The sequence below is a fragment of the Sphingomonas fuzhouensis genome, assembly GCF_034659795.1.
GTDB classification, from domain to species: Bacteria; Pseudomonadota; Alphaproteobacteria; order Sphingomonadales; family Sphingomonadaceae; genus Sphingomonas; species Sphingomonas fuzhouensis.
On sequence record NZ_JAXSQY010000001.1, the window covers coordinates 354,496 to 409,967 of the forward strand.

A 55,472-nucleotide genomic window follows, 5' to 3' on the forward strand; every position below is an offset into this window, starting at 1 on the left:
TGGACCTGGTCCGGGGGGCGCAGGTCGATTATGTCGAATCGCTCGGCGGCGCGGCGTTTCAGGTGAAGAACCCCAACGCGGCCTCGGGCTGCGGTTGCGGCACCAGCTTCTCGGTCTGACGTGAAGATCACCACCTATAACGTCAACGGGATCAAGGCCCGTCTGCCGCGCCTGCTCGAATATCTGGCCGAGGCGGATGCGGACATCGTCTGTCTTCAGGAGCTGAAGGCCAGCGACGAGACCTTTCCGATCAAGGACATCGAGGCCGCCGGATATGGCGCGGTCTGGCATGGCCAGAAGAGCTGGAACGGCGTCGCCGTCCTCGCGCGTGGCACCCAGCCGGTCGAGCGGCAGCGCGGGCTGGCGGGCGAGGATGAGGACGAGCATAGCCGCTACCTCGAATGCGCGGTGAATGGGCTGGTCGTCGCATCGCTCTATCTGCCCAACGGCAATCCGCAGCCGGGGCCGAAATTCGATTACAAGCTGCGCTGGATGGAGCGGCTGGCGACCCGTGCGCGCGTATTGCTGGCGGAGGAAGTGCCCGCGGTGCTGGCCGGGGATTACAACGTCATCCCCAATGACGACGATACCTTCTCGGTCCCTGCCATGGCGAGCGACGCGCTGATGCAGCCGGAGAGCCGCCAGGCCTATCGCCGGTTGCTGGCGCAAGGCTGGACAGACTCGCTGCGGACACGCGCGCCCAAGGGCGGGGTTTGGACCTTTTGGGACTATCAGGCCGGGTCGTGGCAGCGCGATGCGGGGTTCCGCATCGACCATCTGCTGCTCAGCCCGCAGGCCGCCGACCGGCTGGTCGATGCGGGTGTCGACAAAAGCTATCGCGGACGCGAAAAGGCCAGCGATCATGCCCCGACCTGGGTAAAGTTGCGGGACTGATAATTCCTCCCCTGTAAGGGGAGGTGGCAGGCCGAAGGCCTGACGGAGGGGTGTCACGGCCGATGGCGTGAACCATCGCTGGCGGTTACACCCCTCCACCACCGCTTCGCGGCGGTCCCCCTCCCCTTCCAGGGGAGGAATTACTGGAACAGAAACCGTCTATGCGCCGTGCCGCTTTCCTGTTGCTCCTCAGCCTCTCGCTGGCCGCGTGCCAGCAAAATAGCCGTGCCGACGACCGTCTGGCGGATGCCGACGCGCAGGAACGCGCGCGCCAGGAAAAGGCGGCCAAGGACATGGTCGCGCAGACCGAGGATCAGGTGCGGGTAAAAATGCTGGAACAGCGCGTCGCCGCGCTGGAGGCACAGGTGGCTGCGATGCAGGGGGATCGCAAGCTGCTGGATGCCCAACTGGTCGAGCAAAGGCTGAACCAGATTGAGGCGAGCCGTGTGGGGGCGGACAATCCGGCACCCTCGGCAACACCGACGCCATCGCCATCGCGACCGAAGGATCGCGCGCCGTCTCCGGCCGCGACACCGCCCGCGCGCAAGCCGCTGGTCCTGGACCTGCGGTAACCGGCAGCGCGAGCGGGGAAGGGTGTGCCCCGGCATGGCGGCCGGGGCGGAAGAAGGCTTACTTCTTCAGGTGCGCCGAGATGAACTTGTTCATCTCGAACATGGTGCACTTGTCCTTGCCGAACACCTTCTTCAGCTTGTCGTCGGCCAGGATTTCCCGCTTGTTTTCCGGGTTCTGCAGGTTGTTGGCCTTGATATAGTCCCACACCTTGCTGATGACCTGGCTGCGCGGCAGCTTATCGTTGCCGACGATCGCGCCCAGTTCCTCGGACGGCTGGACCGGGGCGTGGATGCCGGTGCCCGTGGTTGCGGTGGCCATGATGTTCCTTCCTATAATCCTTCAGCATCCCGGCCCTTTGGCGGGACGCGCGTGAATCACGCTTTCTTCAGCGCGTCCGCCTTGTGCGCTGCCTTTCCGCCATTGTCACTCTCTACTATGTATTGCGGCGCATCCTTCGATGCGCGGACGGTGTGGCCCTTGATGGTCGTGTCGCTGGTCTGCTTCTTGACGACCTTGCCCTCGGCGGTGCTGCCATGGCTGTTCCATTCGACATGGTCGCCCTTTTTGAACTTGGTCATCGTCGCTCTCCTGACTGGTGATCCGCATCAATCCGCCGGGGCGTTCGTTGGTTGCACATGCGCGCCGGTCGGGGCATCAGGGCGACCAGCCAAGGAGACCGTGACCCCATGAAAACCCGCGCAGCCGTCGCCTTCGAGGCCAAGAAGCCGCTCGAAATCGTCGAACTCGATCTGGAAGGCCCCAAGGCCGGTGAAGTCCTGGTCGAGATCATGGCGACAGGCATCTGCCATACCGATGCCTATACGCTCGACGGCTTCGACAGCGAAGGCATCTTCCCCAGCGTGCTGGGCCATGAAGGCTGCGGCATCGTGCGCGAGGTCGGTGCGGGCGTGACCAGCGTGGTGCCGGGCGACCATGTCATCCCGCTCTACACGCCCGAATGCCGTCAGTGTAAGTCGTGCCTGTCGGGCAAGACGAACCTGTGCACCGCGATCCGTGCGACGCAAGGCAAGGGCCTGATGCCCGACGGCACGACCCGGTTCAGCTATAAGGGCCAGCCGATCTTCCATTATATGGGCTGCTCGACCTTCTCGAACTTCACCGTCCTGCCCGAGATTGCGGTCGCCAAGATCCGCGAGGACGCGCCGTTCGACACCAGCTGTTATATCGGTTGCGGCGTGACGACGGGCGTGGGCGCGGTGGTCAACACCGCCAAGGTCCAGCCGGGCGAGAATATCGTCGTCTTCGGGCTGGGCGGCATCGGCCTGAACGTGATCCAGGGCGCCAAGCTGGCGGGCGCGGGCCGGATCATCGGCGTCGACATCAACCCCGGCCGTGAGGAATGGGGCCGCCGTTTCGGCATGACCCACTTCCTCAACTCCAAGGGGCTGAGCCGCGAAGAGACGATCGCCAAGATTCTCGAACTCACCGATGGCGGCGCGGACTATAGCTTCGACGCGACCGGCAATACCGAGGTGATGCGCACCGCGCTGGAATCCTGTCACCGGGGCTGGGGCACCTCGATCATCATCGGCGTGGCCGAGGCGGGCAAGGAGATCAGCACCCGGCCGTTCCAGCTGGTCACGGGCCGCAACTGGCGCGGCACCGCGTTCGGCGGCGCGCGGGGGCGCACCGACACGCCCAAGATCGTCGACTGGTATATGAACGGCAAGATCGAGATCGACCCGATGATTACCCACCGCCTGACCCTGGAGGAGATCAACAAGGGCTTCGACCTGATGCATGCGGGCGAGAGCATCCGCAGCGTGGTGATCTTCTGATGTTCAGCCATGTCATGCTGGGGGCCGACGACATCGCCGCGGCCAAGCGCTTCTATGACGCGACCCTGGGTGTGCTGGGCGCGCCGGAGGGTGTGATCGATGCGGCGGGGCGGCTGGTCTATAGCCATAAGGGCGCGCGCTTCCTGATCTCGAAGCCGATCAATGGCGAGCCTGCCACCTATGCCAACGGTGCGACGCTGGGCTTTGCGATGGAATCGCCGGAGCAGGCCGATGCCTGGTATGCCGCAGGCCTCGCGCATGGCGGCACCGCGATCGAGGACCCGCCCGGCATCCGCAACGTGCCCGTCGGCAAGGTCTATCTGGCTTACTTGCGCGATCCGACCGGCAACAAGCTGTGCGCGCGGCACCTGGTGGAGGCGAACTGATGTATACGCATGTCATGGTCGGATCGAACGACATCGCGCGATCCAAGGCGTTCTATGACGCGCTGTTCGGCGCGCTGGGCGGTGAGCCGGGGATGCAGATGGGCGAGCGCATTCTGTATCGGCACAATGGCGCGGCCTTCATGGTGACGCGGCCGATCGATGGAGAGGCGGCGACCTTCGCCAATGGCGGCACGATCGGGCTGGGCGCGGCCGATCCGGCGCAGCTCGATGCCGCGCATGCGGCGGGTGTGGCGCATGGCGGCACCGCGATCGAAGCGCCGGTGGGCGAGCGTCAGACGCCGATGGGCCGCGCCTATCTTGGCTATCTGCGTGACCCGGACGGCAACAAGTTGTGTCTGGGCTGTCGCCTCCCTGCCGCATGAGCGACGGCTATATCCTGACGCTGGCGTGTCAGGACCGGGTCGGCATCGTCGCCGCCGTGTCGGGGGCGCTTGCCGGGATCGACGGGTTCATCCTCGACAGCCAGCAATATGCCGATCTGGAGACGGGGCGCTTCTTCCTGCGCATCGTCTTTACCGGGCAGGGGGAGCGGTTCCCCGTGTCAGTCGAAGGGGTGCGGGACGCGCTGGCCAAACCGGCGGCGCGGTTCGGCTTCGACTGGCATGTCGCGCCCGCCACAGAGCGGCCCCGGATGCTGATCGCGGTGTCGAAGGGCTCGCATTGCCTGAACGACCTGCTGCATCGCTGGCGGACCAACACGCTGCCGGTGGAGATCGTCGGCGTCGTCTCCAACCACGATAATTTGCGTCCGCTGGTCGAGTGGCATGGGCTGCCCTGGCATCACCTGCCGGTAAGCGATGTGAACCGGGCCGAGCAGGAGGCGGCGATGCTCGCCCTGATGGAGAGCACGCGGGCCGATTATCTCGTCCTCGCCCGCTATATGCAGGTGCTGGGCGAGCGGCTGGTCGCCGCGCTGCCGGGCAGGTGCATCAACATCCATCACAGCTTCCTGCCCGGCTTCAAGGGCGCGCAGCCCTATCACCGGGCGCACGCACGCGGGGTGAAGTTGATCGGTGCGACCGCACATTTCGTGACCGCCGACCTCGACGAAGGGCCGATCATCGAACAGGCGGTGGAGCGGGTCGATCATCGCGCCAGCGTCGACGACCTGATCCGCATCGGCCGCGATATCGAGGCGCAGGTGCTGGCCCGCGCGGTCGCCTGGGTGGGCGAGCGGCGGGTCTTCCTCAATGACAACCGGACGGTGGTGTTCCGATGACGATCGAGACGATTTCGACCTCCAGGGCGCATGGCGGCGTGCAGGGCGTGTATGCGCATGACAGCGCGGCAACGGGCACGCGCATGACCTTCTCGGTCTTCGTGCCCGAGCATGAGGCGGGTGAAACGCTGCCCGTCCTCTGGTATCTGTCGGGCCTCACCTGCACCCATGCCAATGTCACCGACAAGGGCGAGTTCCGGGCGCCTTGCGCCGAACACCGGGTGATCTTCATCGCGCCCGACACCTCGCCGCGTGGTGAGGGCGTGGCGAATGACGACGCCTATGACATGGGGCAGGGCGCGGGCTTCTATGTCGATGCGACGCAAGATCCCTGGGCGAAGCATTTCCAGATGCGGACCTATATCGAGCAGGAATTGCCCGCGCTGATCGCCGAGCATTTCCCGGTTGCGGACATGGGGGCGCAAGGGATCACCGGCCATTCGATGGGTGGGCATGGTGCACTGACCATTGGCCTGCGCAACCCGGCCCGTTTCCGCAGCGTGTCGGCCTTCGCCCCCATCGTCGCGCCAAGCCAAGTGCCGTGGGGCGAGAAGGCGCTGGGCGGCTATCTGGGGCCGGACCGCGCCGCGTGGCGACAGGCGGATGCGGTCGCGTTGATCGAGGACGGGGCGCGGCTGCCCGACCTGCTGGTCGATCAGGGCGATGCCGACCCGTTCCTGACCGAGCAGTTGCGCCCGGAACTGCTGGCGGCGGCCTGTGACAAGGCCGGGATCGCGCTGACCCTGCGGATGCAGCCGGGCTATGACCATAGCTATAACTTCATCTCGACCTTCATGGCGGACCATGTCGCCTGGGCGGCGGCGCGGTTGCGGTAGGGGCTGTCGCAGGCGAGGCGGAGCGATACGGGGCTGCCGGTTTTGCACCGCGGCAATCGATCCGCTATCGCACCGACTTTGGCATGAAGGACGGAATATGAGCTGCGCGCACGGCGACCCGGACGATGGCGACCTGATGGGCGAGGACGGCAAGATCGCGGTCCCCGATCATGTGGCAGAGGCCATCCGCACGCTGATCGCCTGGGCGGGCGACGATCCCACCCGCGAAGGACTGGTCGACACGCCCAAGCGCGTCGCACGGGCATGGCGCGAATATTGCGCAGGCTATGGCGACGATCCCGCTGTCCATCTGTCGCGGGTGTTCGAGGAAGTCGGCGGCTATGACGAGATCGTGCTGCTGAAGGACATTCCGTTCCAGTCGCATTGCGAGCACCACATGGCCCCGATCATCGGCCGTGCGCATATCGCCTATCTGCCGCGCAACCATGTCGTCGGCATCTCCAAGCTCGCCCGCGTGCTGCACGGCTTTGCCCGCCGGTTGCAGGTGCAGGAGCGGCTGACCGCCGAGGTCGCCGACTGCATCTGGGAGAATCTCAAGCCGCTGGGCGTCGCGGTGGTGATCGAGGCGACGCATGGCTGCATGACGTCGCGCGGGGTCCGCACGCCGGGCGTGTCGATGGTGACCAGCCGGATGATGGGCGTGTTCCGCGAGGATGACCGCAGCCGCAAGGAAGTCCTGTCGCTGATGGGGCTGGACGGATGACGCGCCGCACCGTGCTGGTGACCGGCGCGGCCAGGCGGCTGGGCGCAAGCATCGCCCGGCGGCTGGCGGCGGACGGGCATCGGCCGGTGATCCATTATAACGGCTCGGCCGATGAAGCGGCGGCGCTCGCGGTCGAACTGAATGCGCCGATGGTGCAGGGCGACCTGTCCGTACCGGACGGGATCGATACCCTTTTCGCCCGTGCCCGCGCGGCGGCGGGCGGGCCGATCGACGGGCTGGTCAACAGCGCCTCGGCCTTTCTGTTCGATCGCCCACCCCATACCGACCCGGATTTGATGGCGAAGCTGTACGCGATCAACGCGGCCACGCCTGCCTTGCTCGCCTCTGCGCTGGCGCGCCAGGACGATGTGGCGGACGGCGCGGTGGTCGATATCCTTGACCAGAAGATCGCCAATCCGAACCCCGATTTCTTCGCCTATAGCTGCGCCAAGTTCGCCTTGGCCGGGGCGAACATCATGCTGGCGCAGGCGCTGGGGCCCCGCATCGCGGTCAATGCGGTCGCGCCGGGCCTGACCCTGCAAAGTGGCGACCAGAGCGACGAAGAGTTCGCCGAGGCCGCGACCAAGAACCTGCTCGGCCGCCCGATCGGCGCGACGGCCGTGGCGGAGGCGGTATCCTTCCTGCTGACCGCGCATGATATTCGCGGCCAGACGCTATACGTCGATTGCGGTCAGCGTTTCTGTCGCCGCGACGGCGATGTCATGTTCGAGGGGCGGGGATGAGCGCGACCTATACGATCCTGCTCGACGAGCTGAGCTTCGCGATGCGTCTGGGCATCCACCCGCATGAGGTCGAGCCCCAGCCGATCACGCTGTCGGTGGCGATGACCATCACCTATCCTGCCGCGCCCAGTGCCGACCGGATCGAGGACGTGCTGGATTACGACTTCCTGCGCGACGGCATTTTGGCGATGGCGAAAGGCCCCGGCTTCGCGCTGCAGGAAAGCCTGTGCGAGTCGGTGGCGGCACTGTGCCTGGCCGACCCGCGTGTGACGAAGGTCAAGGTCCGGTCGATGAAGACCGGCATCTATCCCGATGCGTGCGTCGGCTGCGAGATCGAACGGCACCGTTGACGCCTCCGGCGCTGTCACGGAAATATCATCGCACTGTCATCAATCTGTTGCGAAAGGGGCCGGAGCCGTCCTAAGTCGCCGCCGCAAACAGGGCGGAAAAACAGTACGGTGATCATGTCGAGACCCCAGCGGGCCCATTACTGGGTCGCCGTCGCCATGTTGCTGGCAAGCTGTCCGGTGCCCGCCGCCGCACAGACCGTGCAGGAATTGCAGCGCCAGATCGACGAGCTGAAGGCGCAGATCAAGGCACTGACCGAGGCGCAAAAGGGGGTGGCGACCGCCGCCGCTTCGACGCCCGCCGTTGCGCCCGTCTCTGCACCCACGCCGCAGGTCACCGCTTCGACGCCCGCGCCATCTCCGGCTGCATCCCCACGCGTGGCGGCCGTTGCCAAGCCGCCTTCCGCCCATGCGCCTTGGTATGAGCGGATGCGGCTGCGCGGCTATACCCAGCTTCGCTACAACGCCGTGCTGGACGAGCATGAGCCGCTGTCCGACACCGGATCGCGATTGCGCTCGGTCCATGATGCCTCGATCAACGACGATGGCGGCTTTCTGCTGCGTCGGGTCCGGCTGGTGTTGCAGGGCGACATTACCGACCGGCTGCAACTCTATTTCCAGCATGATTTCGGCGCGGCGGTGAACAACCAGTCGAGCACCGAGCGGCGCGAGAATTTCGGCCAGTTGCGCGACGTCTATGTGGACTGGTTCCTCGACCCCGAACGCCGCCTGCGCTTGCGCTTCGGCCAGTCCAAGGTGCCGTTCGGCTGGGAGAATCTGCAAAGCTCGTCCAACCGCCTGCCGCTCGATCGATCCGATGCGATCAACAGCGGCGTACCCGGCGAGCGCGATGTCGGGATCAACGCCTATTACACCCCGGCGCCGGTCCAGGCGATCTGGGACCGGCTGACCAAGAACAAGCAGAAGCTGTTCGGCAATTACGGCGCGTTCGGCGTCGCGCTGTATAACGGTCAGGGGACCAACCGGACCGAGCGCAACGACAGTCTGATGAAGGTCGCCATGGCCACCTGGCCCTTTGCGCTCGACGGGCTGGGGCCGTTGTTCGAAGGACAGGTGCTGGAGCTTGGCGGCTCGGCCATTTTCAACCGCTATCGCCCGGAATTGCGCAGCGGCGGCATCAGTCCGATCAGCTACCGGGACGACCGGGTCGGCTTCCACGCGATCCTCTATCCGCAGCCCTTCGGCATCCAGACCGAATGGACCACCGGCTGGGGACCGCAATATGACAGCGGCCTGCGCATGGTGCGCAGCCAGCGGCTGGGCGGCGGCTATGTCCAGCTGATGACCGATCTGGGCCCGACTCCGATCGGCCGCGCCATCCCCTATGTCCGGTGGCAACGCTATCGCGGCGGGTGGAAACCCAATGTCGATGCGCCGCGCCTGGAAACCGACGAATGGGAATTGGGCACGGAAATCCAGTTGGTCGAGGCGCTGGAACTGACACTGGCCTATGCGCGAATGGAGCGGGGTGAAGCGGATTCGCGGCGGACCGGCCGCGCGACGGGCGATTTGATCCGGACCCAGCTGCAATTCACCTATTAGGGCCGGGTCGACGACATGGTCCGGACCGATGCATGGGCGCGGCTGCGGAATTCTGCGGTTACATGCGATACTTAGGTTAGGAAACCATCAGGCTTTGAAATGGCCCATCGCGTACCCATCCCCGACGGGTGCGGACATATTTCCCGACATATGCGGCTCCACAAAGGCCCGTGCATGAATAGCCCAAACTGACTGTGGCATGTCGCCCGTCAGCGGACAGTTTCGGAATACCCACCGAATAGATTGCTGCGGGCAGCCGCGGAACCTCGCCCATCATTGGTTCGACCCCACTGGCGCGCTCGCGCGCATCGTCATCGGCTGGCGAGTAGCCGTGCGGAATCGCCAGTCTCAACTTCGGGCATATTGTCAAAAGATTGGGCCTGTCGGGCTTTAATTCGCCGAAATAGGCGGGAATTTTCGGATTGTGGTTGATCGATGGCAGGTCGCGCATTGCCGCGGCCCCGGCCGCGCAAATGGCGCCAGAGCGCGGCGGCGTTGTGGCGTGCGACATGATGACGAGGGTGGCGATTATCATCAACACGGCCATTCTCCCTTGAAACAATGATCGACGGTGCCAGACCGGACTTAATTCTTAGTCACCGCCGCTCTTGGTGGTGAAGTCGATGCGGATACGCACCCATTCGCCGATCATCTCCTTGCCGTTGATGCGCGGAGCCCGGATGCGGAATTGCCACGCGGCCTCGCGCATCGCCCGGCCCAGGCCGGAGCCGAGTGGCGACTCGCCCAGGACCTGGCAATTCTCGACGCGGTAGTCTGGGATGGTGCGGCAGGCGATCAGGGCCCAGCCGCCATCGGGTGGCGGGCTGCGCAGATAGCCATTCAGTTCGGCATTGGACGGGCGGCGCGGGAACCATTCGGCATTGTAGAGCCGCCTGCCGCCCGGACCTTCGCCGGGGCCATAGGCCGATGCGCTGTCCTGGCCCCGGTCGTCCCCCATGCTCGACCCGACGCCCTTGCCTTCCCCCTTGGGGAGGGCCCCGATATCGCCCGCCGCGAACAGCGACTTGTCCCCCCATTGCCACGGCGTCGGCGCGGAGGTGTCGGCCTGTTTCTCGGTCGGCGGGGTGGGGGTGTCGGGGCGCTTTGCCGTCACCGGCGCCTTGGAGCCACCCGCCGCCGCGGGCTTCTTGGTCGCGGTGCGGGTCTTTGGCACCGGCGCGCCCGACTGCTTGTCGTCGGGCGAGACGGAGAAGGTGTTGAGCGCCGAGGATTTCTCCGGGTCGATCAGCTTGGGGGCCAGATGGAAGAGCAGCGAGGCGAGCAGCAGATGCGCCAGCACGGTGAGCGTGATCGACGCACCCCGCTCACGCAGTTTCTCGCGGTAGCGTTCGGGGATGAACGCCCAGCGTGACGGAGGGGCGGCGACGCTCATGATGCGGGCGCCCCTCCATCTGCGACCTTGCCCTTCCGGGTAAGAAAAAACGACGCTCCGATGGCCAGCATGGCGCGTCGTCTTAGCCGAGAAGGACGGGGCGCATCAGGCCCGGTTGGCGGCGGACAGCACCGCCCGGACGCTGGCGGTGGCGATGTCGGTGTCGAGGCCGACGCCGAAGACGATGCGGCCATCGGCGGTACGCGCCTCGACATAGGCGGCGGCCTGCGCATCCGCGCCGTGGCCGATGGCGTGTTCGTTATAGTCGATGACTTCCAAATTCGGCCCCGTCGTGTCGGCCAGCGCCGCGATCACGCTGGAGATCAGGCCGTTGCCACGCCCCGAGATCGAACGCTCCTCGCCATCCACCTGCACGCGGCCGATAAAGGTCCGCTGCCCCGCCGAGCCGCTCTCCTCATAGTCGCGCAGCACGAAACGGTCGCCTTCGCGCGGCAGATAGGTCGCCTCGAACCCGCCCCATATATCGGCGGCGTTGAGTTCGCGGCTGGTGGCGTCGGCCATCGCCTGGACATGGCGGCTGAAATCGGCCTGGAGCCGCTTGGGCAGCTTGAGCCCCTTGTCCTGCTCGATCACCCAGGCGACGCCGCCCTTGCCCGACTGCGAATTGACGCGGATCACCGCTTCGTAGCTGCGGCCCAGATCGGCGGGGTCGATGGGGAGGTAGGGGACTTCCCACAGATCGTCGTTGCGTGCGGCTTGGGCTGCGAAGCCCTTCTTGATCGCATCCTGATGGCTGCCCGAAAAGGCGGTGAAGACCAGATCACCCGCATAGGGGGTGCGCGGATGGACGGGCAGATTGGTGCAATAGTTGACCGTGTTCACCACCTCGTCGATGTCCGACAGGTCGAGCTTGGGGTCGACGCCTTGGGTGTACATGTTGAGCGCGACGGTCACGAGGTCGCAATTGCCGGTCCGCTCGCCATTGCCGAGCAGGCAACCCTCGACCCTGTCGGCCCCCGCCATCACGCCCAGTTCGGCGGCGGCGACGCCGGTGCCCCGGTCGTTATGGGTGTGGAGCGAGATGACCACCGACTCGCGGTTGGGGATGTTGCGCCCGAACCATTCGATCTGGTCGGCATAGACATTGGGCGTCGCGCATTCGACGGTGGCGGGCAGGTTCAGGATCAGCGGATGGTCGGGCGTCGGCTTCAGCACGTCCATGACGGCGGCGCAGACCTCGACCGAGAAATCCAGCTCGGCGGTCGAGAAGGTTTCGGGGCTGTATTCGAAGAACCAGTCGGTGTTCGGGCGCTTGGCCGCCTCGTCGCGCAGGATCTTGGCGCCCTCGACCGCGATCTGGCGCACCTCGTCGCGGGTCATGCCGAAGACGATCTTGCGCCAGGCTGGGCTGACCGCGTTGTAGAGATGGACGATCGCGGTGCGCGCACCCTCCAGGCTTTCGAAGCTGCGTTCGATCAGGTCGCGGCGCGACTGGGTGAGGACCTGGATCGTCACGTCCTCGGGGATGCGGTCGTCGCGGATCAGGCCGGAGATGAAGTCGAACTCGGTCGCGCCCGCGCTCGGAAAGCCGACCTCGATTTCCTTCAGCCCGACCTTGACCAGCAGGTCGAACATGCGGGTCTTCTTTTCCGCATCCATCGGGTCGATCAGCGCCTGGTTGCCGTCGCGCAAATCGGTCGACAGCCAGCGCGGTGCCTTGGTGATCGTGCGGTTCGGCCATTGCCGGTCGGGCAGGGCGATGGTCGGGAAGGGGCGGTATTTGGTCGAGGGGTCGCGGAGCATGATCGGGTCTTCCAGCATTCTCGGCCGCGTCTGGCCAGGGGCGCGGCGGGGACAGGCTTATCGGTTCATTCAGCCCTTAGGGAAGTCGCGCATGGCCACGCCGATCCTCCCCTAAGGGCGGATAAGTCGAAGCGAACGAAGCGGCAGCGCGGCGATCATGGTGCGCGGTTCATGCCGTGTCGGTGCGCGCTTGTCCATATCGAGATTGATGACGCGTGATTGCGCCTGGCCGTCACCCACGAGCGCAGCGAAGCCATGACGGAAAAAAGGCGGAGCCGCAGACCTGCGACCCCGCCTTTCGCGGATGGGAGATAAAGAAGGGAATTACTGCGCGGTGAAGGCGGCGTTGATGGTCAGGTCGACCTCGTCACCGACGACCGGGACATAGGCACCCAGGCCGAACTCCGAACGCTTGATCTTGGCGGTCGCGCGGAAGCCGATGTTCAGCTTCTTCGACATCGGGTTGATGCCCGCACCGACGAAGGTGGCGTTCAGCGTTACCGGCTTGGTCTGGTCCTTGATGGTCAGGTTGCCGGTGATGACCGCCTTGTTGCCCATGACCTTGACGTTCGTCGAGACGAAACGCGCGGTCGGATAGGTCGCGGCGTCAAAGAAATCCTTCGACTTCAGGTGATTGGCGAAGGGTGCGGCGGTGACCGACAAGTCGTTGATGTTAAAAGTAACGTCGACCTTGTCGTTCTGCGGCTTGGCCGGATCGATGGTCAACGAGCCGCTGGCGGCACCGAACTGCCCCTCCAGCATCGAGAAGCCCATATGGTTCACCGACCAGGTGACCTGGGTGTGGGCGGGGTCGACGGCATAGGTGCCCGCAACGACGCGCGCGGCGACGGGCGCGCCCGGCTGGGTCTGGGCGATGGCGGCGGGGGCGGCGAGGACGAGCGCCAGAGCGGCGGGAACGGCGAAACGCATGGGTGGTAACTCCCTGTTGAACGGTAGCCTTTTGGGGCGTGCGGTTAACGCACGTCAAAGGCCAAGGTCGCAACGATGCGTTTCCGGGTTGGGGGTGGGGAGGGTGGTCTCTGCGAGGCTCCGTGGCCCTCCCCCATCCCCTCCCGCTTGCGGGAGGGGAGAGGTTTGGGTCGGCCGTTCTGCTCCTTCTAAAAGCTATCGGCGAGCGAATAGGCCGATAGAAGGGCAAAACATGTCCCCAAGCACGCCCCTCCCGCAAGCGGGAGGGGATGGGGGAGGGGCGGGTGTCTCACCGAGCCCACCCCAACAAATCAGTTCTTCGCCTTGTCCACCAGCTTGTTCGCGCCGATCCACGGCATCATCGCGCGCAGTTCGCTGCCGACCTGTTCGATCGGGTGGCGCTTGGCGGCGATGCGGCTGGCCTTGAGTTCGGGCTGGCCGGCGCGGTTGTCGAGCACGAAGTCCTTCACGAAGCGGCCCGACTGGATGTCGGCGAGGACGCGCTTCATTTCCTTCTTCGTCTCTTCGGTGATGATGCGCGGGCCGGTCTTGATGTCGCCATATTCGGCGGTGTTCGAGATCGAGTAGCGCATGTTGGCGATGCCGCCCTCATACATCAGGTCGACGATCAGCTTCAGCTCGTGAAGGCATTCGAAATAGGCCATTTCGGGGGCATAGCCCGCCTCGACCAGCGTCTCGAAGCCCGCCTGGACCAGCGCGGTCGCGCCGCCGCACAGCACGGCCTGCTCGCCGAACAGGTCGGTTTCGCACTCTTCGCGGAAGTTGGTCTCGATGATGCCCGAGCGACCGCCGCCGACGCCGCTGGCATAGGCCAGCGCGACGTCATGCGCGTTGCCGCTGGCGTCCTGATGGATCGCGATCAGGCAGGGCACGCCGCCGCCACGCACATATTCGCTGCGCACGGTGTGGCCGGGGCCCTTGGGCGCGATCATGATGACGTCGATGTCCGCGGGCGGCTCGATCAGGCCGAAATGCACGTTCAGGCCGTGGGCGAAGGCGAGGGCGGCGCCGGGCTTCAGATTGCCCTTCAGGTCGGCGTCATAGATCGCGGCCTGATGCTCGTCGGGGGCCAGGATCATCAGGATGTCGGCCCAGGCGGCGGCTTCCTTGTTCGACAGGACCTTGAAGCCCGCCGCTTCCGCCTTGGCGGCCGAGGCCGAACCGGGGCGCAGCGCGATCGCGACATTCTTGACGCCCGAATCGCGCAGGTTCTGCGCATGGGCGTGACCCTGCGAGCCGTAACCCAGGATGGCGATGTTCTTCTCGGAGATCAGGTTCAGATCGGCGTCGCGATCGTAATACACACGCATTGGACTTCCCTTTCGAAATGGTTGGGCCGCTTGCGGCCTCGGATCGTTGGAATGGGGTGGCTCAGGCCGCTTCGGCACCGCGCGAGATGGCGGCGATGCCGGTGCGGGCGACCTCGACCAGGCCGACTTCGCCCATCAGCTCGACGAACTTGTCGATCTTGGCGATGCCGCCGGTGACCTCGAACACGAAGCTGGAGATGGTCGCGTCGACCACGCGAGCGCGATAGACCTCGGCCAGGCGCAGCGCCTCGATCCGGCGATCGCCGGTGCCCGCCACCTTCACCAGCGCCAGCTCGCGCTCGACATGGTCGCCCAGCACGGTCAGGTCGGTGACCGAGTGGACGGGGACCAGCCGGTCGAGCTGGGCGATGATCTGTTCCATCACCGGCGGCGAGGCGCTGGTGACGATGGTGATGCGGCTGACGGCCTTGTCGGCGGTGATCTCCGACACGGTCAGGCTCTCGATATTATAGCCGCGCGCGGTGAACAGCCCGGCGATCCGCGCGAGGATGCCCGGTTCGTTGTCGACGATCACCGCCAGCGTGTGGCGTTCCACCTGTTCGGTCTTGATGTGCATCGGTCTTCTTTCTGCGCACCCGCGATGACGGGCCATATATCCTCTCCCCTCCCGCAGGCGGGAGGGGCCGGGGGAGGGAAGGCGAGGGAGGACTAAGCCCCCTTTGACCCCTCGAAGGTCAAACCAGCGCCTTGGCCTCGTCGTCCATGGTGCCCGATACCTCATTGGCCTGCAGGATCATGTCGGTATGCGCCGCGCCTGACGGGATCATCGGGAAGCAGTTGGCGAGCTTGGCCACGCGGCAGTCGACGATCACCGGCCCGTCATGGTCCAGCATCGCGGCGATGCCGTCCTCCAGCTCGTGCCGATGCTCGATCAGGATGCCCTTCCAGCCATAGGCCTCACCCAGCTTCACGAAATCGGGCAGCGAGTCCGAATAGCTCTCGGCATAGCGGCTCTCATAGGTTAGTTCCTGCCACTGGCGAACCATGCCCATATATTCGTTGTTCAGGATGAAGATCTTGACCGGCAGGCGATATTGCGTCGCCGTCGCCAGTTCCTGGATATTCATCTGGATCGAGGCTTCACCGGCGATGTCGATCACCAGCGCACCCGGATTGCCGAGCTGCGCGCCGATCGCGGCGGGCAGGCCGTAGCCCATGGTGCCAAGACCGCCCGAGGTGAGCCACTTGTTCGGCTTCTCGAAGCCGAAATGCTGCGCGGCCCACATCTGGTGCTGGCCGACCTCGGTGGTGATGATCGGCTGGCGCGCCTTGGTCGCGTCGTACAGCGCACGGATCGCACGCTGCGGCATGATCGCGTCGCCGGTCTCCGGGAAGGAGAGACAGCCGACCGCGCGCCACCCTGCGATGCGGCGCTGCCACTCGGTGGTGTCGGGCTTGGGATGCTGGCGCGACTTCCAGATGCGCACCGCATCCTCCAGCGCGTGGCCGACATCGGCGATGATCGCCAGGTCGACGCGGACATTCTTGTTCACGCTCGACCGATCGATATCGACATGGACCTTGCGGCTGTTGGGGCTGAACGCATCCAGACGCCCGGTCACGCGGTCGTCGAAACGGCTGCCCAGCGCGACCACCAGATCGGCCTGGTTCATCGCCATATTGGCTTCGTAGGTGCCGTGCATGCCCAGCATGCCCAGCCATTGCGGGTCGCTGGCCGGAAACGCCCCCAGACCCATCAGGGTCGAGGTGACGGGCGCGCCGGTGATGCGGGCCAATTCGCGCAGCAGCTGCGACGCGGCCGGGCCCGAATTGATGATGCCGCCGCCGGTATAGAGGATCGGGCGTTCGGCGGCGGCCAGCATGTCGACCAGCTGCTCGATCTGGGTCTGGTCGGCCTTCACCTGCGGGCGATAGGTCTTGTGACGGATCGGACCCGGCTTCTGATAGCGGGCGGTGGCGACCTGCACGTCCTTGGGGATATCGATCACGACCGGACCGGGGCGGCCCTGGGTCGCGATGTGGAACGCCTCATGCACCACCTCGCCCAGACGCGCGGGGTCCTTCACCAGGTAATTATGCTTGGAACAGTGGCGCGTGATGCCGACCGTATCGGCTTCCTGGAACGCGTCGGTGCCGATCAGCGCGGTCGGCACCTGGCCGGTGATGACCACCATCGGGATCGAATCGAGCAGCGCGTCGGTGATGCCGGTAACCGCATTGGTCGCGCCCGGCCCGGAGGTGACGAGCACCACGCCGGGCTTGCCGGTCGAGCGGGCATAGCCCTCCGCCGCATGGGTCGCCGCCTGTTCGTGGCGGACGAGAATGTGGCGGATGCGCCCCCCGTTCTTGCTCGCCCGGAACATGGCGTCATAGATCGGCAGCACCGCACCACCCGGATAACCGAAGACGACCTCCACGCCGAGATCGCACAGCGCCTCGACCAGGATATCGGCTCCGCTTTTCTCGGTCATCGTCTTCGTCCTTCTGCGTCCGTGCCCACTGACGGGGCGTGTCGGGAATGGCGCGGCTACAAGTTTAAAAAGTGCGCGTCAACCGTCAGATGCGCAATAAAGTTTCTATTATATTGCGACGCACATTGGCATCGGTATCGGGAATCACCGTCCAGCCGGGGCCGGGCTGGTGACGGAACCAGGTAAATTGTCTTTTGGCATAACGTCGTGTCGCGAGCGCCCCAGCCGCCTCGGCCTCGGCACGGGTCATGCGACCCTCGAGCAGCGCCGCCGCTTCGGGTACGCCGATCGCACGGCGGATCGGCGCGTCGGCGGGCAGGTCCGCCCTTGCGAGCAGCGCGGCGGCCTCGTCCAATCCTTCGTCCAGCATCTCGCCGAAACGCCGGTCGATCCGGGCGTTCAGCCAGTCCCGGTCAGGGAGCAGGATGACGGCGGACAGGGCGATCCGGTCGCCGATGCCGCCCTCCTTATGAGCCTGCCAGTCGTGCAGCGGGCGCCCGGTCGCGCGCACCACCTCCAGCGCGCGGGCGACCCGAGTGGTGTCGGCGGGGTTCAGTCGCGCGGCGGCCTGTGGGTCTTCGCGCGACAGGGCGGCGTGCGCTTCGGGGACGGGCAGGGCGCGGACGTCCGCGCGGATGGCGGGATCGATCGCGGGCACCGGTGCGATGCCGTCGAGCAGGGTGCGCATATAAAGGCCGGTGCCGCCGACCAGGATCGGCAGCGATCCCGCCGCCACGCTGTCTTCGATCGCCGCGCGCGCCTCGGCCGCCCAGCGCGCCGCCGAATAGCCGGTGTCGGCCCCGTCGACATGGCCGAACAGCCGGTGCGGGGCCTGAGCCTCTTCGCCGGGCGAGGGGCGGGCGGTCAGGATCGACAGGTCGCGATAAACCTGTGCCGAATCGGCATTGATGATGGTGCCGCCGGTCGCCTTGGCCAGATCGAGCGCCAATGCGGACTTGCCGCTGGCGGTCGGCCCTGCAATGAGCGCGACCTTTGGCCGGTCAGAGGAGTTCGCCATGTTCATCGCCACGCTGATAGCAGCCGAATCGATCGCCGAGCGCGATATTTCGGAGGCGGTGGCGCAGATGACGCCGCTGTGCGAGGTCGCGGACTGGAACTGGATCGACGAGGGCCGCGCGGCAGACATCTGTTTCGCCGCAGACCCGGACTTTGCGAGCGGCATCCTGCACGGCCGGTTTCACCGGACCGATGTGGTCATCCAGCCCGCCGCGCACCGCGAGAAGCGGCTGCTGGTCGCCGACATGGATTCGACCATGATTACCGTCGAGTGCATCGACGAACTGGCCGATTATGCCGGGATCAAGGAGCAGGTGGCCGAGGTGACCGAGCGGGCCATGCGCGGCGAACTCGACTTTGCCGCCGCACTCGACGCCCGCGTCGCGCTGCTCGATGGACTGGACGAAAACGTCATCGAGCGCTGCCTGGCCGAGCGAGTGACGTTGATGGCGGGGGCCCGCGCGCTCGTTCGCACGATGAAGGCGCGCGGCGGTCACGCGATCCTGGTCTCGGGCGGCTTCACCCGCTTCGCCGAGCCGGTCGCAGCCGAAATCGGCTTCGACCGCGCCATCGCCAATTATCTGGAGATCGCGCACGGCAAGCTGACCGGTACGGTGCGGAAACCCATCGTCGGATCGGACACCAAGGAAAAGACGTTGCTCGCCGCGCTCGACGAACTAGGCATCGGCGCGGCCGAGAGCATGGCGGTGGGCGATGGGGCCAACGACCTGGCGATGATCCGCCGCGCCGGGCTGGGCGTCGCGTACCGCGCCAAGCCGATCGTCGCGGGCGCGGCAGCGGCGCGGATCGATTATAACGATCTGACCGCGCTTCTTTATGCCCAGGGCATTCCGCGCGCGGAGTGGGCGGTCGCTTAAGGACAAGGTGAATGAGACGGACTCACCCCTCCCCTGAAGGGGAGGGGCTCATGATCGTCCGATACGATGTCATCATGGTCTAAGAGCTGCCCAACCATTCCTCCCCTGTAAGGGGAGGGGGACCAGCGAAGCTGGTGGAGGGGTGTCGCCCCTGTGGAGAGCGCGGACATCCCTCCGTCAGGCCTGCGGCCTGCCACCTCCCCTGCGAGGGGAGGAATGGGACTTTTACGGCGCGACCACGACGCAGGGCTGGCCGGAGCGGCTGCACGCCGCTTGTGCGGCTCCATGATTGGCATATCCACCCGCCTGGAGCCGGGTCACGCCGCTCGACGTGACGAAGAAGGGGTGCGCACCGCTCAGGCGACCACGCACCCGCTGCCAGAGCGCATCGGCATTGCCGCGATCGCGAAACGCACCAAGCTGGATGCGCCAGGCCCCGCCGCTGGCATGGGGCGTGGGGGCGGGTTTGGCGTTGCGCGCGGGTGGGGTGGGGCGCTCCGTCCGATCGGAGGCTTCTTCACGAATGGCAGGCGTTCGGGGTGACGCGGTCGTGCCCGGCACCGGATAGCTGGCGCCATATCCCGATACGGCGGGGCGTGACGGGGCGACCGGCACCGGCTGTACCGCCGGTCGCGACGGCGGCGTCGTGCTGGTCGGCGCGACTTGGCCGGTCACGGGGTCGGGGCCGACCATCACCCGTTTCGGCCCATTGGCGGCGGGGACAGGGAGCGCGGCCAGTTGGGCGCGATATTGCTGGGCCAGTTCGACGCCGCGCTGGCGGTCGGGCGGGGTGATATACTGGTCCATCTGCGCCAGCGTCTGCGAAGCCGCTTGCAGTCCGGTCTGCGACGCGAGCGTCATCAGGGCATAGGCGCGTGGAAAGTTGCGGGTGACGCCATCACCGTTGAACAGCATCGTGCCCAGCACCAGCTGCGCCCGCGGCTCGCCGCGCGCGACCGACTTTTCCAGCCAGGGTGCGGCCTCCGCCTTCTTGCCCGCCTGGAACAGCGCCAGGCCATAATTGTCGGCGGCCTGGACATGGCCCTGCACCGCGGCCTTGCGGAACCAGCTTTCGGCGAGCGCAGGGTCGAGCGGCACGCCGCGTCCCAGCTTATAGGCCTGGGCAAGATTGAACTGCGCATCGGCATCGCCCGCCACGGCGGGTCCGCGCCATTCCTCGACCGCCTTGCGATAATCGCCCTGCGCCCAGGCATCGACCCCGGCCTTCACGTCCGGGATCGGAGGAGCGGGGGCCGCGAAAGCGGGCGCGGCGGCCAGAAGCAGGGCGGGCACGATCATGCCGCCGATCGGGAATCTGCGCATCATCCTTCGTCCTTCCGCCATTGCCTCACGCCCCATCCATGCCTCGGCTGCAAAGGCGGGTAAAGCGGGCAGTTGAGCGCTTAACCGTTCCTTATAGGCTTAACCCCTAGCACGGGGTCCGATCGGGGAAATGGGGTCAGGCGTGCATCGCCCGTTACGCGTTGCGCCATGGCATATCGGCCACCTTCCCCTTGGGCAGAACCGGATGACCAGGATGACCATGTTCCGCACTCTCCTTTCTTGCAGCGTCGGCGCATTGATTCTGGGCGGCTGTACCGCGACCGGCCCCCGCACTGCGCATCTTCGCGAGGGGGCGGGCCGCGCGACCGAACCGCAGGGCACCGCCGCGCTTGCCGATCGGACGCGCCGCGTGCTGGCGCAGCGGGACGGGGAGGGGGCCGTCGCGCTTGCCGAGCGACTGGTCGCCGCCGATCCGCATCAGGCCGCTTACCGCGCGCTGCTGGGCCAGGGTTATTTGCAGGCGGGGCGCTTCGCCTCGGCGCGGCAGGCCTTTACCGATGCGTTGCAACTCGATCCGGCGGATGGCCGCTCCGCGCTGAACCTGGCGCTGGTGATGATCGCGGGCGGCAATGGTACGGGCGCACGGGCGCTGCTGGAGCAGCATGCCAGCGTTATTCCCACCGCCGATTTCGGGCTTGCAATGGCGTTGTCCGGGGCGCCGGATGAAGGCATCCGCATCCTGACCGTCGCTGCGCGCGAGCCGGGTGCGAGTGTCAAGACGCGTCAGAATCTCGCCCTGTCGCTGGCGTTGTCGGGCCGATGGGACATGGCACGCATGGCTGCCTCGGCCGATATGGCACCCGCCGATGTCGAGGGGCGGATGCGCGAATGGGCCGCATTCACCAACGATACCAACCCGGCCAATCTGGTCGCCATGCTGCTGGGCGTGCGGCCATCGGTGGACAGCGGACAGCCGGTGACGCTGGCGCTGAACGCGGCCCCTTCGGCGGCGGTGGTGCAGGACATGGTCCAGGCTCTGCCGCAGCCCGAGCCCGCGGCACCCGCTGCCGATCCGGCGGCGGCGCGGATCGTCTTTGCCGCGCGGCGGGACGTCGTCCAGCCGCTACCCCTGTCATCCGAGCAGCATGACAATGCGCCTGCCGCGACGCCGCAGGCCCGGATGCAGCGCATGGCCGCAGGCCTTGTCACCACGCCGGCCCTGTTGCGCCGCGCCGAGGAACGCCGCCCCCGTGCGCATCGCACCGGTGACTGGAACGTCCAGATCGGCGCTTTCGGCAAGGCGGACGGCGCGCAAAAGGCCTGGGCCGCGCTGACCCGCCGTTTTCAGGGACTGTCGGGCTATGTGCCGCAGAGCGGCACCGTGCGCCATTCCGGCGAGCAGCTTCATCGCCTGTCGGTCGGTGGGCTCAGCCGAGGCGACGCCGATGCGCTGTGCCGCCGTTATCGCGGCACGGGCGGTGCATGTTTCGTGCGGCGGCAGGCCGACGACCATATGGCGCAATGGGCGCGGCCCGGCATCGGCATCGGCTGATCCGATCAGACGGCCTCGCCCGCCGCGCGACCGCTGGCCCAGGCCCATTGGAAATTATAGCCGCCCAGCCAGCCGGTGACGTCCACCGCCTCGCCGACGAAATGCAGGCCCGGCACCGCCTTGGCCTCCATCGTGCGCGACGACAATCCGGCGGTGGAGACGCCGCCGACCGTCACCTCGGCCTTGGCATAGCCCTCGCTGCCATTGGGGTGGAAGGTCCAGTCGGCGAGCCGCGCTTGCGCCGCTGTCAGCGCCTTGTCGGTCGCCGCGCCCAGTTCGCCGGGCAGCGCCAGCCGTTCCGCCAGCGTCTCCGCCAGTCGGTCGGGCAGATATTGTCCCAGGGCGCGGCGCGGGCTGGTGCGCGGGGCGCTGCGTTTCAGCGCGACCAGCCAGTCGGGCGCGCAATCGGGCAGGAAATCGATGCCTACGCCCTCGCCATGTCGCCAATAGGACGACACTTGCAGGATCGCCGGGCCCGACAGGCCGCGATGGGTGAACAGCGCCGCCTCGCGGAACCGGGTCTTGCCTGCGCGTGCCACGACCTCCGACGCGACGCCCGACAGTGAGCGGAACAGCGTCTCCTCACCGCCCAGCGTCAGGGGAACGAGGGCAGGGCGGGGCTCGACCACCTTCAACCCGAACTGGCGCGCGAGGTCATAGGCATAGCCGGTCGCGCCCATTTTCGGAATGCTCGGCCCGCCGGTCGCGACGATCAGGCGGGGGGCGGTGAAGGCCTGGCCGCGGCGCGTCACCCGGAAGTCGGTGCCGTCATGCGCGACGCTCTCGACCGGCTGGCCGAGTGCGATGTCGACCACGCCACCCGCGCGCGTCGCCCGGTCGCATTCGTCGAGCAGCATCTCCACGATCTGCCGCGCCGAGCCGTCGCAAAAGAGTTGGCCCAGCGTCTTTTCGTGCCAGGCGATGCCATGGGCCTCGACCAGTGCCAGGAAATCGGCCGCCGTATAGCGGCCCAGCGCCGACTTGGCGAAATGCGGATTGGCCGACAGGAAGCGATCGGGCGCGGTGCCGATATTGGTGAAGTTGCACCGCCCCCCGCCCGAGATCAGGATTTTCTTGCCCGGCGCATCGGCATGATCGACGACCAGCACGCGGCGCCCCCGCTGCCCGGCGGTGGCGGCGGCCATGAGCCCCGCCGCCCCGGCACCGAGGATGATCGCGTCATAGTTTTGCATGGGTGGGGTTTAGGGGGATTTGGCGGGGGGCGATAGGGTGGGGTTGAGGCGACCGGCTCATACTTGGCAGGTCCCTCCCGTAAACGGGAGGGGAGGGGGGAGGGCAGGCCGCGAGCGATGGTCTCGGTGAGACTCCTTTCCCTCCCCTCGGTCCCCTCCCGCCTGCGGGAGGGGATGCAGAAGGTCAGGCGGTCGCTACATCCAGAATTTCCACCGCATCGGCTTTCCCGCCGAACGCCACCGTCTCACCCGCCATCGCGCCCATCAGCGCGCGCGCCAGCGGCGCGGCATAGGCGATGCGGTCGTGCGCCGGATCGGCCTCGTCATGGCCGACGATGGTGAGCGTCCGGGTCTGGCCGTTGAGCCGGATCGTCACAACGCTGCCGATCCCGACCTCATCCTCGGCGGGTGCAGGGGCCAGTTCGGCGGTGGCGGCGCGGGTGTTCCAGTAGCGGAGTTCGCGCTGGAGCCGGGTGCGGTCCTCTTCCGTCTCTGCCGCCGCGACCGCCGTCTCCACCTCGGCGACCTTGGCGCGGGTCAACTCCAGCCCGCGTGGCGTGACCAGATTGGGGCCGGGCGGGATCGGCAGCTCGAATTTGGGTTCGAGATGTTCCTCATCGGATTCGCGGCGAAAGGCGACACTCATCGGGGATCAACGCATAGGGTCATGGCGCGGCTCCATGCCGGGCGCTTCGGTTCGCCGCAAGCATGGGTTGAGTTTTCCCTGCAATCGTGTAAAGGGCCACGCTTTCACGGAACGCAAACATTCACCCGTGCCGCATGGGTGTATCCGCCAACTAAGAGGGATGGGTCCCTTGGTTCGGCGGTACGCGCTCCTTTTTTTGTTGGAGTCCCCATGCCTTTCTCTGCTCTGCCGCCGGTCCTGTCGGCTGCCCTTTCCGCGCGCGGCTATACGGCGCCCACCCCCGTCCAGGCCGCCGTTATCGAGGATGATGCGCAGGGCCGCGACCTGATCGTGTCCGCCCAGACCGGTTCGGGCAAGACCGTCGCCTTCGGCCTCGCCATGGCGAGCGAGCTGCTGAACGGCGGCGATCACCTGCCCCAGCCGGGCGCGCCGATGGCGCTGGTTATCGCACCGACCCGCGAGCTGGCGCTGCAGGTCAGCCGCGAGCTGGAATGGCTCTATGCCGGTGCCCGCGCGCGTATCGCCACCTGCGTCGGCGGCATGGACGCCTCGCGCGAGCGTCGCGCGCTCAGCCATGGCACGCACATCGTCGTCGGCACGCCGGGCCGTCTGCGCGACCATCTGGAGCGCGGTGCGCTCGACCTGTCGTCGCTGAAGTTCGTCGTCCTGGACGAAGCCGACGAGATGCTCGACATGGGCTTCCGCGAGGATCTGGAGCAGATTCTCGACGGCACGCCCTCCGAGCGCCGCACCCTGCTGTTCTCGGCGACCATGCCGCGCCCGATCGTGCAACTCGCCAAGCGTTACCAGACCAACGCCAAGCGGATCGAGACGATCAGCGAGGACAAGGGCCATGCCGACATCGCCTATCAGGCGGTGACGGTAGCACCTGCCGATATCGAGGCGGCGGTGGTCAACCTGCTGCGCCTGCACGAGGCCGAGGTCGCGATCCTGTTCTGCGCCACCCGCGACAATGTCCGCCATCTCCACGCCAGCCTGGTCGAGCGTGGCTTCTCGGCGGTCGCGCTGTCGGGCGAGCATTCGCAGAACGAGCGTAACCATGCGCTCCAGGCGCTGCGTGACGGTCGCGCGCGTGTCTGCGTCGCGACCGACGTCGCCGCGCGCGGCATCGATCTGCCCGGCCTGACCCTGGTCATCCATGTCGAAATCCCCCGCGATGCCGAGGCGCTCCAGCACCGTTCGGGCCGCACCGGCCGCGCGGGCCGCAAGGGCACCGCGATCCTGATCGTGCCCTATCCGCGCCGCCGCCGGGTCGAGGGCATGCTGCGCGGTGCGCGCATCGACGCCGAATGGCGTCGTGCGCCGACGCTGGAGGAAATCCGGGCGCAGGACCGCGAGCGTCTGCTCGCCGCGCTGCTCGCGCCGGTCGAGGTGGACGAGGGCGATCGCGAGCTGGCGACCCGCCTGCTCGCCGAAAAGTCGCCTGAGGACATCGCCGCCGCCTTGGTCCGCGCGCACCGCGCCGCGCTGCCCCAGGCCGAGGAACTGGTCGAGGGCGATGCTCCCGCCCCGCGCGAGCGTCGCGAAGGGTTCGACGACACCGCCTGGTTCCGCATGAGCGTCGGTCGCAGCCAGAATGCCGATCCGCGTTGGTTGCTGCCGCTGATCTGCCGTCGCGGGCACATCACCCGCAACGAGATCGGTGCGATCCGCATCCAGCCGAACGAGACCTTGTTCGAAATCCCGTCGGCGCTGGCGTCGCGCTTTATCGCTGCTTTGAAGCGGACCGAGGCGGACCATGCCGAGGACGATATCGCGATCGAGCAGGCCGATGGCCCGCCCGCCGGTGGCTCGGGCCATGGCGGTCCGCGTCGCGGTCCCGGTGGCAACCGTCCGATGGGCGGCCGCCCGGCCGGTGGCCCCGGCGGCCCGCGCCGCTACTCGCCGCGCCCCACCCAGGGTGGCCCGCGCGGCCCGCGTCGGGGCTAACCCTTAATTCCTCCCCAAGCTCGCTTGGGGAGGGGGACCGCCGGGCGTAAGCCCGGTGGTGGAGGGGTGTGGTCCCTCGCTGGCGTTGCCCGCCCCTCCACCACGCCCTGGCGGGCGTGGTCCCCCTCCCCATCAATAGATGGGGAGGATTTTCAGTGGATCTCTCGCCCAGCTTTCCACAGCCGCAGCGCGCGGCCCTGGACCGGGAAGCCGTCGAACGGCGTATTCCCCGCCGAAGCGAAAGCATCGCCCGATACCATCCATGGCGTGTCGGCATCGAACAGCATCAGGTCTGCGGGCTTGCCCGGTTCCAGCGTGCCGGTATCGAGACCCAGCACCTTGGCCGGATTGGCCGCCAGCAATGCGAACAGCCGGGGCAGGCTGATCCGCTCGTCCCGCACCAGCATCAGCGCCAGCGGTAGCAGCGTCTCCGCCCCCGCCATACCCGCTTCGGCATCGACGAAGGGCAGGCGCTTGGACTCGGGCCCATGCGGATCGTGGCCCGATCCGATCACGTCGACCGTCCCGTCCGCTACCGCCGCGAGTGCGGCCTGCCGATCACTTTCGTCGCGTAAAGGTGGCGAAAGGCGGGCGAAGGTGCGGAAATCGGTGATCGCGATGTCGGACAGGTGAAGATGCGCAGGTGTTATGCCGCACGTCACTTTCACCCCGCGCCGCTTGGCCGCGCGGATCAGGTCGAAGCCCGCCGCCGTCGTGACCTGACGGATGTGCAGCTTCGCGCCGGTCTCCTCGGCCAGCATCAGGTCGCGCGCGATGGCGAGTGCTTCGGCGATGGCGGAGGCGGAGGGCAGGCCCAGACGGCTGGCCGTCTCGCCCTCGGTCGCGACCGCATCGGCCACGAGGCCACCGTCTTCGGCGTGGGCGATGACGGTCAGGCCCAGATCGCCCGCATAGGCCAGCACCCGGTGCATCACGCCCGAATCGGCGATCCAGCCACGCCCGGTGCCCACCGCCTTCGCGCCTGCCGATACGCAGACCGCCATCTCGGCCAGGTCGGTCCCGGCTAGCGAACGCGTCGCCGCCGCGATCGGGTGAATCCACAGGTCCGGCCGCCCGATCAGCGCGGCGCGCTGCACCACGCCCGGATCGTCGAGCACCGGCGACTGGTCGGGCATCAGGCCGATCCGCACGATGCCCCCTGCGCGGCAGGCGGCGCGGTCGACCTTGAACACGCCCAGATCGACGATGCCGGGCGCCAGCATCTTGCCGCCGCAGTCGATGACGGTCGCGCCTTCGGGGGCGTCCCCGGTGCCGGTGATGACACCGTTCTCGACCAGCAGGGTCTGGCCCCGGATCTCGCCGCCGACCGGGCAGATCAGCGTCGCGTTGGTGAAGGCAGTGATGCTCATGCCCAGCCCTCCAGCTTGCGGGCTCTGCGGGTGAGGACATCCAGGCACGCCATGCGCACCGCGACGCCCATCGCCACCTGCTCGGTGATCGCCGATTGCGGGCCGTCCGCCACCTCCGAGTCGATCTCGACCCCCCGGTTCATCGGGCCGGGATGCATGACGAGGGCGCCGGGCTTGGCGCGCTTCAGGCGTTCGGCGGTCAGGCCATAGCGCATCCGGTACTCACGCGTGGAGGGGATATAGCCGCCCGCCATCCGCTCGTTCTGGACGCGCAGCATCATGACGACATCGGCATCCTCGATCGCTTCGTCGAAATCGGTAAAGGGGGTGACGAACATCCGCTCGATCCCCTTGGGCATCAGGGTCGAGGGCGCGCAGACCCGCACCTCGGCCGCCAGCGCGGTGAGGGCGAGAATGTCCGAGCGTGCGACCCGGCTGTGGAGAATGTCGCCGCAGATGACGACCTTCTGCCCCGCGACGCTGCCCCGACGGCGGCGGATGGTCAGCATGTCGAGCAGCGCCTGGGTCGGATGCTCGTGTCGCCCGTCGCCCGCGTTCAGCACCGGGCAGTCGACCTTGTCGGCGATCAGGCGGACCGCGCCCGATGCCATATGGCGGATCACGATCACATCGGCGCGCATCGCGTTCAGCGTCATCGCCGTGTCAATCAGCGTCTCGCCCTTCTTCACGCTCGACTGGGCGGCGTGCATGTTGACCACGTCCGCACCGAGGCGTTTCCCTGCGATCTCGAAGGACAGCAAAGTCCGTGTCGAGTTCTCGAAGAACGCATTGATCTGGGTGAGGCCCGCCAGCCGCGTGTCCGGCGTGTCGGTCGCGCCGCGATCGAGCCAGTGTTCCGCCTCGTCGAGCAGGAACATGATCTCATGCGGCTGAAGGCCGTCGATTCCGGTCAGATGCCGGTGCGGGAAAACGGCGCCACCCTGAATGAGCGTGCCGGGGCGATGATCCGAGGTCTGCATTAAAGCCGCCGGGTAGCGAGCGAGGCGGCATTCGGCAAGGCTCGTCTGCACCTCGCTCAGCGCGTCGGGCGCGTCACCAGCACATAGCCGTCATCGACCCGCATCAATCGCGCCCGACCGATCGGGAAACCCTGCGCCCGCAATGCCGCCGCCAGGCCTTGGGTCGTACCCGCATGGCCCGGTACATGCTCGGTCCAGAACAGGGTCGGGCAATCGCGGGGCATGGTGTGGTCGCCCGCCGCATTGAGGGGGAAGCCGAAACGAGCGGCGACGATATGATAGGCGAAGGGGAAGACCGCCCGGTTTTCGACCGGCGGGGCGGCGATGGTCGATTGGTTGCCGCTCCAGTCGATATGGACCCGCGTCGTCGGGCAGGCCCGCCGGATCGCCGCAATGGTGCGCGCGGTGCCGTACCAACTCGGCTGCATCCAGGTCCGCGTCATATTCTCGCGGATCGTGGCCAGCGCCGACAGGGTCATGACGGCGCATAACAGGCCCGCGAACAGCGGCCGTATCCGGTCGAGCAGCGCCGCCACCCCGAGCGCGAGGATCATCGCCAGCGGCGGATGCAGCGTGACGAGATAGCGGTCGATGACGAACGGCCGCCACAGATGGATCGCGATCATTACGACGCAGCCCAGCGCCAGCCCGGCCGCCAGCGTCATCGCCAGATCGATCATCGGGGCAAGGCGACGCTCGCGCCAGCTTCGATAGGCCAGCAGGGCGAAGCCGATGATCGCCAGAATGGTAATCGGCAGATTCGCGGACAGATTGCGTTCGAGCTCGGTCTGGATCGCCCAGCGTGCCGCCCTGAAGCCGCCCTTGATCCAGAAGTCGCGGGTATTGGACTCGATCCGCTCGAACGAACAGGCGATATGGATCATCATCGGAATGGCGGCCAGGGTGGCGGCCGCGAATAGCCGAGCAGCGCCCGGTCCATCGCGGGCGAGCAGGCGGCGCAGGATCATCGCGGCGGCGAGCGAGCCCACCACCATACTGGCCGCCAGATGCACGTTGAACGCGACCAGCAGGGCGAGGGTCAGCATGACCCATTCCGCCCGCCGCTGCGCCCGATATCCCCGGTCGAAAGCGACCAGCGCGGCGACCGCCACGGCGGCGGCGGCGAAGGCGAGATAGTTGGACCGCAACTCCGCCGCCCTGTCGATCGCGGGCCATGCGCAGGACAGCCCAACGGCGAAGACCCAGCCGATCCGACGAAGCCCGTGCGGGATCAGCCACCACGCAATCTGGACCGCGGCGGCGATCAGAATGAACAGATTGAGGAGCCGCCGCTCTTCCACCGCCGCCCCCAGCCATGTGGTCGCGCGCGAAAGGGCGTAGAAGAGTGGCGGATGATTGTCGGCAAGCCAGCGGCTGAAGGCATAGGGCAGGGGAATACCCGGCCGGGTGACGTAGAGCGTATAGAACTCGTCATACCATGGCCCGCGCCACCGCATCGCCGTGACCATCGCGCAGACCAGTGCAACGAAGACGCTTGCCAACATCGCACCCGTCCAGACGGACGATATCCGCCAGCGGCGATCATGTGGCGGCGTTGCGGAATGGCCCATGGTCATGGGGGCAAGGGTCTGCCGTACCGGTCCGACCGTAGCAATCGGTTGCTCCGGCGTGGGGCGGTAGGACTATCCCCATTTGACACGCCCTTTGGTTAACGGCTGCCGGTCCGGCGAATGCGCCGATATCGGGCCTATGCCATGACCAGCGCGTCGATCGCGGCCTGCAGGATATGCGCGGCGGCGAGGTTGTCGATCCGCTCGGCGCGCTTGGCGCGGCTCATATCCTGTTCGATCATCGTACGTTCGACCGCGACCGTCGACCAGCGTTCGTCCCAGAGCAGGATAGGCCCCAGATCGGCACAATTGCGGGCGAAGGCGCGGGTCGATTGCGAGCGGGGGCTCTCGCTGCCGTCGAGGTTCAGCGGCAGGCCGATGACCAGGCCCTTGCACCCCTGCTGCGCGATCATCGCGATCAACTGTTCCTTGTCATGGGTAAACTTGGTCCGGCGGATCAGCGTGGCGGGGCTGGCGAAGCTCCACCCGGCGTCGCACAAGGCGGTGCCGACCGTCTTGGTGCCGACGTCCAGCCCGATCAGCCGCCCGCCCGAAGGCAGGGCGGCGCGGAACTCACTACGGTCGGTGGTGATCAGGCTCATCGAAAGGCTTTCAAACGGCGATCCGCATCGGCGCGGACATTCGCCCAGAACAGGCTATAGTCATAGACATGATAATTGTTGCCCGGCAGCACATAGGGCCCGACGCTCGGCCCCTCGCCGATGGTCAGGATACCGCGCCCCTCGCACTTGGCGGGGACCTTGCCAGCCGCGATGGCGGCGGTCTTCAGGTCGGCGGAAGGGTAGAGCGTGCCCAGATTGGCGGTGGCAGGCGCTTCGCCGCCGGGGGCGCCGGTCAGCGGGTTGGTGCACAGCATCGCGGTGTCCTTGCGGGGGGCGCCGGTATAGCCGCCCGTCTGGTCGAACACGTCGAAGATCAGTGACGGATCGGCAGGCTCGCCGAAGCTCTGCCAGCTCAGGATGCAGCCCGTCTGGTCGGGCTTGGCACAGGCGGGCAGGCCCATCGCAGGCAGGTCGGCGGTCATCGAGATCGGCCAGCCGACGACATAGGCCGCGACGATCCGCCGTTTCAGGCCTGCGTCCTTCGCCACCCGGTCGGTCAGCAGCCGCGACAGGTGCAGTGCGCCCTGGCTATGCCCGGCCAGGATCAGCGGGCGGTTGGGATCGACCTGTTCCAGAAAGGCGGTGAAAGCGGCATCGACGTCTTTGTACGCCAGGTCCAGCGCGCGCTCGGCATCCGCCATGCTGGTCAGGAACGCGCCGAAGGTCGCCTGGCGATAGCGCGGCGCCCAGATATCGCCCGCGCCGTTGAAGGCGCTCGCTTGGCCGCGCAGGAACAGTTCGGCGCGGCCATTGGTCTCGGGATCGTCGAGCGGGGCGTTCCAATGCGCCTTGCTGATGTACGAGGTCGGATGGATGAAGAAGACCGCCGCACCCTGACCCGGCTGGCCGGGGGTATAGCCGGTCGGCGTCCAGAGCGCGGGATTGCCCGGCAGGTCGGGGCGCGCCAGCCACATCGTGCGGTCGCGATATTCCTCGGCCCGCGTCGCCGCCTGGGTCTGGAACGACTCGGAGGGCACCGTCGACCAGCGGAGCAGCTGGTTGCCGAACAGGCGGTAAGCAAAGGCGGCGGCGATCGTCAGCACGATGAGTGCCGCCACGACATACAGGAATTTGCGCGCCACATCATCACTCCATTGTGCAGTGCGGCAGGAAGCGTCCCGCCGCAACTGCATATCCCGATGCTCCGCTTGCCCCCATTGCAATCGCCATAATGGCAAAAGCGTTGCGCGAAGCCGCGCGGCGATGCTAGCCGCAAATCCATGTCCGTAGATACCGCAACCGTGAAGAAGATCGCGAGCCTTGCCCGCATCGCGATCACCGAGGAGGACGCGACGCGCCTCGCCCCCGAGCTTGGGAATATCCTGGGCTGGATCGAGCAACTCGGCGAGGTCGATACCCAAGGGGTCGAGCCGATGACCGCAGTGATCCCGAACCAGCTTCGCCTGCGCGACGACGTCGTCAACGACGGCGGCATCCGCGACCTCCTCATGCAGAACGCGCCGCAGGCCGAACATGGCTTCTTCACGGTGCCCAAGGTGATCGAATAATGACCGACCTGACAACGCTCGGCATTGCCGCCATCCGCGACGGCGTGCGCGACGGCCAGTTCAAGGCGCGCGAAGTCGCCGAGGCCTTCAACGCCAAGGTCGCGGGCGCCAAGGCGCTCAACGCTTTCCTGGTCGAGACGCCGGAGCACGCCCTTGCCGCCGCAGACGCGGCCGACGCGGCGCGTGCGGCGGGTGAAACCCTGAAGCCGCTGGCCGGTGTGCCGATCGGCATGAAGGACCTGTTCGCGACCAAGGGCGTCGCGACCACTGCCGCCAGCAAGATCCTCGAAGGCTTCGTGCCGCCTTACGAATCGACGGTTTCGCAGAATCTGTGGAATGCGGGTGCGGGGATGCTCGGCAAGCTGAACCTCGACCAGTTCGCCATGGGCTCGTCCAACGAAACCAGCGCGTTCGGCAACGTCATCTCGCCCTGGCGGCGTCCGAATGACACCGCTCCGCTCGCCCCCGGCGGCTCGTCGGGCGGGTCGTCGACGGCGGTGTCGGCGGGGCTGGCGCCGGGCGCGACGGGCACCGACACGGGCGGCTCGATCCGCCAGCCCGCCGCCTTTACCGGCATTTCGGGCATCAAGCCGACCTATGGCCGCTGCTCGCGCTGGGGTACGATCGCCTTCGCCTCCTCGCTCGATCAGGCGGGGCCGATGGCGCGTGACGTGCGCGACTGCGCGATCATGCTGGAGGCGATGGCGGGCTTCGACGCCAAGGATGCGACCTCGCTGAAGCTGGACGTGCCCAACTGGGAAGCCGCGCTGTCGGCGGACCTGAAGGGCAAGCGCGTCGGCGTGCCCAAGGAATACCGTGTCGACGGCATGCCCGCCGAGATCGAGGCACTGTGGCAGCAGGGCATCGACTGGATGCGTGATGCGGGGGCCGAAATCGTCGAGGTCTCGCTGCCGCACACCAAGTACGCGCTGCCCGCTTATTACATCATCGCGCCTGCCGAGGCGTCGTCCAACCTCGCCCGCTATGACGGCGTGCGCTATGGCCTGCGCGACTTGCCGGAGGGCGCGGGGTTGCAGGACATGTATGCCGCGACCCGCGCCGCCGGGTTCGGCGACGAGGTGAAGCGCCGCATCCTGATTGGCACCTATGTCCTGTCGGCGGGCTTCTACGACGCTTACTATACGCAGGCGCAGAAGGTCCGCACGCTGATCGCCCGCGATTTCGAGCGGGCCTTCGAGCAATGCGACGTGCTCCTGACCCCGACCGCGCCCTCGGCGGCGTTCGCGCTGGGCGAGAAGCAGGCCGATCCGCTGGCCATGTACCTCAACGACGTGTTCACGGTGCCCGCCTCGCTGGCTGGGCTTCCGGCCATGTCGGTGCCGGGCGGTCTGGACAAGGACGGGCTGCCGCTGGGCCTTCAGATCATCGGCAAGCCGCTGGACGAACAGGGCGTGCTGAACGCCGGGCTGGCCATCGAGCAACGGGCGGGCTTCACCGCCCGTCCGCAGGCCTGGTGGTAAGCGACCGAGCCTTTACGGCCCGCAACATCGCCGTGTTGCGGGAGGCGCAGGGCGCCCTGAACGTCGCGTTCGGGGCGATCCTGAGCGCCTATGTCGGCGTGTCGCTGAGTCATATGGAGAGCCAGCCCTTCGACCATCACACGCTGGCACGCTTCTTTCTGGGCGTGGCGGGCTTCATCCTGTGCCTGTGCGTGGGCAACAGCGTGATCCTGCGTGGCGAGATCCGGCTGGGTCTGCTCTTCCTGACATTGGGCGCGGGCGCGGCCTATATCGGGTTGATGGAGGCGCGCCATCTCGGCTTCGAGACATCGGTCCTGCGCATATTGTCGACCTGCTGGATCGTCGCCTTGTTGGCCAGCAACGCCGTCCTGACGGCGATCATCTATCTTCATCATCGAGATCGAACATGAGCGAATATCGCATCCAGGGCGCGACAGGGGAATGGGAGGTCGTGATCGGCCTGGAAGTCCATGCCCAGGTCACCTCCAGCGCCAAGCTGTTCTCCGGCGCGGCCACCGCCTTCGGCGCGGAGCCCAACACCCAGGTCTCGCTGGTCGATGCCGCGATGCCCGGCATGCTGCCCGTGCCCAACATGGAGTGCATCCGCCAGGCGGTGCGCACCGGCATGGCGATCGACGCGCAGATCAATAAGTGGTCGCGCTTCGACCGGAAGAACTATTTCTACGCTGATCTGCCGCAGGGCTATCAGATCAGCCAGCTCTACCATCCGCTGGTGGGTGAGGGCGCGATCGAGATCAGCCTGGACGAGAAGAACCCCGATGGCCCGACCAAGTCGATCGGCGTCGAGCGTATCCATGTCGAGCAGGATGCGGGCAAGCTGATGCACGACCAGCATCCGACGCGCTCCTATGTCGACCTCAACCGCTCGGGCGTGGCGCTGATGGAAATCGTCAGCCGCCCCGACATGCGTTCGCCCGCCGAAGCAGGGGCTTATCTCCGCAAGCTGCGGGCTATTCTCCGTTATGTCGGCAGCTGTGACGGCAATATGGAAGAAGGCTCGATGCGCGCCGACGTGAACGTGTCGGTGCGCAAGCCCGGCGACGAATTCGGCACGCGTACCGAGACGAAGAACGTCAACTCGGTCCGCTTCGTGATGGCCGCGATCGAATATGAGGCCAAGCGTCAGGTTGCGGTGCTGGAGGATGGCGGCAAGATCGTCCAGGAAACGCGCCTCTTCAATGTCGAGAGCGGCACCACCCGCTCGATGCGGTCGAAGGAGGATGCGCATGATTACCGCTACTTCCCCGATCCCGACCTGCTGCCGCTGGAGCTCACCGACGCATTCCTCGAGGAATGCCGCGCCAGCCTGCCCGAACTGCCCGACGCCAAGCGTCGTCGTTACGAGGCTTTGGGCCTGACGCCGTATAATGCGGGCGTGTTGACCGCCGAGGTCGAGACGGCGCGCTGGTTCGACGGCTTGCTCGATGCGCTTGAGGGCACGAGTGCCAAGCCCGCACAGGCGGCGAACTGGGTCGCGGCCGAGCTGTTCGGCGCGCTCAACCGGCTGGGCAAGGACATCACCGAAAGCCCGGTCAGCCCTGCGCAGGCGGCCGAACTGCTGGCGTTGGTGGCGGACGGTACGCTGTCGGGCAGCCTGTCGAAGCAGGTGTTCGAGATCATGCTGGAAACCGGCGATGGTCCGTCCAAGATCGTCGAGGAGCGCGGCCTCAAGCAGACGAGCGACACCGGCGCGATCGAGGCGGTGATCGCCGAGGTTCTGGAGAAGAATCCGAACCAGCTGGGTCAGTATCGTGGCGGTAAGGAAGCGTTGTTCGGGTTCTTCGTCGGTCAGACGATGAAGGCGATGGGCGGCAAGGCCAACCCGGCGGTGGTCAATGACCTGCTGAAGAAGGCGCTGGCGGGGTGATCGCTTGCTCCCCCTCCCGCAAGCGGGAGGGGGCTGGGGGGAGGGCAGGGAGCCTCGCAGAGACGATCGCCCGTGGCGTTCCCTCCCCCACCCCCTCCCGCTTGCGGGAGGGGCGTGCTTGGGGCGAGCAGTTCGCGCTGTCGTGAGCCTTGTGCCTGTTGAGCGGCCTGCGATAATCATCGCGCCTCGCCGCAAACCTCTCCCCTCCCGCAGGCGGGAGGGGCTGGGGGAGGGCAACGGTGTCTCACCGAGACCACCCCCTCAATTATTGCGCATCCAAGTCCTGATTGCGCACCACGCCGCCGGTCCCCCCGACGCCGTCATGCTCGCCGGTATCGGTAAACGTCACCGGCTCCTCGCCGCCTTCGCCACGCTTCACCGCGTCGGAGCGCGCTTCGACGGCCTGCTCGATATCGCTGCGTTCATCCTCTCGCGGGGGGCTGTCCGGGTTGCTCTCCGGGGCCTCGCTGGGCGGGCTGTCGTGATGGTTCTCGGGGTCGGCCGCCATGGGAGGCTCCTCAAATCTGCAAGGGTTGCTGCGTACCGGGATCGCCCGGACCGACGCCGGGGGCGGGCTGGTCGATGTCCGGGCCGGGCGGCACGATTTCGGGCGGCGGCGTGTCGGGCTGGGCCGGTTGGGTCGGCTGCGGGCTTTCGGGCGGGGGCTGGGTTGCCATTCTCGCTCTCCGTAAATGAGCCGTTTTTCCGGCTGGGGAGGGCATAAACGCACCGGACACGCCGATGTTGCCTGTTGTCCCTTGCCGAAGCCGCCCATGGTGATATAGACGCGCGCCCATCGGCGGTGTCCTCGTGCGGGCGTGGCGGAACTGGTAGACGCGCTGGATTTAGGTTCCAGTATCGTAAGATGTGGGGGTTCGAGTCCCTTCGCCCGCACCAGTCCCCGGTCACAACGGGGCGACAGCCACACGGAATTTCTCCAGATTGAAGGCCTTTAGATGCAGACTGTCGAGACGCTGAACGAGGGGCTGAAGCGCGCCTACACGCTCACCATCACTGCCAAGGACATCGAGGGTAAGGTCGATGCCGAGCTGAAGCGGATCGCTCCGCAGATGAAGATGCCCGGCTTCCGCCCTGGCAAGGTGCCCGCGAACCTGGTTCGCAAGATGCACGGCCCGGCGCTGCTGCAGGACGCGCTGAACACCGCGCTGCAGGAAGGCGTGCAGTCGCTGATCGCCGAAAAGAACCTGCGCCCCGCGATGCAGCCGCAGGTCGAGCTGGTCGGCGACTATGAAGAGGGCAAGGACGCCACGCTGAACGTCACGCTCGAGGTTCTGCCGACCGTCCCGACGCCTGCGATCGACGCGCTGAAGCTCGACCGCCTGACCGTGCCGGTCGCCGACGAGGCGATCGACGAGCAGCTCCAGAAGTTCGCCGACCAGCAGAAGCGCTGGGACGATGCGGGCGACAAGGCCGCCGAGCAGGGCGACCAGGTCACCGTCGACTTCGTCGGCAAGACCATGGACGGCGTCGCCTTCGAGGGTGGCTCGGGCGAGGACATGGCCGTCGAGATCGGCGGCGGTCGCCTGATCCCCGGTTTCGAGGACCAGCTGGTCGGCGTGAAGGCCGGTGAAGAGAAGCAGATCTCGGTCACCTTCCCCGAGGACTATCCCGCCAAGGACCTGGCCGGTCAGCCCGCGACCTTCGACCTGACGATCAAGTCGGTGAAGACCGCCGGTGAAGCCAAGATCGACGACGAGATGGCGAAGAATCTGGGCCTCGAGAGCCTGGAGCAGCTGCGCGGCCTGCTGAAGGGGCAGATCGAGCAGGAGCATAACGGCCTGACCCGCACGTACATGAAGCGCAAGCTGCTCGACCAGCTGGCCGACGGTCATGACTTCGAAGTGCCGCCGTCGATGGTCGAGGCCGAGTTCTCGCAGATCTGGGCGCAGCTCGAGCATGAAGCGACCCATGAGGAAGACCCCGAGGCCGCCAAGGCCGAGATGGAGAAGGAGCGCGACGATTATAAGAAGATCGCCGAGCGCCGCGTCCGTCTGGGCCTGCTCCTCTCGGAGATCGGTCAGGCGAACGGCGTCGAAGTGACCGCGCAGGAAATGAACCGCCTGATCGCCCAGGCCGCACAGCAGTACGGCTCGGAAGATCGCCAGCGCTTCATCCAGTATGTCCAGCAGGAGCCGATGGCCGCCGCCCAGCTGCGCGCCCCGCTCTATGAGGACAAGGTCGTCGACTTCCTGTTCGGCAAGGCCGAGATCACCGACCGCGAAACCACCCGTGAGGAGCTGGAAGCCGCGATCGAGAGCGAAGACGGCTTCGCCACTGGCACCCATGTCCACAATCATGACCACGACCATGATCATGACCACGGCGCCAAGAAGTCGAAGGCGAAGGCCAAGAAGGCCGACGTGACCGAGGACGCCGCTTCGGACGAAGCGACCGCCGAGAAGAAGCCGGCCCGCGCCAAGAAGGCGGCGGCGCCTGCCGAGGGCGAAGCGGAAGCGACCGAGGAAGCCCCCGCGAAGAAGCCGCGCGCCAAGAAGGCCGCTGCTCCGGCGGAAGGCGAGGCGGAAGCCGCCGAAGCCCCTGCCAAGAAGCCGCGCGCGAAGAAGGCCGCGCCGACCGAGTAATCGGACGATGCCAGGCGGGCCTTGGTCGGCCTGGAGGCAAAAAAGGGGCGGTCGCGCAAGCGGTCGCCCCTTTGTCGTTCAGGCGGGGCGGGCTTGCGAAGAGCGACGCCGGAAAGTGTCGACCGTGAAACAGGCGGCGAACAGGGGAAGCAGCCACAGCACGCGGCTCTGGTAGCGATCGTCGGGGCCGGACAGGGCGCCGGTGACCGCCGCGTTGAGCAGGATCGTCGCGACGACCAGCCCGGCAAGGCCCAGCAGCGACCATTGTCGCCGACGCACCGCCCGGACCAGCATCAAAGGCAGCAGCAGGACGACCCCCATCGCGACCGCGACGTCCGGCGCGAATTTGAGGGGATCGAGCGCCCCGCGCTGTTGCCGCGACCGGGAAAAGCTCTGGAAGTCTCCCCGTAGTCGCGCCTTCAGGATGCGCGAAATCTGCATGTCGGCGGAATAGGGCGGCAGCATGCCCTTGCGGACGGTCTGCAACTGCTCGGCAAAGCCCTGCCACGTCAGCGCGGTAACCTTGGCCGGATCGTCGCGCAGGACGGCACGGATAATGCGCCGCTGTTCGCCGATCGCAGCGGCCCGATCCCGATGCATCATGGCACCGATCGGCGAGCGCGGGTCCCAGAGATAGGCTTGGCCCGGCTTGGCGATCGCGGGGTCCGCGACCAGCGGCAGCGCCGCGCAATGGGCAAGCGGCTGTTCCCGGCAAAGCCGTGCCAGGCTGGGCTGGGCCAGATGGCCATCGAACAGCCGCGCGAGCAGGAAGCTGTCCGAGGATAGGGCGGGCTTGAACGCATAGCCCGCCGCCCGGTTCAGGCTGCTCAAGCCCAACAGCGTGAGGAGGATGGCCAGCGCGGCGGGCAGGGACCGCCGGAACGCCTCCCGTCGCCCCATGCCGGTCAGCAGCATCGCGGCGGCGGCCAGCACTAACAGCCCCGCCGCCAGCAGGACATGGCTGAGATGCGTGCCGATGAGGAGCGCCAGCAGGGCGGCCAGCCCGACTCGCTGCCACAGCGGCGTATCGGCGGGGCGGGCGAGCAGGGCGAACAGGACCAGCGGCACGAAGCCGGTGGCGAGGTCGGGCATGATCTGTCCGACGAACCAGGGCAGGCTGCTGCTCAGTGCCAGAAAGGCACAGGTCGCGATCACATCCACGGTGCGAAGGCGCGCCTGGCCGATGGAAAGCGTCATCGCGATCATCAGCGCGCTGCCGATCGCCTGGACGACGACGATCCCCCACAGGCCCGTCAGCCACAGCGGCACCCCGATCGCAAGGCCATAAAGCGGCGGTCGATCGAGCGGATAATAGAGTTCGAGCGGTATGCGCAGATACGTCCCTGAATCAGCGAAGACCAATGGGAAGCCGTTGGCCAGCGCGACCCAGGACAGCAACGCCCCACCCAGCAGGACGGCGCCGATCAGCGGCCATGATATTCCGATGCCCGGTCGATCCGGCTTTGCATAGTTCATGGCCCAGCTTAGGGATATGGCCGATCCGGGGGCAAGCGCGCATACGAAGCCGCCGCATGGCAATGAGTCTCGACAGACACCGTCTCGCTTTAGGTCGCGATCCTCCATAAAGGGCGACGCATCGGCTGACGGTACAGCCGCACGAGGGAAGAATGATGGATCATCAGGGGGCTGCGCCAAGCATCGCGGTGCTGTTGCCATGCTATAACGAAGAAGCGGCGATCGCGCAGACGATTGCGGGCTTTCGCGCAGCGCTGCCGACGGCGACCATCTATGTCTATGACAATAACAGCAAGGACCGCACCGTCGAGGTGGCGCGCGCCGCGGGGGCGGTCGTGCGGTCGGAGCGTATCCAGGGCAAGGGCGCGGTCGTGCGGCGGATGTTCGCCGATATCGACGCCGACATCTATGTCATGGCGGATGGCGATGCGACCTATGATGCCGCCTCAGCGCCCAGCCTGGTCGCGCGCATGGTCGAGGAACAGCTCGACATGGTGGTCGGCCAGCGGGTGAGCGAGGCCGAACTCGCCTATCGCCGTGGCCACCGCTTCGGCAACGCCATGCTGACGGGGATGCTCGCCAAGCTGTTCGGGCGCAGCTTCACCGACATCCTGTCGGGCTACCGCGTCTTTTCGCGTCGTTTCGTCAAGAGCTTCCCCGTATTGTCGGTGGGTTTCGAGATCGAGACCGAGATCAGCGTTCATGCGCTGGAACTCAAAATGCCCTGCGCCGAAATCGCGACCCCCTATTATGCGCGACCCGAGGGATCGGCGTCGAAGCTGTCCACCTATTCTGATGGTTGGCGCATCCTGCGCACCATCCTGAAGCTCTATCGGATCGAACGGCCGATGTGGTTCTTCGGCGCGATCGCGGGGGTGTTCGCCGCGATCGCCCTGCTGCTCGCCGCGCCGTTGATCCTGACCTATCTGGAGACGCATCAGGTGCCGCGTTTCCCCACCGCGATCCTGTCGACCGGGCTGATGCTGCTGGCCGGGCTGAACCTGTTCACCGGGCTTATTCTCGACACCGTGGTCCGCGGGCGGCAGGAGGTGCGGCGGCTGGCCTATCTGGCGCTGCCCGCGCCGGGCAACCTGCGCTAATCGGATTTTCACCCCTGCGCCGGATAAACGAAGCAGGCGGCGCGCCGATGCGCCGCCGGGGCTTGAATATGCGCGACCATCACGCGACATAGGGGCTCTTCTGGGCATAAGAGAGAATTCCATGCACAATCCGTTCGAGACCGGCGATTTCGCGAGCCCGCTGGCCCATGCTGGCGTCGGGCTGCGGCAGACGCAGGCCGGGCTGGTTCCGATCGTCATCGAACAGTCGAACCGCGGCGAACGGTCGTTCGACATTTTCAGCCGCCTGCTTCGCGAGCGTATCATCTTCGTCACCGGCGGTGTCGAGGATGGCATGGCCTCGCTGATCTGCGCGCAGCTGCTGTTCCTTGAGTCGGAAAATCCGAAGAAGGACATCTACATGTACATCAACTCGCCGGGCGGTGTCGTCACGGCGGGCATGGCGATCCATGACACGATGCAGTATATCCGGCCGCGCGTCGGCACGCTGTGCATCGGCCAGGCCGCCTCGATGGGCAGCTTCCTGCTCGCCGCCGGTGAGCCGGGGATGCGCGTGGCGACCACGAACAGCCGCATCATGATCCACCAGCCTTCGGGCGGGGCGCAGGGCATGGCCGCGGACATCGAGATCCAGGCGCGCGAAATCCTGCGGATGCGGCATTTCCTGAACACGCTGTACGCCAAGTACACCGGCAAGCCGCTCGAGGAGATCGAGCGCGCGATGGATCGCGACAAGTTCATGAGTTCCGAGGAGGCCAAGGAATTCGGCCTGATCGACCAGGTGTTCGACAAGCGTCCGACCCCGGCCGACGATGCGTCGACCGCGGCATAAGACGGGTCGTTCAGCGTGAACGGTTTATTTCGATTGTGACTTTATCGGGGTGCGGTACGATGCGCACCCCGGCAACGGTAGCGCACCGCTTCACAGGTGCGAGAGGTGATTGATGGACAAGGTGAGCGGTGGCAACTCGAAAAGCACCCTCTATTGCTCGTTCTGCGGCAAGTCGCAGCACGAGGTACGCAAGCTGATCGCGGGGCCGACCGTCTTCATTTGCGACGAGTGCGTGGAGCTGTGCAACGACATCATCCGTGAGGAGACCAAGTCCGCGCTTGTCTCCAAGAAGGATGGTGGCGTCCCGACGCCGCAGGAAATCTGCAACGTCCTCGACGATTATGTCATCGGGCAGAAGCAGGCCAAGCGTGTCCTGTCGGTCGCGGTGCACAACCACTATAAGCGCCTGAACCACGGTGCGAAGGGTGCCGATGTCGAACTCGCCAAGTCGAACATCCTGCTCGTCGGCCCGACCGGCTGCGGCAAGACGTTGCTCGCGCAGACGCTGGCGCGCATCCTCGACGTGCCGTTCACGATGGCGGACGCGACGACGCTGACCGAAGCCGGTTATGTCGGCGAGGATGTCGAGAACATCATCCTCAAGCTGCTCCAGGCGTCGGATTACAATGTCGAGCGGGCGCAGCGCGGCATCGTCTATATCGACGAGATCGACAAGATCAGCCGCAAGGCCGAGAATCCTTCGATCACCCGCGACGTGTCGGGCGAGGGCGTTCAGCAGGCGCTGCTCAAGCTGATGGAAGGCACGACCGCCAGCGTGCCGCCGCAGGGTGGCCGCAAGCATCCGCAGCAGGAATTCCTGCAGGTCGACACGACGAACATCCTGTTCATCTGCGGCGGTGCGTTTGCGGGGCTCGAGAAGATCATCGGCGACCGTCTGCAGGGCAAGTCGATCGGCTTCGGCGCCTATGTCGCGGCACCGGAAGAAAAGCGGACCGGCGAGTATCTGCGCCAGACCGAGCCGGAGGATCTCCTCAAGTTCGGCCTGATCCCCGAATTCGTCGGCCGTTTGCCGGTCATCGCGACGCTGGAAGACCTCGACATCGCGGCGCTGGTCAAAATCCTGTCCGAGCCGAAGAACGCGCTGGTCAAACAGTATCAGAAGCTCTTCGAGATGGAGAATGTCGAACTCGACTTCACCGACGATGCACTGACCACGGTCGCCAAGAAGGCGATCGAGCGCAAGACGGGTGCACGCGGGCTTCGCTCGATCCTGGAGGGCATATTGCTCGACACCATGTTCGACCTGCCCGGCATGGACGGTGTCGACGAGGTGATGGTCGACAAGGATGTGGTCGAGGGCCGCAAGGAACCGATCCGCGTCTATGCCGAAAAGGCCAAGAAGACGGACGGCGCGGCGGCCTGATCGCCTTCGTGACGTTTGGAAACTGAGAGCGGGCGCTTCCCCAAGGGAGGCGCCCGTTTTCGTGTGAGGGATGGGATGGTGACGATGCGTGAGGCGGTGGCCAGCGACAGGACGGCGGTGGCGGCGATGCTGGGCCGCGCCTTCGCCGACGATCCGGCCATGTCCTATATCTTTCCCCATCCCACCGACCGGGCAAAGCGCCTGCCGCGCCTGTTCGCGCTGTTGTTCGACAGCGATTCGGTCGGAATGCGGTTGGTCAGCCAGGACGCGGACGCGGGGACTTTCTGGCGACCGCCGGGGCAGGCCCATGTGCCGACGATGGTCTTTGTCCGGCGGCTGATCCCGGTGCTGCACGCGCTGGGACCGTCGCTGGGGCGTGCGATGCGGCTGGGCGATGCGATCGAGGCGCATTTCCCCAGCGAGCCCTTCTGGTATCTCCATATCGCCGGGGTCGATCCGGCGCGACAGGGGCAGGGGCTGGGCGGTGCTTCGATCCGGGCGGGGCTGGCCAAATGCGATATGGACGGCGTGCCCGCCTATCTCGAAACCGCGACCGAGAGCAATGTCGGGCTTTATGCGCGCCTGGGGTTCGCGCTGACCGGAGAATGGTCGGTGCCGAAAGGCGGCCCGCGTTTCTGGTCGATGATGCGGCCGGTCGGCGGGCCTAAAACTTTTCCTCCCCTGTAAGGGGAGGGGACCAGCGAAGCTGGTGGAGGGGTGCCCCTATCGATAGCGGGACACGCCTCCGTCAGGCCTTTGGCCTGCCACCTCCCCTTACAGGGGAGGAATAGGACCACTGCAGAACCCTATTTTGCCCCGCGCCTTGCTGCTCTGGACAGGAGATGCGCTGATGAAGCCCCATATGATCTGCCAGAGGATTTGCAGCCTGGACGGTCGCATCCTGCAAAGCCCGTGGCGGCCCTACCGCGTGGAGAATGACGCGGTTGATTGCACAATCGCAACGATCTTCCTCATCTGCGGGAGCCAATCGGGCGGTTGGCGCATTGGCATCTGTAAGAATGACAATGCTGTCATGTCGTGCAGAGGAGGCCAGACCAGGGATGAGCGAACCCGACGCCATCGTAACCGCCGGACAGAAGCGCGCGCTGCTCCAGCGTCTGACCCTGCCGTGGTGGACCCTGGTCTTCCCGCTGCTGGGGCTGCTCGCCATCGCGGTGTCGCTGTACAAGATGGGCACGGTCGGGGTCCTGTTGGCGTCGTTCATCCTGATCGGTTGCGTCCTGTCGGCGGTCCATCAGGCGGAGGTCGTTGCGCACCGCGTCGGCGAGCCCTTCGGTACGCTGGTCCTGGCGGTTGCGGTGACGGTGATCGAGGTGTCGCTGATCGTCAGCCTGATGTTATCCGATGCGGGCGACGCCTCCAGCCTGGCGCGCGATACGGTGTTCGCGGCGATCATGATTATCCTGAACGGCATTGTCGGCCTTTGCCTGCTGGCGGGCGGGGCGCAGCATGGCGAGCAGCGCTTTTCGCTGCGCGGGGCCAGCGCGTCGCTCAACGTCCTGACCGCGATGGTCGTGCTGTCGCTGGTCCTGCCCAATTACGTGTCGTCGGCGCCGGGGCCGACCTATGCGCCGTCGCAACTGATCTTCGTCGCGCTGGTCAGCGTCATTCTCTACGGTACGTTCGTCATGGTCCAGACGGTTCGGCACCGTGAATATTTCCTGCCCGCCGATGAAGATATGCCCGCCGATGCCCATGCCGAGCCACCCACCAACGCGGCGGCCTGGGCCGCGCTGGGCATGTTGCTGGTCGCGCTGGTCGGGGTGGTCCTGCTCGCCAAGGGGCTGTCGGGGATCGTCGAGGCGGCGATCCTGAATGCCGGGCTGCCGCTGGCGATCGTCGGCGTGGTGATCGCGGCGCTGGTGCTGGCGCCCGAAAGCCTGGCGGCCTACCGCGCCGCCAAGCGGAACCGGTTGCAGACCAGCCTCAACCTCGCGCTCGGCTCGGCGCTGGCGACGATCGGGTTGACGATCCCGGCGGTGGCGATCGTGTCGCTGACCTTGGGCTTGCCGCTGGCGCTGGGGATCGGGGCCAAGCAGATGATCCTGCTGGTCCTGTCGCTGTTCACCATCACGCTGACGCTGGGCAATGGGCGGACCACCGTGCTGGGCGGCGCGGTGCATCTGGTGATCTTTGCCGCCTATCTGTTCGTGACGGTGGTGCCGTAGCGGTTGCCACCCGTCGCCCCAGCGTAAACCGGGGCGACGGTTTGTCAGTTCTTCTTCGCCTTCGCCGCCTGTTCGGCCTTCCATGCCCGGAATTGCTCGATCGCGACCGAGCGCTTCAGGATTTTGGCCCAAGGGTCGATCACGACATGCGCGTCGGCGGGCACGGTCAGCATGCCGGTGCCATCCGTCATCGGCAGCGTCTGAACCTTGTCGCCGACCTGGACCTCGACCGGCAGCGGGAAGGGCCCGCCGCCCGGCACTTTCCAGGCCAGGGTCAACTGGTCCCCGACCCGCGTCTCGACGATTTCGGGCAGCGCCGCCTGACGGAGATAGACGTTGAAGAACCAGCCATAATCCTTGCCCGTCACCTGTTTGACGAAGCCTTCATATTCCTTGGTCGAGCCATAGCGGGGCGTGAAATTGCCGGGCTTGGGATCGGTGCGGCCATAGACGGCCAGCCGCGTCACGTCCCAGAACGCCTTGTCACCGATCAGATTGCGCAGGGTGTGGAGCATCCACGACCCCTTCATATAGATGTCCAGGCCGGGGCCGCCCTTGGCCTCCTCGTAGACGTCCTGCTCGGTCATGCTGCGGTCATGGACGATGGGCGCCTTGTTGGCGATCTGCCCGCGCTGTGCGTCCATCATCACCGCATAGCGCGCCTCGCCCTCGCGCCAGCGGCCGTAGCTGGGCTGCATGTAGCTGCCATAGCCTTCGTGCAGCCAGAAATCGTCCCAGTCGACATTGGTCAACTGGTTGCCGAACCATTCATGGCTGAACTCATGCTGGAACAGCCAGTCGAACCCCTCGGGTGCCTTGGCATATTCATTGCCATAGGCGTTGATCGTTTGGTGCTCCATGCCCTTGTGCGGGGTTTCCACGACGCCCAGCTTCTCGTCGCCAAAGGGGAAGGGGCCGACGGTCGATTCGAAGAAATCCAGCGTCGGTGCGAACTCGGCGAACAGCCCTTCCGCCTTTGCCTTCTCGCCCGGCAGATACCAGTAGAACATCGGGATGGTGTTGCCGAAGCGGCTCTTATACTTGCCCTCGATCACCTCATAGGGGCCGACGTTCAGCGAAATGGCATAGGTGTTGGGGTGCTTGGTCCGCCAGTTCCAGCGGGTCCGCCCGTCGGGCAGCGTATCGACGCCCAGCAGCATGCCGTTCGAGGGCGCCTTCAACCCCTTGGGCACCGTGATATGCAGCGTCACGAGCCCCGGCTCGCCCATCGGATAGTCGAGGCAGGGCCAGAGCAGGTCGCAGCCATAGCCCTGATCGGTCGTGGCGAACCATGTCTGCCCATCCGGCGTCTTGGACCAGACCACGCCGGTATCCCATGGCGCGCGCACCGCGACATGCGGCGTGCCGCCATAGGTGATCTTCGCGCGGACCGACTGCCCGGTACGAAGCGGGCGGGGCAGGGTGATGACCAGCTGCCCTTCCGGGTTGCTCCACTGCGCGGGCTTGAGCGGCTTGCCGTCGATCGCGATCGCCTTGACCGGCAGATTCTTGTCGAGATCGATCACCAGCCGGGCGAGCGGCGCCTTTGCGGTAAAGTCCAGCACCGCGATGCCGTTCAACTCTTCGGTATCGGGCAGCACCTCGAACGACAGGTCGGCGCTATCGAAGCGCATGGCCAGTTGCTCGGCGGGGCGAACCCCGCCCGATATCATCGTCTGCGCGGTCAGCGGCGGCTCGCCCTTGGCGGGAAGCGGTTTGGGCGTCTGCGCGCCGAGCGGAGCGGCACAGAGAAACGAGGAGGTGAGCAGCGCGGCAGCGGCAATCCGTATACGATCCATGGATGAGGGTGTCGCGCAACCGGCCGGACTTGGCAAGCCGTGCCGATGCGTCTTGTCGCACCGGGAATTGATGGATCGGCAACCCTCCCCATATATAGTGACGAAGAGGCCCCGATCAGGGCCACCGGAGTTTGCATGAACCAGTCCTATCCCGTCCTCCCGCTGCGTGACATCGTCGTCTTCCCGCACATGATCGTGCCCCTGTTCGTCGGCCGCGACAAATCGGTCGCGGCGCTGGAAGCGGCAATGGCGGCGGACAAGGAAATTTTCCTGGTCGCTCAGCTCGATCCCGCCGAGGACGATCCCGCGCGCGAGGATCTGTATGAGATCGGCGTGACCGCCAGCGTCCTGCAATTGCTCAAGCTGCCCGACGGCACGGTCCGTGTGCTGGTCGAGGGCAAGACGCGCGGCCGTCTGGTCGAACTGGACGAATCGGGCACGCACCTGACCGCCACGATCGACGCCACACCGGTCGAGGCAGACGAAGCCGCGCTCGAAGAGCAGGAGCATGACGTCAAGGCGCAGCTCGCCGCGCTGATGCGCTCGGTGGTCGACCAGTTCGAGAATTACGCCAAGCTCAACCGCAAGCTGCCCGCCGAAACGGCCGTGCAGCTGGCCGAGATCGAGGATGCCTCGCAGCTGGCCGATGCGGTCGCCGCGAACATCTCGGTCAAGGTCGCCGACAAGCAGGCGCTGCTGGTCGAGACCGATCCGGCCAAGCGGCTGGAAATGGCCTATGCCCTGATGGAGGGCGAACTCGGCGTCCTGCAGGTCGAGAAGAAGATCAAGAGCCGCGTCAAGCGCCAGATGGAGAAGACGCAGCGCGAATATTATCTCAACGAACAGCTGAAAGCGATCCAGCGCGAGCTGGGCAATGAGGGCGAGGACGGCGATGGCGACGAGATCGCCGAGCTGACCCAGAAGATCGCGACGCTGAAGCTGTCGAAGGAAGCGCGGACCAAGGCGACGGCCGAGCTGAAGAAGCTGAAGACCATGGCGCCGATGAGCGCCGAGGCGACGGTCGTGCGCAATTACCTCGACGTGCTGCTGGGCCTGCCCTGGGGCAAGAAGTCCAAGGTCAAGAAGGACATCGCCGCCGCACAGGCGATCCTCGACCAGGATCATTATGCGCTGGAAAAGGTGAAGGACCGGATCGTCGAATATCTGGGCGTGCAGGCGCGCACCAACAAGCTGAAGGGGCCGATCCTGTGCCTCGTCGGCCCGCCGGGCGTCGGCAAGACCTCGCTGGGCCAGTCGATTGCCAAGGCGTGCGGGCGCGAGTTCATCCGCCAGAGCTTGGGCGGTGTGCGGGACGAGGCCGAGATTCGCGGCCACCGCCGCACCTATATCGGCTCGCTGCCGGGCAAGATCGTGACCAACCTGAAAAAGGCCGGCACGTCCAACCCGCTGTTCCTGCTCGACGAGATCGACAAGCTGGGCCAGGATTTCCGCGGCGACCCCGCCTCGGCGCTGCTGGAGGTGCTCGATCCCGAACAGAATGCCAAGTTCAACGATCACTATCTGGAGATCGACATCGATCTGTCGGACGTGATGTTCGTGTGTACCGCGAACACGCTGAACCTGCCGCAGCCGCTGCTCGACCGCATGGAGATCATCCGTCTGGAGGGCTATACCGAGGACGAGAAGGTCGAGATCGCCGAGCGCCACCTGATCGCCAAGCAGGTCGAGACGCATGGCCTGAAGGACGGCGAGTTCACGCTGACGCAAGGTGGCCTGCGCGCGCTGATCCAGCGCTACACCCGCGAGGCGGGCGTGCGTACGCTGGAGCGGGAGATCGCACGTCTCGCCCGCAAGGCGCTGCGCCAGATTCTGGAAGGCAAGGCGACGTCGGTGACGATCACGCCGGAAAACCTCCACGAGTTCGCGGGCGTCCAGAAATATCGCCACGGCCTGTCCGAACAGGAGGATCAGATCGGTGCAGTCACGGGTCTGGCCTGGACCGAGGTCGGCGGCGAACTGCTGACCATCGAATCGGTGACGGTGCCGGGCAAGGGCCAGGTGAAGACCACCGGCAAGCTGGGCGACGTGATGAAGGAATCGGTGCAGGCCGCCTTCAGCTTCGTCCAGGCGCGCAGCCCCAGCTTCGGGATCAAGCCGTCGCTGTTCCACCGCAAGGACATCCATATCCACCTGCCCGAAGGCGCGGTGCCCAAGGATGGTCCGTCGGCGGGGATCGGCCTCGTCACCTCGATCGTGTCGACGCTGACCGGCATTGCGGTGCGCAAGGATGTGGCGATGACCGGCGAGGTCACGCTGCGTGGCCGCGTGCTGCCGATCGGTGGCCTGAAGGAAAAGCTGCTGGCGGCGCTGCGGGGCGGGATCACCACCGTCCTCATCCCGCAGGAGAATGAGAAGGATCTGGCGGACATCCCTGCCAATATCCTGAACGGGCTGAAGATCGTGCCGGTCGCGCATGTCGACGAAGTGCTGCGGCTGGCGCTGGTCGGGCCGCTGGAGGCGATCGACTGGACCGATGCGGATGAGCTGGCGGCGCTCCCGCCCGCGCCCATCCCGGCGGTGGGCGGCGAACGCCACCACTGATCGTCGCGGAGAAGAGGCCGCCGGTCGTAGGACCGGCGGCCTTTTTCAAACGATGTCATGAGGATGACACGCGCCTCTGTTTGCGTCATCGTTCGCTTTGGGTAACGACGGGGTTTGACAGCACGGTCTGCCGCGTCATTATCGTTCCTTTAATATTTGGGCGGCACCGAGTCCGTCTTTATCGTCGAGATCATAGGGGGTTATGGAATGAACAAGCAGGAGCTGATCGCCACCGTCGCCGACTCCTCGGGCCTCGCGCGCGGCGATGCGGTCAAGGCGGTCGATGCCGTGTTCGAATCGATCACCGCCGCGCTGAAGAAGGGCGACGAAGTCCGTCTGGTCGGCTTCGGCACCTTCTCGGTGTCCAAGCGCAAGGCCTCGACCGGCCGTAACCCGCGCACCGGCGAGCCGATGACGATCAAGGCGTCGTCGCAGCCCAAGTTCAAGCCGGGCAAGCTCCTGAAGGACTCGGTCAACTAAATCCGCTTTTTGGGGCTGGACAGGCGGCGAGTCGCCGCCTAAAGGCCCGTCTCCCGGTTACGGGCGCGTAGCTCAGCGGTAGAGCACACCCTTCACACGGGTGGGGTCACAGGTTCAATCCCTGTCGCGCCCACCATTTTTTCCAATGGCCTGGCGGTCTGGAGAAAATGGTGAACTGCCTGATCGGCCAGCCTTTTCTCTCCTTTTGGCCGCCGTCTGGCAAGATTCGGCAATAATTTGCCGAATGCCTGACAATTTAACGTGCCTTTAGCGGCCACTCCTTATGCTCGCCGGCAAAGGAGAATGACATGCAGCCTGGGTATCGCAGCTTCTGTCCCGAGCATCCGGCCTTCGCCATCGCGATGGCGTTTCAGCCGATCATGGATGTCGAGACCGGTCGCCCCATCGCCTATGAGGCGCTCGTGCGGGGGCGCAAGGGCGAGGGCGCGGCGGATATCCTGGCGAGCGTGAAGCCCGAGGAACGCTATGATTTCGACCAGCAATGCCGGGTCGCCGCGATCGAGGGGGCGGTGGCGGCGGGGCTGCTGGATTCGGATGCGCGGCTGTCGATCAACTTCTTCCCCGACACCGTCTATTCGCCGCTCGCCTGCCTGGAGCCGACGCTGGACGCCGCCCGGCGTCTGAACCTGCCCTATGAGCGGTTGATCTTCGAATTTTCCGAACAGGCGGATATGGGCGATGGCGAGCATCTGAAGACCATCCTCGATACCTATCACCATATGGGCTTCGGCACCGCGATCGATGATTTCGGTGCGGGTCATGCCGGACTGACGCTATTGGGGCAGGTCAGGACCGACTATATCAAGCTCGACATGGCGCTGATCCGGGGGATCAACCAGGCCATGCCCCGGCGGATGATCGTCGAGGGCGTGATCCGGATCGCCGAGAAGATGGGCATCGCGATCATCGCCGAAGGGGTGGAGACGATCGGCGAATATGACACGCTCCATGCGCTGGGGGTACGGTACATGCAGGGCTATCTGATCGCCCGGCCGGGCTTCCGCTGCCTGCCGCCGGGGCACTTGCCCGAGGAACCGTCCTGGGCGGTGAGTGCCTGAGGGGCAGGAGCCGATCGGCGTCCATGCAATTCCTCCCCTGTAAGGGGAGGGGTGTCGCGCTCTCGATAGCGTGTACCCCTCCGTCAGGCCTGCAGCTGCCACTTCCCCTGCCAGGGGAGGAATGCGTTATCATGTCGTGCTTGAAAGCGTCAGCGGTCAGCGCCCCATGCCTGCTCCGCCTGCCAGATAGCGGGCGATGGGATCGATCATATCCTTCGGGATACGCCGTGCGATGACGGGCATGGTCGCATGGCTCTTGCGCGCGTCGACGACATTCTTGTCGCCCTGCCACTGGCGCAGCCGCGCGGCGATGTAGCTCGCCCGCTGTCCGGCGAGGACGGGGTAGGGCTTGCCCGGTGCGTGACAACTGACACAGGCGGGAAGCTGCTTGTCGGGCAGGCCATGCTCGACGATCCGCGCCGCCGCCGGATCGCCCGAAGGCGTGCCCCCCAGCCCTGGCATCGCGGCGAAGCGGCGCGCGGCGGCCTCCATCGCGGCGGGCTCCATCCGCATCGCCACCTGCTGCATGACCGCGCTCGACCGGGTGCCGTTGGCATAGCCCTGTAGTGCGGCAAGCAGATAGTCCGGGCGCTGGCCGCCCAGAATCGGGATGTCGGGCGCGCCGCGCCCCCGGCCGTCGGTGCCATGGCACCCGGTGCAGTTGTCGGGATCGACCGAAGGCGAAGCCTCGGCGACCAGCGCGCGATATTGGGCGGGCGTCATGCCCGGCAGGCGGCGGACAAAGGCGACCATGCGCCGAACCTCGTCGGGGCGGTCCTGCACGGCCCAGGCGGGCATGCCGGTATATTTGACGCCGTGCTGGAGAATCCAGAAGAGCTGCTTGTCGGCCCATTCACGTGCGTTGATCGACAGATCGGGCGCGGGCGGGGTGGCGGCCTGCATCACGGGGGATGGCTTCTGCCCCGGCGCCCCGTGGCACATGGCGCAGCTATTGGCGAAATGCCCCGCGGCGCTGACCATGCCGGTACGGTCGGCCGGGTCCTTGGGCGCGGTAAGGGCGGCATGGGTGCGTACCGAATTGCGCATCGCCCAGTGGAGGAACCAGTCGGTGATCGCCCAATGTCCGCTGGAGGCGGCAAGGTTGATGACGCCCGACCAGGCCAGCCCCATGCCGAGCAGGGCCAGGCCGAGCAGCGTCGCCAGCACCCGCTTCCAGGTGATGCGGATCGTCATGCGTGCGCCTCCTCTCGCGCCTGGAGCAGCCGCGCAAGCATCGCGAGCCCGCCGCAGAGATAGGCGATGCCGCCGACCAGTAACATGACGACGCCCGCCACCTGCTGATCGGCCAGCGCCCCCATGTCGTGATGGCTGTAGAGCGGCCGCGGCGCGAGGCCGATCAGCGCGCCGAGCAGGGTCATATGCATCGAGGTGACGAGCAGGGCCGCCACGCCCGCCGCGCGGTGTCGAGGGGCGAGCACGGCGGCCCAGAGCAGCAGGCCGACCGCCAGGAAACTCACCTGCTCCGCCACCAGCCAGCCGGGCGCATGATCCGCCAGACGGCGGAGCGCGGGCACATGCCAGCCCCACACCACCACCGCCTCGATCAGCGCGGCGGTCAGCGGGGTGGCCAGCCGGGGCATTCGCACCGCCGGGTCGGCCCATGTCCCCTGCACCCCCAGCGCGATCAGCGGCGCGGCGACCGCCACCGCGATCATGTGCGCGACCATATGCCCGGTCATGCCCCAGCCGCTAAAGCCCCAGCCCAGCGGCAACAGCGCCAGCCCCGCGATCAGCCAGCTGCGCTTCACCGACAGTCCCCCAGCATCAGCACCGGCAAAGCGGTGAAGATGACCGCGACGAAGCTCAATCCCGACAACAGCATCGTCGAATAGGCCAGAAAGCGCAGGCGATCGATATCGGTGCCTTCGTTATGTGGCGGCGGATCGCCGGGCGTGCGCGACTGCTGCCATGCGATGACGCCCGATGCGACGATCACGATCAGCGCGACGACCGTTCCGATCGCGAAGGCGGTCGGGAACAGCGCCCATTCGCCGATTCGCTCGCACGAGATGGCGGCCCATAGGTAGGAGAAGAGGAAATGCACCGCCCAGGTCGTCGGCGGCACGATCAGCGTCCACAGCGTGACGCGCAGGCGGTGCGCATTCTTCAGCCAGCGCTTCACAGCCCCGTCTCCGGAAACAGGCCGATGGTCAGATAGGCGACGAGCGCGGTCAGCGCGAAGAAGTGCAGATAGACAGTGATGTTGCGGATGTCGGCGTCATGGGTCGGCGTCATCTTGCCCGCAATGCTGCGCGTCAGCGTGTAGAGCTGCATGATCACGGCGACGGCGGCGTGGACGACGGTCCAGACGACCAGCACCCAAACGATGGCGGGATAGACATTGGCCTCCGGGTCCAGCCCCTCCAGGCAGCGCAGCCCGGCAAACACACTGGCGATGGCGGCGATCGCTCCCCCGATCAGCAGCGCCCGCGCGGCATGGACCGAGCCCCAGCCATGAAATTCGCGCGCGCTGAGCGTCGCGGCCCAACTGGCGAGCGACAGGGCCAGCGCCATCAACGGCCCGCCGCTGCCCGGCCCGTCAAACCCGTCGCCGAAATCGGGATGGATCGTCCAGAAGAAATAATAGCCGAAGACGAGGCCGGAAAAGGCGGTCGCATCCGCCATCATCGTGATGAACATCGCCCACCAGCCGGGCGCGGCTGGCCCTGCGATATAGAGCGGCAGGCGCATGCCGTGGCCGATCGGCTTTTCGGGCTTTTCGGGGATTTCGGCGGTGTCCCACAGCCACCACAGGATGCAGCCCAGCGTCACCACGCCGCCCAAAGCCGCGATCAGATAGAGGTGATAGGTGGTCAGGATGAACACACTGCCCAGCGCGACGGCGGTCAGCATCGGTTTGACGCTGGGCGTGCCCAGCCGGATCACCGAGACGGGCTTTGCGTCCAGGACCGAAGTGATGATCGTCTCGCGACGGCCTTCCTCGGCGTCGGGCAGGAAGAAGCGGCCTTCATCGACCTTGGCGACGAAATTCTTCTGGTCCCAGATCGGATAGCGGCTCTCGACCAGCGGTACCGAGCGGATGCCCCAATCCTCGTCATCCGGATGTGCCAGCCATTCCAGTGTGCCCGCATTCCACGGATTGCGCGGCGACTTGGCGCGCGTTGGCGAGAGCATCAGGTCGACGACCAGCACCGCGACCCCGGCTGCGAACATGTACGACCCGGCGGTTGAGGCAAGGTTCAGCCAGCCGATGCCCAGTTCTTCGGGATAGGTGAAGACGCGACGCGGCATCCCTTCCAGCCCCGACAGGTGCATCGGGAAGAAGGTCAGGTTGATCCCGACGAACATGATCCAGAAGGCGATCCGCCCCAGCCGATCGGACAGCTTCTTGCCGGTGATGAGCGGCCAGTAATAATAGAGCCCGCCGAACAGCGGCAGCAGGGTTCCGCCGATCAGCACGTAATGGAGATGCGCGACGATGAAATAGGTGTCGTGCGCCTGCCAGTCGAACGGCGCGACTGCGACCATCACGCCGGTCAGCCCGCCGATGACGAAGATGGCCAGGCTTCCCGACGCATAGAGCAGCGGCGTCGACCACTTCACCTTGCCCGCCCACAGCGTGGCGATGAAGGCAAAGATCTGCACGCCGGTCGGGATGGCGACGGCTTCGGAGGCGGCGGAGAAGAAGGCTAGGCTGATCCTCGGCAGGCCGGTCGCGAACATGTGGTGGACCCACAGCCCGAACGACAGGAAGGCGGTGCCGACGGCGGCCAGCACGATCCAGGGATAGCCGAGCAGATGCCGCTGCGCGAAGGTGGGGATCATCATCGCGAACAGGGCGATGGAGGGCAGGAAGACGATATAGACTTCCGGATGGCCGAAAATCCAGAACAGGTGCTGCCACAGCAGCGGATCGCCCCCGCGCGCAGCATCGAAGAAGGGCCAGTTGAGCAGCCGTTCCATCTCGAACAACAGGTCGCCCGCAATCAGCGGCGGGAAGGCGAACAGGATCATCACCGCCACGACCAGGATATACCAGGCGTAGAGCGGCATCAGGTTCAGCCGCATCCCCGGCGGACGGCATTTCAGCACGCCGACGATCAGCTCTACGGCGGCGGCCACCGACGACACCTCGATGAAGGACAGGCCCAGCATCCAGATGTCGGCACCCAGCCCGCTCAGGTCGGTGCGGGTGGTCAGCGGCGGGTACATGAACCAGCCGCCATCGGGCGCGGCGTTAAAGAAGATCGAGCCGCCGACGAACACGCCGCCGATCAGGAAGCTCCAATAGCCAAAGGCCGACAGGCGCGGAAAGGGCAGGTCGCGCGCGCCCAGCAGCTGAGGCAGCAGGATGATCGACACCGCCTCGAACATCGGCACGGCGAACAGGAACATCATCATCGAGCCGTGCAGCGTAAACAGCTGGTTGAAGGTGTTCGCCGAGACGAGGTCATTGTCCGGCACCGCCAGCTGGGTGCGCATGATGAGCGCCAGCACGCCCGCAAACAGCATGAAGCCGAACGCGGTCAGTGTGTACCAGACGCCGACCCGGTTGTTGTTCGTATCGGTCCAGCGCAGGAACAGGCCGCTGGGCGGCTTCCACACCGCGCGCAGGCGTTCCTCCTGCGCGGCGCGAAGCTGAAGATCGTCCTGGGCGTGGAGGCTCATTTCAGGCCCTGAAGATAGCGGGCGAGGGCGGCGGCCTCGTCATCCGACAATTGGGGGAAGGACGGCATGCGGACGCCCGGCTTGGCTTTTTCGGGATGGCGGATGAAGCCGGCGACGTTGGCCGGGGTCATGGGCAGGATGCCCGCCGCCAGCGTCCGGCGCGACCCGAAATGGGTGAGGTCGGGGCCGATCCGGCTGGGCGCGGTGACGCCCGCAATGCCGTGGCAGCCGCCGCAGCCATTGGCCGCGAACAGGCGCGCGCCGGGGGTGTCGCTCGGCCGGGCGGGGCGGGCCTGTTCGACCAGCCAGGCGTCGAAGGCCGCCGGGGGCATGGCGATGACGTCGAACGCCATCAGGGCATGGGACAGCCCGCAAAACTCGGCGCATTGCCCGCGATAGCGGCCCGGTTTCTCGGCGCGGAC

55 protein-coding genes and 2 tRNA genes (2 of these 57 only partly in view) are annotated in these 55,472 nt (G+C 66.4%); 30 read left to right on the forward strand and 27 right to left on the reverse strand.

What is annotated here, in order from left to right; genetic code table 11:
* From erpA to U1H82_RS01745, 3 genes are all read left to right on the forward strand, one after another.
* Window positions 1-119, forward strand: the 3' end of a protein-coding gene (gene erpA / locus U1H82_RS01735) for an iron-sulfur cluster insertion protein ErpA (protein ID WP_322963202.1). 220 nt of this gene lie to the left of the window's left edge; the window shows 119 of its 339 coding nt (coding positions 221-339); its start codon lies off the left edge, out of view; the stop codon is at window positions 117-119.
* 1 nt (window position 120) lies between these two features.
* On the forward strand, window positions 121-894 hold the full coding sequence (gene xth / locus U1H82_RS01740; RefSeq protein ID WP_322963203.1) for an exodeoxyribonuclease III: 774 nt from the start codon (window positions 121-123) through the stop codon (window positions 892-894).
* A 161-nt stretch (window positions 895-1,055) separates the two neighbouring features.
* Window positions 1,056-1,466: a hypothetical protein gene (locus U1H82_RS01745; protein ID WP_322963204.1), complete on the forward strand. Its 411-nt coding sequence runs from the start codon at window positions 1,056-1,058 to the stop codon at window positions 1,464-1,466.
* Between the two features lie 58 nt (window positions 1,467-1,524).
* Here U1H82_RS01745 and U1H82_RS01750 read toward each other — a convergent pair whose 3' ends face one another.
* Window positions 1,525-1,785 carry an SWIB/MDM2 domain-containing protein gene (locus U1H82_RS01750; RefSeq protein ID WP_307100197.1) on the reverse strand — a complete coding sequence of 87 codons (261 nt, stop codon included), beginning with the start codon at window positions 1,783-1,785 and terminating at the stop codon, window positions 1,525-1,527.
* 56 nt (window positions 1,786-1,841) lie between these two features.
* A complete protein-coding gene (locus U1H82_RS01755) occupies window positions 1,842-2,045 on the reverse strand; it encodes a hypervirulence associated TUDOR domain-containing protein (protein WP_322963205.1) in 204 nt (67 codons plus the stop codon).
* 108 nt (window positions 2,046-2,153) lie between these two features.
* Here U1H82_RS01755 and U1H82_RS01760 point away from each other — a divergent pair, with 108 nt between their 5' ends.
* The 9 genes from U1H82_RS01760 to U1H82_RS01800 all read left to right on the forward strand — a co-directional run bounded on the left by U1H82_RS01760 (window position 2,154) and on the right by U1H82_RS01800 (window position 9,105).
* Entirely contained in the window at window positions 2,154-3,266 is a 1,113-nt protein-coding gene (locus U1H82_RS01760) for an S-(hydroxymethyl)glutathione dehydrogenase/class III alcohol dehydrogenase (RefSeq protein WP_322963206.1), read from the forward strand.
* A complete protein-coding gene (locus tag U1H82_RS01765) occupies window positions 3,266-3,652 on the forward strand; it encodes a VOC family protein (protein WP_322963207.1) in 387 nt (128 codons plus the stop codon). The genes U1H82_RS01760 and U1H82_RS01765 overlap by 1 nt, the downstream gene beginning before the upstream one ends.
* Window positions 3,652-4,035, forward strand: coding sequence for a VOC family protein (locus U1H82_RS01770; RefSeq protein ID WP_322963208.1), 384 nt, complete (start codon window positions 3,652-3,654; stop codon window positions 4,033-4,035). The genes U1H82_RS01765 and U1H82_RS01770 overlap by 1 nt, the downstream gene beginning before the upstream one ends.
* Complete coding sequence (gene purU / locus U1H82_RS01775) at window positions 4,032-4,892, forward strand: formyltetrahydrofolate deformylase (protein WP_322963209.1); 861 nt, start codon at window positions 4,032-4,034, stop codon at window positions 4,890-4,892. Before U1H82_RS01770 ends, purU begins: the two co-directional genes overlap by 4 nt.
* Entirely contained in the window at window positions 4,889-5,728 is an 840-nt protein-coding gene (fghA, locus tag U1H82_RS01780) for an S-formylglutathione hydrolase (protein ID WP_322963210.1), read from the forward strand. The genes purU and fghA overlap by 4 nt, the downstream gene beginning before the upstream one ends.
* A 97-nt stretch (window positions 5,729-5,825) precedes the next feature.
* A complete protein-coding gene (folE, locus tag U1H82_RS01785) occupies window positions 5,826-6,452 on the forward strand; it encodes a GTP cyclohydrolase I FolE (RefSeq protein ID WP_322963211.1) in 627 nt (208 codons plus the stop codon).
* The gene (locus tag U1H82_RS01790) at window positions 6,449-7,195 is read left to right on the forward strand and encodes an SDR family oxidoreductase (RefSeq protein WP_322963213.1); all 747 of its coding nucleotides are present in this window, start codon (window positions 6,449-6,451) and stop codon (window positions 7,193-7,195) included. The genes folE and U1H82_RS01790 overlap by 4 nt, the downstream gene beginning before the upstream one ends.
* Entirely contained in the window at window positions 7,192-7,545 is a 354-nt protein-coding gene (locus U1H82_RS01795; RefSeq protein ID WP_322963214.1) for a dihydroneopterin aldolase, read from the forward strand. The genes U1H82_RS01790 and U1H82_RS01795 overlap by 4 nt, the downstream gene beginning before the upstream one ends.
* 114 nt (window positions 7,546-7,659) lie before the next feature.
* Window positions 7,660-9,105, forward strand: coding sequence for a porin (locus U1H82_RS01800; RefSeq protein WP_322963215.1), 1,446 nt, complete (start codon window positions 7,660-7,662; stop codon window positions 9,103-9,105).
* A gap of 76 nt (window positions 9,106-9,181) precedes the next feature.
* Here the strand turns inward: U1H82_RS01800 and U1H82_RS01805 are convergent, their stop codons facing one another.
* From U1H82_RS01805 to miaA, 8 genes are all read right to left on the reverse strand, one after another.
* Complete coding sequence (locus tag U1H82_RS01805; protein WP_322963216.1) at window positions 9,182-9,652, reverse strand: hypothetical protein; 471 nt, start codon at window positions 9,650-9,652, stop codon at window positions 9,182-9,184.
* A 45-nt stretch (window positions 9,653-9,697) separates the two neighbouring features.
* A complete protein-coding gene (locus U1H82_RS01810) occupies window positions 9,698-10,498 on the reverse strand; it encodes a hypothetical protein (protein WP_322963217.1) in 801 nt (266 codons plus the stop codon).
* 105 nt (window positions 10,499-10,603) lie between these two features.
* Window positions 10,604-12,262, reverse strand: a complete 1,659-nt coding sequence (leuA, locus tag U1H82_RS01815) for a 2-isopropylmalate synthase (RefSeq protein ID WP_322963219.1) — start codon at window positions 12,260-12,262, stop codon at window positions 10,604-10,606.
* A 324-nt stretch (window positions 12,263-12,586) separates the two neighbouring features.
* Window positions 12,587-13,192: a YceI family protein gene (locus U1H82_RS01820; protein ID WP_322963220.1), complete on the reverse strand. Its 606-nt coding sequence runs from the start codon at window positions 13,190-13,192 to the stop codon at window positions 12,587-12,589.
* Window positions 13,193-13,503: 311 nt separating this feature from the next.
* The gene (gene ilvC, locus U1H82_RS01825; RefSeq protein WP_306999421.1) at window positions 13,504-14,523 is read right to left on the reverse strand and encodes a ketol-acid reductoisomerase; all 1,020 of its coding nucleotides are present in this window, start codon (window positions 14,521-14,523) and stop codon (window positions 13,504-13,506) included.
* Between the two features lie 61 nt (window positions 14,524-14,584).
* Window positions 14,585-15,100 (reverse strand): acetolactate synthase small subunit, encoded by a 516-nt coding sequence (gene ilvN, locus U1H82_RS01830; protein ID WP_322963221.1) that lies wholly within the window; start codon window positions 15,098-15,100, stop codon window positions 14,585-14,587.
* A gap of 118 nt (window positions 15,101-15,218) precedes the next feature.
* Complete coding sequence (ilvB, locus tag U1H82_RS01835; RefSeq protein WP_322963222.1) at window positions 15,219-16,976, reverse strand: biosynthetic-type acetolactate synthase large subunit; 1,758 nt, start codon at window positions 16,974-16,976, stop codon at window positions 15,219-15,221.
* Window positions 16,977-17,061: 85 nt separating this feature from the next.
* Window positions 17,062-17,994 carry a tRNA (adenosine(37)-N6)-dimethylallyltransferase MiaA gene (gene miaA, locus U1H82_RS01840; RefSeq protein ID WP_322963224.1) on the reverse strand — a complete coding sequence of 311 codons (933 nt, stop codon included), beginning with the start codon at window positions 17,992-17,994 and terminating at the stop codon, window positions 17,062-17,064.
* Here miaA and serB point away from each other — a divergent pair.
* Window positions 17,993-18,871 (forward strand): phosphoserine phosphatase SerB, encoded by an 879-nt coding sequence (gene serB, locus U1H82_RS01845; RefSeq protein WP_322963225.1) that lies wholly within the window; start codon window positions 17,993-17,995, stop codon window positions 18,869-18,871. The two genes, miaA and serB, sit on opposite strands and share 2 nt — an antisense overlap.
* 225 nt (window positions 18,872-19,096) lie before the next feature.
* Here the strand turns inward: serB and U1H82_RS01850 are convergent, their stop codons facing one another.
* Window positions 19,097-20,197 carry an SPOR domain-containing protein gene (locus tag U1H82_RS01850; RefSeq protein WP_322963226.1) on the reverse strand — a complete coding sequence of 367 codons (1,101 nt, stop codon included), beginning with the start codon at window positions 20,195-20,197 and terminating at the stop codon, window positions 19,097-19,099.
* 202 nt (window positions 20,198-20,399) lie between these two features.
* On the opposite strand from U1H82_RS01850, the gene U1H82_RS01855 reads away from it, so the two are divergent.
* Window positions 20,400-21,707, forward strand: coding sequence for an SPOR domain-containing protein (locus U1H82_RS01855; RefSeq protein WP_322963227.1), 1,308 nt, complete (start codon window positions 20,400-20,402; stop codon window positions 21,705-21,707).
* A gap of 5 nt (window positions 21,708-21,712) precedes the next feature.
* Here the strand turns inward: U1H82_RS01855 and U1H82_RS01860 are convergent, their stop codons facing one another.
* Together U1H82_RS01860 and U1H82_RS01865 are read right to left on the reverse strand one after the other, a co-directional pair.
* Complete coding sequence (locus tag U1H82_RS01860; RefSeq protein WP_322963228.1) at window positions 21,713-22,900, reverse strand: BaiN/RdsA family NAD(P)/FAD-dependent oxidoreductase; 1,188 nt, start codon at window positions 22,898-22,900, stop codon at window positions 21,713-21,715.
* Between the two features lie 184 nt (window positions 22,901-23,084).
* Entirely contained in the window at window positions 23,085-23,546 is a 462-nt protein-coding gene (locus U1H82_RS01865) for a GreA/GreB family elongation factor (RefSeq protein ID WP_322963229.1), read from the reverse strand.
* A gap of 210 nt (window positions 23,547-23,756) precedes the next feature.
* Here U1H82_RS01865 and U1H82_RS01870 point away from each other — a divergent pair, with 210 nt between their 5' ends.
* Window positions 23,757-25,496, forward strand: a complete 1,740-nt coding sequence (locus U1H82_RS01870) for a DEAD/DEAH box helicase (RefSeq protein WP_322963230.1) — start codon at window positions 23,757-23,759, stop codon at window positions 25,494-25,496.
* Window positions 25,497-25,648: 152 nt separating this feature from the next.
* Here the strand turns inward: U1H82_RS01870 and U1H82_RS01875 are convergent, their stop codons facing one another.
* The 5 genes from U1H82_RS01875 to U1H82_RS01895 form a co-directional block, all read right to left on the reverse strand.
* Window positions 25,649-26,866 carry a dihydroorotase gene (locus tag U1H82_RS01875; RefSeq protein ID WP_322963231.1) on the reverse strand — a complete coding sequence of 406 codons (1,218 nt, stop codon included), beginning with the start codon at window positions 26,864-26,866 and terminating at the stop codon, window positions 25,649-25,651.
* Window positions 26,863-27,846, reverse strand: a complete 984-nt coding sequence (locus U1H82_RS01880; RefSeq protein WP_007405051.1) for an aspartate carbamoyltransferase catalytic subunit — start codon at window positions 27,844-27,846, stop codon at window positions 26,863-26,865. Before U1H82_RS01880 ends, U1H82_RS01875 begins: the two co-directional genes overlap by 4 nt.
* A gap of 56 nt (window positions 27,847-27,902) precedes the next feature.
* Window positions 27,903-29,351, reverse strand: a complete 1,449-nt coding sequence (locus U1H82_RS01885; RefSeq protein WP_322963232.1) for a glycosyltransferase family protein — start codon at window positions 29,349-29,351, stop codon at window positions 27,903-27,905.
* A gap of 203 nt (window positions 29,352-29,554) precedes the next feature.
* Window positions 29,555-30,019, reverse strand: coding sequence for a Holliday junction resolvase RuvX (ruvX, locus tag U1H82_RS01890; protein WP_322963234.1), 465 nt, complete (start codon window positions 30,017-30,019; stop codon window positions 29,555-29,557).
* Window positions 30,016-31,122, reverse strand: a complete 1,107-nt coding sequence (locus tag U1H82_RS01895; RefSeq protein WP_322963235.1) for a DUF3089 domain-containing protein — start codon at window positions 31,120-31,122, stop codon at window positions 30,016-30,018. The genes ruvX and U1H82_RS01895 overlap by 4 nt, the downstream gene beginning before the upstream one ends.
* Before the next feature lie 138 nt (window positions 31,123-31,260).
* On the opposite strand from U1H82_RS01895, the gene gatC reads away from it, so the two are divergent.
* The 4 genes from gatC to gatB are packed head-to-tail and all read left to right on the forward strand — an operon-like array spanning window position 31,261 to window position 34,917.
* On the forward strand, window positions 31,261-31,548 hold the full coding sequence (gatC, locus tag U1H82_RS01900) for an Asp-tRNA(Asn)/Glu-tRNA(Gln) amidotransferase subunit GatC (protein ID WP_037568622.1): 288 nt from the start codon (window positions 31,261-31,263) through the stop codon (window positions 31,546-31,548).
* A complete protein-coding gene (gatA, locus tag U1H82_RS01905; RefSeq protein WP_322963236.1) occupies window positions 31,548-33,029 on the forward strand; it encodes an Asp-tRNA(Asn)/Glu-tRNA(Gln) amidotransferase subunit GatA in 1,482 nt (493 codons plus the stop codon). The genes gatC and gatA overlap by 1 nt, the downstream gene beginning before the upstream one ends.
* Window positions 33,023-33,439: a hypothetical protein gene (locus U1H82_RS01910; RefSeq protein ID WP_322963237.1), complete on the forward strand. Its 417-nt coding sequence runs from the start codon at window positions 33,023-33,025 to the stop codon at window positions 33,437-33,439. The genes gatA and U1H82_RS01910 overlap by 7 nt, the downstream gene beginning before the upstream one ends.
* Window positions 33,436-34,917: an Asp-tRNA(Asn)/Glu-tRNA(Gln) amidotransferase subunit GatB gene (gene gatB / locus U1H82_RS01915; RefSeq protein ID WP_322963238.1), complete on the forward strand. Its 1,482-nt coding sequence runs from the start codon at window positions 33,436-33,438 to the stop codon at window positions 34,915-34,917. The genes U1H82_RS01910 and gatB overlap by 4 nt, the downstream gene beginning before the upstream one ends.
* Before the next feature lie 265 nt (window positions 34,918-35,182).
* Here the strand turns inward: gatB and U1H82_RS01920 are convergent, their stop codons facing one another.
* Together U1H82_RS01920 and U1H82_RS01925 are read right to left on the reverse strand one after the other, a co-directional pair.
* Entirely contained in the window at window positions 35,183-35,425 is a 243-nt protein-coding gene (locus U1H82_RS01920; protein ID WP_322963240.1) for a hypothetical protein, read from the reverse strand.
* Window positions 35,426-35,435: 10 nt separating this feature from the next.
* Complete coding sequence (locus U1H82_RS01925; RefSeq protein WP_230483265.1) at window positions 35,436-35,594, reverse strand: hypothetical protein; 159 nt, start codon at window positions 35,592-35,594, stop codon at window positions 35,436-35,438.
* A gap of 135 nt (window positions 35,595-35,729) precedes the next feature.
* Between U1H82_RS01925 and U1H82_RS01930 the strand changes: the two genes are divergently transcribed.
* Together U1H82_RS01930 and tig are read left to right on the forward strand one after the other, a co-directional pair.
* Window positions 35,730-35,814, forward strand: a tRNA-Leu gene (locus U1H82_RS01930).
* Between the two features lie 59 nt (window positions 35,815-35,873).
* Entirely contained in the window at window positions 35,874-37,520 is a 1,647-nt protein-coding gene (gene tig / locus U1H82_RS01935) for a trigger factor (protein WP_322963241.1), read from the forward strand.
* A gap of 78 nt (window positions 37,521-37,598) precedes the next feature.
* Here tig and U1H82_RS01940 read toward each other — a convergent pair whose 3' ends face one another.
* Window positions 37,599-38,996 carry a hypothetical protein gene (locus tag U1H82_RS01940; protein WP_322963242.1) on the reverse strand — a complete coding sequence of 466 codons (1,398 nt, stop codon included), beginning with the start codon at window positions 38,994-38,996 and terminating at the stop codon, window positions 37,599-37,601.
* 152 nt (window positions 38,997-39,148) lie between these two features.
* Between U1H82_RS01940 and U1H82_RS01945 the strand changes: the two genes are divergently transcribed.
* The 5 genes from U1H82_RS01945 to U1H82_RS01965 all read left to right on the forward strand — a co-directional run bounded on the left by U1H82_RS01945 (window position 39,149) and on the right by U1H82_RS01965 (window position 44,480).
* Window positions 39,149-40,096, forward strand: a complete 948-nt coding sequence (locus U1H82_RS01945) for a glycosyltransferase family 2 protein (RefSeq protein ID WP_322963243.1) — start codon at window positions 39,149-39,151, stop codon at window positions 40,094-40,096.
* A gap of 121 nt (window positions 40,097-40,217) precedes the next feature.
* Entirely contained in the window at window positions 40,218-40,907 is a 690-nt protein-coding gene (gene clpP / locus U1H82_RS01950) for an ATP-dependent Clp endopeptidase proteolytic subunit ClpP (RefSeq protein ID WP_322963244.1), read from the forward strand.
* Between the two features lie 112 nt (window positions 40,908-41,019).
* Window positions 41,020-42,291, forward strand: a complete 1,272-nt coding sequence (clpX, locus tag U1H82_RS01955) for an ATP-dependent Clp protease ATP-binding subunit ClpX (protein WP_042489865.1) — start codon at window positions 41,020-41,022, stop codon at window positions 42,289-42,291.
* Window positions 42,292-42,375: 84 nt separating this feature from the next.
* Window positions 42,376-42,978 (forward strand): GNAT family N-acetyltransferase, encoded by a 603-nt coding sequence (locus U1H82_RS01960; protein WP_322963246.1) that lies wholly within the window; start codon window positions 42,376-42,378, stop codon window positions 42,976-42,978.
* Window positions 42,979-43,352: 374 nt separating this feature from the next.
* Window positions 43,353-44,480, forward strand: a complete 1,128-nt coding sequence (locus U1H82_RS01965) for a calcium:cation antiporter (protein ID WP_322963247.1) — start codon at window positions 43,353-43,355, stop codon at window positions 44,478-44,480.
* Between the two features lie 44 nt (window positions 44,481-44,524).
* Here the strand turns inward: U1H82_RS01965 and U1H82_RS01970 are convergent, their stop codons facing one another.
* The gene (locus U1H82_RS01970) at window positions 44,525-46,279 is read right to left on the reverse strand and encodes a M1 family metallopeptidase (protein WP_322963248.1); all 1,755 of its coding nucleotides are present in this window, start codon (window positions 46,277-46,279) and stop codon (window positions 44,525-44,527) included.
* Between the two features lie 135 nt (window positions 46,280-46,414).
* Between U1H82_RS01970 and lon the strand changes: the two genes are divergently transcribed.
* The 4 genes from lon to U1H82_RS01990 all read left to right on the forward strand — a co-directional run bounded on the left by lon (window position 46,415) and on the right by U1H82_RS01990 (window position 50,400).
* Window positions 46,415-48,841 carry an endopeptidase La gene (gene lon, locus U1H82_RS01975; protein ID WP_322963249.1) on the forward strand — a complete coding sequence of 809 codons (2,427 nt, stop codon included), beginning with the start codon at window positions 46,415-46,417 and terminating at the stop codon, window positions 48,839-48,841.
* Between the two features lie 180 nt (window positions 48,842-49,021).
* Window positions 49,022-49,321 (forward strand): HU family DNA-binding protein, encoded by a 300-nt coding sequence (locus U1H82_RS01980; protein ID WP_272867546.1) that lies wholly within the window; start codon window positions 49,022-49,024, stop codon window positions 49,319-49,321.
* A 61-nt stretch (window positions 49,322-49,382) separates the two neighbouring features.
* Window positions 49,383-49,457, forward strand: a tRNA-Val gene (locus U1H82_RS01985).
* A gap of 172 nt (window positions 49,458-49,629) precedes the next feature.
* On the forward strand, window positions 49,630-50,400 hold the full coding sequence (locus U1H82_RS01990) for an EAL domain-containing protein (RefSeq protein ID WP_322963250.1): 771 nt from the start codon (window positions 49,630-49,632) through the stop codon (window positions 50,398-50,400).
* Window positions 50,401-50,556: 156 nt separating this feature from the next.
* Here the strand turns inward: U1H82_RS01990 and U1H82_RS01995 are convergent, their stop codons facing one another.
* The 5 genes in view from U1H82_RS01995 to coxB are tightly spaced (each overlapping or abutting the next) and all read right to left on the reverse strand, a layout consistent with a single transcriptional unit that may run on beyond the window.
* Window positions 50,557-51,594: a c-type cytochrome gene (locus tag U1H82_RS01995; RefSeq protein WP_322963251.1), complete on the reverse strand. Its 1,038-nt coding sequence runs from the start codon at window positions 51,592-51,594 to the stop codon at window positions 50,557-50,559.
* Window positions 51,591-52,169: a cytochrome c oxidase assembly protein gene (locus U1H82_RS02000; RefSeq protein ID WP_322963252.1), complete on the reverse strand. Its 579-nt coding sequence runs from the start codon at window positions 52,167-52,169 to the stop codon at window positions 51,591-51,593. The genes U1H82_RS01995 and U1H82_RS02000 overlap by 4 nt, the downstream gene beginning before the upstream one ends.
* Window positions 52,166-52,543: a hypothetical protein gene (locus tag U1H82_RS02005; protein WP_322963253.1), complete on the reverse strand. Its 378-nt coding sequence runs from the start codon at window positions 52,541-52,543 to the stop codon at window positions 52,166-52,168. The genes U1H82_RS02000 and U1H82_RS02005 overlap by 4 nt, the downstream gene beginning before the upstream one ends.
* The gene (gene ctaD, locus U1H82_RS02010; protein WP_322963254.1) at window positions 52,540-55,050 is read right to left on the reverse strand and encodes a cytochrome c oxidase subunit I; all 2,511 of its coding nucleotides are present in this window, start codon (window positions 55,048-55,050) and stop codon (window positions 52,540-52,542) included. The genes U1H82_RS02005 and ctaD overlap by 4 nt, the downstream gene beginning before the upstream one ends.
* Window positions 55,047-55,472, reverse strand: partial view of a cytochrome c oxidase subunit II gene (coxB, locus tag U1H82_RS02015; RefSeq protein ID WP_322963255.1) — the 3' end only. It continues 543 nt past the right edge of the window; only the last 426 of its 969 coding nucleotides appear in the window; its start codon lies beyond the right edge, outside the window — the gene reads right to left on this strand; it ends in the stop codon at window positions 55,047-55,049. Before coxB ends, ctaD begins: the two co-directional genes overlap by 4 nt.

Bases quoted from the DNA above. Each gene is read 5' to 3' on its own strand.
- folE (WP_322963211.1), top strand. From the start codon at position 5,826: ATGAGCTGCGCGCACGGCGACCCGGACGATGGCGACCTGATGGGCGAG.
- ilvB (WP_322963222.1), bottom strand. From the start codon at position 16,976: ATGACCGAGAAAAGCGGAGCCGATATCCTGGTCGAGGCGCTGTGCGAT.
- ruvX (WP_322963234.1), bottom strand. From the start codon at position 30,019: ATGAGCCTGATCACCACCGACCGTAGTGAGTTCCGCGCCGCCCTGCCT.
- serB (WP_322963225.1), top strand. From the start codon at position 17,993: ATGTTCATCGCCACGCTGATAGCAGCCGAATCGATCGCCGAGCGCGAT.
- U1H82_RS01850 (WP_322963226.1), bottom strand. From the start codon at position 20,197: ATGATGCGCAGATTCCCGATCGGCGGCATGATCGTGCCCGCCCTGCTT.
- U1H82_RS01960 (WP_322963246.1), top strand. From the start codon at position 42,376: ATGCGTGAGGCGGTGGCCAGCGACAGGACGGCGGTGGCGGCGATGCTG.
- U1H82_RS01820 (WP_322963220.1), bottom strand. From the start codon at position 13,192: ATGCGTTTCGCCGTTCCCGCCGCTCTGGCGCTCGTCCTCGCCGCCCCC.
- U1H82_RS01795 (WP_322963214.1), top strand. From the start codon at position 7,192: ATGAGCGCGACCTATACGATCCTGCTCGACGAGCTGAGCTTCGCGATG.
- U1H82_RS01970 (WP_322963248.1), bottom strand. From the start codon at position 46,279: ATGGATCGTATACGGATTGCCGCTGCCGCGCTGCTCACCTCCTCGTTT.
- U1H82_RS01920 (WP_322963240.1), bottom strand. From the start codon at position 35,425: ATGGCGGCCGACCCCGAGAACCATCACGACAGCCCGCCCAGCGAGGCC.
- U1H82_RS01885 (WP_322963232.1), bottom strand. From the start codon at position 29,351: ATGTTGGCAAGCGTCTTCGTTGCACTGGTCTGCGCGATGGTCACGGCG.
- U1H82_RS01990 (WP_322963250.1), top strand. From the start codon at position 49,630: ATGCAGCCTGGGTATCGCAGCTTCTGTCCCGAGCATCCGGCCTTCGCC.
- U1H82_RS01810 (WP_322963217.1), bottom strand. From the start codon at position 10,498: ATGAGCGTCGCCGCCCCTCCGTCACGCTGGGCGTTCATCCCCGAACGC.
- U1H82_RS01770 (WP_322963208.1), top strand. From the start codon at position 3,652: ATGTATACGCATGTCATGGTCGGATCGAACGACATCGCGCGATCCAAG.
- leuA (WP_322963219.1), bottom strand. From the start codon at position 12,262: ATGCTCCGCGACCCCTCGACCAAATACCGCCCCTTCCCGACCATCGCC.
- lon (WP_322963249.1), top strand. From the start codon at position 46,415: ATGAACCAGTCCTATCCCGTCCTCCCGCTGCGTGACATCGTCGTCTTC.
- U1H82_RS01940 (WP_322963242.1), bottom strand. From the start codon at position 38,996: ATGAACTATGCAAAGCCGGATCGACCGGGCATCGGAATATCATGGCCG.
- U1H82_RS01760 (WP_322963206.1), top strand. From the start codon at position 2,154: ATGAAAACCCGCGCAGCCGTCGCCTTCGAGGCCAAGAAGCCGCTCGAA.
- U1H82_RS01800 (WP_322963215.1), top strand. From the start codon at position 7,660: ATGTCGAGACCCCAGCGGGCCCATTACTGGGTCGCCGTCGCCATGTTG.
- U1H82_RS01865 (WP_322963229.1), bottom strand. From the start codon at position 23,546: ATGAGTGTCGCCTTTCGCCGCGAATCCGATGAGGAACATCTCGAACCC.
- gatB (WP_322963238.1), top strand. From the start codon at position 33,436: ATGAGCGAATATCGCATCCAGGGCGCGACAGGGGAATGGGAGGTCGTG.
- fghA (WP_322963210.1), top strand. From the start codon at position 4,889: ATGACGATCGAGACGATTTCGACCTCCAGGGCGCATGGCGGCGTGCAG.
- U1H82_RS01880 (WP_007405051.1), bottom strand. From the start codon at position 27,846: ATGCAGACCTCGGATCATCGCCCCGGCACGCTCATTCAGGGTGGCGCC.
- clpX (WP_042489865.1), top strand. From the start codon at position 41,020: ATGGACAAGGTGAGCGGTGGCAACTCGAAAAGCACCCTCTATTGCTCG.
- ilvC (WP_306999421.1), bottom strand. From the start codon at position 14,523: ATGCGTGTGTATTACGATCGCGACGCCGATCTGAACCTGATCTCCGAG.
- clpP (WP_322963244.1), top strand. From the start codon at position 40,218: ATGCACAATCCGTTCGAGACCGGCGATTTCGCGAGCCCGCTGGCCCAT.
- tig (WP_322963241.1), top strand. From the start codon at position 35,874: ATGCAGACTGTCGAGACGCTGAACGAGGGGCTGAAGCGCGCCTACACG.
- U1H82_RS01995 (WP_322963251.1), bottom strand. From the start codon at position 51,594: ATGACGATCCGCATCACCTGGAAGCGGGTGCTGGCGACGCTGCTCGGC.
- U1H82_RS01855 (WP_322963227.1), top strand. From the start codon at position 20,400: ATGACCAGGATGACCATGTTCCGCACTCTCCTTTCTTGCAGCGTCGGC.
- U1H82_RS01805 (WP_322963216.1), bottom strand. From the start codon at position 9,652: ATGGCCGTGTTGATGATAATCGCCACCCTCGTCATCATGTCGCACGCC.
- ctaD (WP_322963254.1), bottom strand. From the start codon at position 55,050: ATGAGCCTCCACGCCCAGGACGATCTTCAGCTTCGCGCCGCGCAGGAG.
- U1H82_RS01790 (WP_322963213.1), top strand. From the start codon at position 6,449: ATGACGCGCCGCACCGTGCTGGTGACCGGCGCGGCCAGGCGGCTGGGC.
- gatA (WP_322963236.1), top strand. From the start codon at position 31,548: ATGACCGACCTGACAACGCTCGGCATTGCCGCCATCCGCGACGGCGTG.
- U1H82_RS01860 (WP_322963228.1), bottom strand. From the start codon at position 22,900: ATGCAAAACTATGACGCGATCATCCTCGGTGCCGGGGCGGCGGGGCTC.
- U1H82_RS01875 (WP_322963231.1), bottom strand. From the start codon at position 26,866: ATGAGCATCACTGCCTTCACCAACGCGACGCTGATCTGCCCGGTCGGC.
- U1H82_RS01745 (WP_322963204.1), top strand. From the start codon at position 1,056: ATGCGCCGTGCCGCTTTCCTGTTGCTCCTCAGCCTCTCGCTGGCCGCG.
- U1H82_RS01965 (WP_322963247.1), top strand. From the start codon at position 43,353: ATGAGCGAACCCGACGCCATCGTAACCGCCGGACAGAAGCGCGCGCTG.
- U1H82_RS01945 (WP_322963243.1), top strand. From the start codon at position 39,149: ATGATGGATCATCAGGGGGCTGCGCCAAGCATCGCGGTGCTGTTGCCA.
- U1H82_RS01925 (WP_230483265.1), bottom strand. From the start codon at position 35,594: ATGGCAACCCAGCCCCCGCCCGAAAGCCCGCAGCCGACCCAACCGGCC.
- U1H82_RS01765 (WP_322963207.1), top strand. From the start codon at position 3,266: ATGTTCAGCCATGTCATGCTGGGGGCCGACGACATCGCCGCGGCCAAG.
- U1H82_RS01755 (WP_322963205.1), bottom strand. From the start codon at position 2,045: ATGACCAAGTTCAAAAAGGGCGACCATGTCGAATGGAACAGCCATGGC.
- miaA (WP_322963224.1), bottom strand. From the start codon at position 17,994: ATGGCGAACTCCTCTGACCGGCCAAAGGTCGCGCTCATTGCAGGGCCG.
- U1H82_RS01870 (WP_322963230.1), top strand. From the start codon at position 23,757: ATGCCTTTCTCTGCTCTGCCGCCGGTCCTGTCGGCTGCCCTTTCCGCG.
- gatC (WP_037568622.1), top strand. From the start codon at position 31,261: ATGTCCGTAGATACCGCAACCGTGAAGAAGATCGCGAGCCTTGCCCGC.
- ilvN (WP_322963221.1), bottom strand. From the start codon at position 15,100: ATGCACATCAAGACCGAACAGGTGGAACGCCACACGCTGGCGGTGATC.
- purU (WP_322963209.1), top strand. From the start codon at position 4,032: ATGAGCGACGGCTATATCCTGACGCTGGCGTGTCAGGACCGGGTCGGC.
- U1H82_RS01750 (WP_307100197.1), bottom strand. From the start codon at position 1,785: ATGGCCACCGCAACCACGGGCACCGGCATCCACGCCCCGGTCCAGCCG.